Source organism: Nocardia sp. NPDC004573 (assembly GCF_053602135.1).
In genome coordinates this window covers 1-56,073 of the sequence record NZ_JBSGDA010000025.1, presented here as the reverse complement: position 1 = coordinate 56,073, position 56,073 = coordinate 1, and the positions used below count along the sequence as shown (strand labels likewise).

55 protein-coding genes and 3 pseudogenes (1 of these 58 only partly in view) are annotated in these 56,073 nt (G+C 67.9%); 20 read left to right on the top strand and 38 right to left on the bottom strand.

What is annotated here, in order from left to right; all coding sequences use genetic code 11:
• From secG to ACWEKR_RS29185, 3 genes are all read right to left on the bottom strand, one after another.
• Positions 1–74 carry the start of a preprotein translocase subunit SecG gene (gene secG / locus ACWEKR_RS29195; protein ID WP_039798855.1) on the bottom strand. 160 nt of this gene lie to the left of the window's left edge, so the window shows 74 of its 234 coding nt (coding positions 1–74); it begins with the start codon at positions 72–74; its stop codon lies off the left edge, out of view.
• A gap of 61 nt (positions 75–135) precedes the next feature.
• Complete coding sequence (locus ACWEKR_RS29190) at positions 136–1,734, bottom strand: MFS transporter (protein WP_195083521.1); 1,599 nt, start codon at positions 1,732–1,734, stop codon at positions 136–138.
• A gap of 10 nt (positions 1,735–1,744) precedes the next feature.
• Entirely contained in the window at positions 1,745–2,689 is a 945-nt protein-coding gene (locus ACWEKR_RS29185) for an EamA family transporter (RefSeq protein WP_452357171.1), read from the bottom strand.
• A 286-nt stretch (positions 2,690–2,975) separates the two neighbouring features.
• On the opposite strand from ACWEKR_RS29185, the gene ACWEKR_RS29180 reads away from it, so the two are divergent.
• Positions 2,976–3,758, top strand: a complete 783-nt coding sequence (locus ACWEKR_RS29180; protein ID WP_452357170.1) for an META domain-containing protein — start codon at positions 2,976–2,978, stop codon at positions 3,756–3,758.
• Positions 3,759–4,073: 315 nt separating this feature from the next.
• Here ACWEKR_RS29180 and tpiA read toward each other — a convergent pair whose 3' ends face one another.
• The 9 genes from tpiA to ACWEKR_RS29135 form a co-directional block, all read right to left on the bottom strand.
• Positions 4,074–4,859, bottom strand: a complete 786-nt coding sequence (tpiA, locus tag ACWEKR_RS29175; RefSeq protein WP_452357169.1) for a triose-phosphate isomerase — start codon at positions 4,857–4,859, stop codon at positions 4,074–4,076.
• Between the two features lie 2 nt (positions 4,860–4,861).
• Positions 4,862–6,076, bottom strand: coding sequence for a phosphoglycerate kinase (locus ACWEKR_RS29170; RefSeq protein WP_452357168.1), 1,215 nt, complete (start codon positions 6,074–6,076; stop codon positions 4,862–4,864).
• A gap of 5 nt (positions 6,077–6,081) precedes the next feature.
• Positions 6,082–7,101 (bottom strand): type I glyceraldehyde-3-phosphate dehydrogenase, encoded by a 1,020-nt coding sequence (gene gap / locus ACWEKR_RS29165; RefSeq protein WP_063017743.1) that lies wholly within the window; start codon positions 7,099–7,101, stop codon positions 6,082–6,084.
• Between the two features lie 205 nt (positions 7,102–7,306).
• On the bottom strand, positions 7,307–8,290 hold the full coding sequence (whiA, locus tag ACWEKR_RS29160; RefSeq protein ID WP_159837678.1) for a DNA-binding protein WhiA: 984 nt from the start codon (positions 8,288–8,290) through the stop codon (positions 7,307–7,309).
• Positions 8,281–9,327 (bottom strand): gluconeogenesis factor YvcK family protein, encoded by a 1,047-nt coding sequence (locus ACWEKR_RS29155; protein ID WP_043693713.1) that lies wholly within the window; start codon positions 9,325–9,327, stop codon positions 8,281–8,283. Before ACWEKR_RS29155 ends, whiA begins: the two co-directional genes overlap by 10 nt.
• Complete coding sequence (gene rapZ / locus ACWEKR_RS29150; protein WP_452357167.1) at positions 9,324–10,304, bottom strand: RNase adapter RapZ; 981 nt, start codon at positions 10,302–10,304, stop codon at positions 9,324–9,326. The genes ACWEKR_RS29155 and rapZ overlap by 4 nt, the downstream gene beginning before the upstream one ends.
• A gap of 111 nt (positions 10,305–10,415) precedes the next feature.
• Complete coding sequence (uvrC, locus tag ACWEKR_RS29145) at positions 10,416–12,425, bottom strand: excinuclease ABC subunit UvrC (protein ID WP_452357166.1); 2,010 nt, start codon at positions 12,423–12,425, stop codon at positions 10,416–10,418.
• Between the two features lie 57 nt (positions 12,426–12,482).
• Entirely contained in the window at positions 12,483–12,908 is a 426-nt protein-coding gene (locus tag ACWEKR_RS29140) for a hypothetical protein (protein WP_452357165.1), read from the bottom strand.
• A 141-nt stretch (positions 12,909–13,049) separates the two neighbouring features.
• Positions 13,050–13,739 (bottom strand): HAD family hydrolase, encoded by a 690-nt coding sequence (locus ACWEKR_RS29135; RefSeq protein WP_452357164.1) that lies wholly within the window; start codon positions 13,737–13,739, stop codon positions 13,050–13,052.
• A gap of 151 nt (positions 13,740–13,890) precedes the next feature.
• On the opposite strand from ACWEKR_RS29135, the gene ACWEKR_RS29130 reads away from it, so the two are divergent.
• Positions 13,891–15,843 (top strand): gamma-glutamyltransferase family protein, encoded by a 1,953-nt coding sequence (locus ACWEKR_RS29130; protein ID WP_452357163.1) that lies wholly within the window; start codon positions 13,891–13,893, stop codon positions 15,841–15,843.
• A gap of 90 nt (positions 15,844–15,933) precedes the next feature.
• Here the strand turns inward: ACWEKR_RS29130 and ACWEKR_RS29125 are convergent, their stop codons facing one another.
• The 5 genes from ACWEKR_RS29125 to ACWEKR_RS29105 all read right to left on the bottom strand — a co-directional run bounded on the left by ACWEKR_RS29125 (position 15,934) and on the right by ACWEKR_RS29105 (position 19,540).
• The gene (locus tag ACWEKR_RS29125; RefSeq protein ID WP_452357162.1) at positions 15,934–16,473 is read right to left on the bottom strand and encodes a GNAT family N-acetyltransferase; all 540 of its coding nucleotides are present in this window, start codon (positions 16,471–16,473) and stop codon (positions 15,934–15,936) included.
• A gap of 68 nt (positions 16,474–16,541) precedes the next feature.
• A complete protein-coding gene (locus ACWEKR_RS29120) occupies positions 16,542–17,042 on the bottom strand; it encodes a PH domain-containing protein (RefSeq protein WP_452357161.1) in 501 nt (166 codons plus the stop codon).
• A 2-nt stretch (positions 17,043–17,044) separates the two neighbouring features.
• Positions 17,045–17,524, bottom strand: a complete 480-nt coding sequence (gene ribH / locus ACWEKR_RS29115; protein ID WP_063017730.1) for a 6,7-dimethyl-8-ribityllumazine synthase — start codon at positions 17,522–17,524, stop codon at positions 17,045–17,047.
• Positions 17,525–17,554: 30 nt separating this feature from the next.
• Positions 17,555–18,799 carry a bifunctional 3,4-dihydroxy-2-butanone-4-phosphate synthase/GTP cyclohydrolase II gene (locus ACWEKR_RS29110; protein ID WP_063017728.1) on the bottom strand — a complete coding sequence of 415 codons (1,245 nt, stop codon included), beginning with the start codon at positions 18,797–18,799 and terminating at the stop codon, positions 17,555–17,557.
• 117 nt (positions 18,800–18,916) lie between these two features.
• Positions 18,917–19,540, bottom strand: a complete 624-nt coding sequence (locus tag ACWEKR_RS29105) for a riboflavin synthase (protein WP_452357160.1) — start codon at positions 19,538–19,540, stop codon at positions 18,917–18,919.
• 531 nt (positions 19,541–20,071) lie between these two features.
• Here ACWEKR_RS29105 and ACWEKR_RS29100 point away from each other — a divergent pair.
• Positions 20,072–20,542 carry a hypothetical protein gene (locus ACWEKR_RS29100; protein ID WP_452357159.1) on the top strand — a complete coding sequence of 157 codons (471 nt, stop codon included), beginning with the start codon at positions 20,072–20,074 and terminating at the stop codon, positions 20,540–20,542.
• A 6-nt stretch (positions 20,543–20,548) separates the two neighbouring features.
• Here ACWEKR_RS29100 and rpe read toward each other — a convergent pair whose 3' ends face one another.
• The gene (gene rpe, locus ACWEKR_RS29095) at positions 20,549–21,205 is read right to left on the bottom strand and encodes a ribulose-phosphate 3-epimerase (protein ID WP_452357217.1); all 657 of its coding nucleotides are present in this window, start codon (positions 21,203–21,205) and stop codon (positions 20,549–20,551) included.
• Positions 21,206–21,301: 96 nt separating this feature from the next.
• Between rpe and ACWEKR_RS29090 the strand changes: the two genes are divergently transcribed.
• Positions 21,302–21,724: an ATP-binding protein gene (locus ACWEKR_RS29090; RefSeq protein ID WP_159837698.1), complete on the top strand. Its 423-nt coding sequence runs from the start codon at positions 21,302–21,304 to the stop codon at positions 21,722–21,724.
• On the top strand, positions 21,724–22,587 hold the full coding sequence (locus ACWEKR_RS29085) for an RNA polymerase sigma factor SigF (protein WP_452357158.1): 864 nt from the start codon (positions 21,724–21,726) through the stop codon (positions 22,585–22,587). Before ACWEKR_RS29090 ends, ACWEKR_RS29085 begins: the two co-directional genes overlap by 1 nt.
• Positions 22,588–22,593: 6 nt before the next feature.
• Here ACWEKR_RS29085 and ACWEKR_RS29080 read toward each other — a convergent pair whose 3' ends face one another.
• The 5 genes and pseudogenes from ACWEKR_RS29080 to ACWEKR_RS29060 form a co-directional block, all read right to left on the bottom strand.
• Complete coding sequence (locus ACWEKR_RS29080) at positions 22,594–22,944, bottom strand: MmcQ/YjbR family DNA-binding protein (protein WP_195083535.1); 351 nt, start codon at positions 22,942–22,944, stop codon at positions 22,594–22,596.
• A gap of 53 nt (positions 22,945–22,997) precedes the next feature.
• Positions 22,998–24,401, bottom strand: a pseudogene (locus ACWEKR_RS29075) (RsmB/NOP family class I SAM-dependent RNA methyltransferase); the annotation flags it as partial.
• Between the two features lie 263 nt (positions 24,402–24,664).
• Positions 24,665–25,588 (bottom strand): methionyl-tRNA formyltransferase, encoded by a 924-nt coding sequence (gene fmt / locus ACWEKR_RS29070; RefSeq protein WP_452357157.1) that lies wholly within the window; start codon positions 25,586–25,588, stop codon positions 24,665–24,667.
• Complete coding sequence (def, locus tag ACWEKR_RS29065; RefSeq protein ID WP_452357156.1) at positions 25,588–26,154, bottom strand: peptide deformylase; 567 nt, start codon at positions 26,152–26,154, stop codon at positions 25,588–25,590. The genes fmt and def overlap by 1 nt, the downstream gene beginning before the upstream one ends.
• 593 nt (positions 26,155–26,747) lie before the next feature.
• A complete protein-coding gene (locus ACWEKR_RS29060; protein WP_452357155.1) occupies positions 26,748–27,143 on the bottom strand; it encodes a hypothetical protein in 396 nt (131 codons plus the stop codon).
• 538 nt (positions 27,144–27,681) lie between these two features.
• Between ACWEKR_RS29060 and ACWEKR_RS29055 the strand changes: the two genes are divergently transcribed.
• Positions 27,682–28,446 (top strand): SDR family NAD(P)-dependent oxidoreductase, encoded by a 765-nt coding sequence (locus ACWEKR_RS29055; protein ID WP_452357154.1) that lies wholly within the window; start codon positions 27,682–27,684, stop codon positions 28,444–28,446.
• 143 nt (positions 28,447–28,589) lie between these two features.
• Positions 28,590–28,967, top strand: a complete 378-nt coding sequence (locus tag ACWEKR_RS29050) for a hypothetical protein (protein WP_452357153.1) — start codon at positions 28,590–28,592, stop codon at positions 28,965–28,967.
• Here ACWEKR_RS29050 and ACWEKR_RS29045 read toward each other — a convergent pair.
• Positions 28,957–29,481, bottom strand: coding sequence for a hypothetical protein (locus ACWEKR_RS29045; protein WP_452357152.1), 525 nt, complete (start codon positions 29,479–29,481; stop codon positions 28,957–28,959). The genes ACWEKR_RS29050 and ACWEKR_RS29045 overlap by 11 nt on opposite strands.
• A 366-nt stretch (positions 29,482–29,847) precedes the next feature.
• Here ACWEKR_RS29045 and ACWEKR_RS29040 point away from each other — a divergent pair, with 366 nt between their 5' ends.
• Together ACWEKR_RS29040 and ACWEKR_RS29035 are read left to right on the top strand one after the other, a co-directional pair.
• Positions 29,848–31,545, top strand: coding sequence for an RICIN domain-containing protein (locus ACWEKR_RS29040; protein WP_452357151.1), 1,698 nt, complete (start codon positions 29,848–29,850; stop codon positions 31,543–31,545).
• 178 nt (positions 31,546–31,723) lie between these two features.
• Entirely contained in the window at positions 31,724–31,918 is a 195-nt protein-coding gene (locus tag ACWEKR_RS29035; RefSeq protein ID WP_452357150.1) for a hypothetical protein, read from the top strand.
• A gap of 154 nt (positions 31,919–32,072) precedes the next feature.
• Here the strand turns inward: ACWEKR_RS29035 and ctaD are convergent, their stop codons facing one another.
• From ctaD to ACWEKR_RS29015, 4 genes are all read right to left on the bottom strand, one after another.
• A complete protein-coding gene (gene ctaD, locus ACWEKR_RS29030) occupies positions 32,073–33,827 on the bottom strand; it encodes an aa3-type cytochrome oxidase subunit I (RefSeq protein ID WP_452357149.1) in 1,755 nt (584 codons plus the stop codon).
• Between the two features lie 337 nt (positions 33,828–34,164).
• Positions 34,165–34,584 carry a DUF6924 domain-containing protein gene (locus tag ACWEKR_RS29025; protein WP_452357148.1) on the bottom strand — a complete coding sequence of 140 codons (420 nt, stop codon included), beginning with the start codon at positions 34,582–34,584 and terminating at the stop codon, positions 34,165–34,167.
• A gap of 150 nt (positions 34,585–34,734) precedes the next feature.
• The gene (locus tag ACWEKR_RS29020; RefSeq protein ID WP_452357147.1) at positions 34,735–35,685 is read right to left on the bottom strand and encodes a sigma-70 family RNA polymerase sigma factor; all 951 of its coding nucleotides are present in this window, start codon (positions 35,683–35,685) and stop codon (positions 34,735–34,737) included.
• Between the two features lie 75 nt (positions 35,686–35,760).
• The gene (locus ACWEKR_RS29015) at positions 35,761–36,069 is read right to left on the bottom strand and encodes a hypothetical protein (RefSeq protein WP_452357146.1); all 309 of its coding nucleotides are present in this window, start codon (positions 36,067–36,069) and stop codon (positions 35,761–35,763) included.
• A gap of 100 nt (positions 36,070–36,169) precedes the next feature.
• On the opposite strand from ACWEKR_RS29015, the gene ACWEKR_RS29010 reads away from it, so the two are divergent.
• Positions 36,170–36,808 carry a TetR/AcrR family transcriptional regulator gene (locus ACWEKR_RS29010; protein WP_452357145.1) on the top strand — a complete coding sequence of 213 codons (639 nt, stop codon included), beginning with the start codon at positions 36,170–36,172 and terminating at the stop codon, positions 36,806–36,808.
• An 87-nt stretch (positions 36,809–36,895) separates the two neighbouring features.
• On the opposite strand, the gene ACWEKR_RS29005 is transcribed toward ACWEKR_RS29010, so the two are convergent.
• Positions 36,896–37,720 carry a class I SAM-dependent methyltransferase gene (locus tag ACWEKR_RS29005; protein WP_452357144.1) on the bottom strand — a complete coding sequence of 275 codons (825 nt, stop codon included), beginning with the start codon at positions 37,718–37,720 and terminating at the stop codon, positions 36,896–36,898.
• Positions 37,721–37,790: 70 nt separating this feature from the next.
• On the opposite strand from ACWEKR_RS29005, the gene ACWEKR_RS29000 reads away from it, so the two are divergent.
• Positions 37,791–38,393: a TetR/AcrR family transcriptional regulator gene (locus tag ACWEKR_RS29000; RefSeq protein WP_452357143.1), complete on the top strand. Its 603-nt coding sequence runs from the start codon at positions 37,791–37,793 to the stop codon at positions 38,391–38,393.
• A 367-nt stretch (positions 38,394–38,760) separates the two neighbouring features.
• Complete coding sequence (locus ACWEKR_RS28995; protein WP_159837753.1) at positions 38,761–38,928, top strand: DUF4236 domain-containing protein; 168 nt, start codon at positions 38,761–38,763, stop codon at positions 38,926–38,928.
• 31 nt (positions 38,929–38,959) lie between these two features.
• On the opposite strand, the gene ACWEKR_RS28990 is transcribed toward ACWEKR_RS28995, so the two are convergent.
• The gene (locus ACWEKR_RS28990) at positions 38,960–39,601 is read right to left on the bottom strand and encodes a TetR/AcrR family transcriptional regulator (RefSeq protein ID WP_452357142.1); all 642 of its coding nucleotides are present in this window, start codon (positions 39,599–39,601) and stop codon (positions 38,960–38,962) included.
• Between the two features lie 77 nt (positions 39,602–39,678).
• Between ACWEKR_RS28990 and ACWEKR_RS28985 the strand changes: the two genes are divergently transcribed.
• Complete coding sequence (locus ACWEKR_RS28985) at positions 39,679–40,578, top strand: alpha/beta hydrolase (protein WP_452357141.1); 900 nt, start codon at positions 39,679–39,681, stop codon at positions 40,576–40,578.
• Between the two features lie 176 nt (positions 40,579–40,754).
• Positions 40,755–41,295, top strand: a pseudogene (locus ACWEKR_RS28980) (TIGR03619 family F420-dependent LLM class oxidoreductase); the annotation flags it as partial.
• An 81-nt stretch (positions 41,296–41,376) separates the two neighbouring features.
• Here ACWEKR_RS28980 and ACWEKR_RS28975 read toward each other — a convergent pair.
• Positions 41,377–41,838, bottom strand: a complete 462-nt coding sequence (locus tag ACWEKR_RS28975; protein ID WP_452357140.1) for an RICIN domain-containing protein — start codon at positions 41,836–41,838, stop codon at positions 41,377–41,379.
• Between the two features lie 295 nt (positions 41,839–42,133).
• On the opposite strand from ACWEKR_RS28975, the gene ACWEKR_RS28970 reads away from it, so the two are divergent.
• The 3 genes from ACWEKR_RS28970 to ACWEKR_RS28960 all read left to right on the top strand — a co-directional run bounded on the left by ACWEKR_RS28970 (position 42,134) and on the right by ACWEKR_RS28960 (position 46,130).
• Positions 42,134–42,490, top strand: a complete 357-nt coding sequence (locus tag ACWEKR_RS28970; RefSeq protein WP_452357139.1) for a hypothetical protein — start codon at positions 42,134–42,136, stop codon at positions 42,488–42,490.
• 389 nt (positions 42,491–42,879) lie between these two features.
• On the top strand, positions 42,880–44,337 hold the full coding sequence (locus ACWEKR_RS28965; protein ID WP_452357138.1) for a flavin-containing monooxygenase: 1,458 nt from the start codon (positions 42,880–42,882) through the stop codon (positions 44,335–44,337).
• A 50-nt stretch (positions 44,338–44,387) separates the two neighbouring features.
• Complete coding sequence (locus ACWEKR_RS28960; protein WP_452357137.1) at positions 44,388–46,130, top strand: FAD-dependent oxidoreductase; 1,743 nt, start codon at positions 44,388–44,390, stop codon at positions 46,128–46,130.
• Positions 46,131–46,630: 500 nt separating this feature from the next.
• Here ACWEKR_RS28960 and ACWEKR_RS28955 read toward each other — a convergent pair whose 3' ends face one another.
• Positions 46,631–47,407 carry a DUF1206 domain-containing protein gene (locus ACWEKR_RS28955; protein ID WP_452357136.1) on the bottom strand — a complete coding sequence of 259 codons (777 nt, stop codon included), beginning with the start codon at positions 47,405–47,407 and terminating at the stop codon, positions 46,631–46,633.
• Positions 47,408–47,986: 579 nt separating this feature from the next.
• On the bottom strand, positions 47,987–48,721 hold the full coding sequence (locus ACWEKR_RS28950; protein WP_452357135.1) for a hypothetical protein: 735 nt from the start codon (positions 48,719–48,721) through the stop codon (positions 47,987–47,989).
• A gap of 449 nt (positions 48,722–49,170) precedes the next feature.
• Here ACWEKR_RS28950 and ACWEKR_RS28945 point away from each other — a divergent pair.
• Positions 49,171–49,617: pseudogene (locus ACWEKR_RS28945) on the top strand (AMP-binding enzyme); the annotation flags it as partial.
• 12 nt (positions 49,618–49,629) lie between these two features.
• Here ACWEKR_RS28945 and ACWEKR_RS28940 read toward each other — a convergent pair.
• Together ACWEKR_RS28940 and ACWEKR_RS28935 are read right to left on the bottom strand one after the other, a co-directional pair.
• Positions 49,630–50,571: an alpha/beta fold hydrolase gene (locus ACWEKR_RS28940; RefSeq protein ID WP_452357134.1), complete on the bottom strand. Its 942-nt coding sequence runs from the start codon at positions 50,569–50,571 to the stop codon at positions 49,630–49,632.
• Positions 50,572–50,743: 172 nt separating this feature from the next.
• Positions 50,744–51,604, bottom strand: a complete 861-nt coding sequence (locus tag ACWEKR_RS28935; RefSeq protein ID WP_452357133.1) for a TetR family transcriptional regulator — start codon at positions 51,602–51,604, stop codon at positions 50,744–50,746.
• Positions 51,605–51,746: 142 nt separating this feature from the next.
• Here ACWEKR_RS28935 and ACWEKR_RS28930 point away from each other — a divergent pair, with 142 nt between their 5' ends.
• Positions 51,747–52,967, top strand: coding sequence for an acyl-CoA dehydrogenase family protein (locus ACWEKR_RS28930; protein ID WP_452357132.1), 1,221 nt, complete (start codon positions 51,747–51,749; stop codon positions 52,965–52,967).
• A gap of 206 nt (positions 52,968–53,173) precedes the next feature.
• The gene (locus ACWEKR_RS28925; protein ID WP_195083561.1) at positions 53,174–53,401 is read left to right on the top strand and encodes a hypothetical protein; all 228 of its coding nucleotides are present in this window, start codon (positions 53,174–53,176) and stop codon (positions 53,399–53,401) included.
• An 87-nt stretch (positions 53,402–53,488) separates the two neighbouring features.
• On the opposite strand, the gene mbp1 is transcribed toward ACWEKR_RS28925, so the two are convergent.
• From mbp1 to ACWEKR_RS28910, 3 genes are all read right to left on the bottom strand, one after another.
• The gene (gene mbp1 / locus ACWEKR_RS28920; protein ID WP_195083562.1) at positions 53,489–53,734 is read right to left on the bottom strand and encodes a microaggregate-binding protein 1; all 246 of its coding nucleotides are present in this window, start codon (positions 53,732–53,734) and stop codon (positions 53,489–53,491) included.
• 294 nt (positions 53,735–54,028) lie between these two features.
• Positions 54,029–55,252, bottom strand: coding sequence for an NADH:flavin oxidoreductase (locus ACWEKR_RS28915; protein ID WP_452357131.1), 1,224 nt, complete (start codon positions 55,250–55,252; stop codon positions 54,029–54,031).
• On the bottom strand, positions 55,252–55,827 hold the full coding sequence (locus tag ACWEKR_RS28910; RefSeq protein WP_452357216.1) for a TetR/AcrR family transcriptional regulator: 576 nt from the start codon (positions 55,825–55,827) through the stop codon (positions 55,252–55,254). Before ACWEKR_RS28910 ends, ACWEKR_RS28915 begins: the two co-directional genes overlap by 1 nt.
• Positions 55,828–56,073 lie beyond the last annotated feature (246 nt).

Sequence of the window (56,073 nt, the reverse complement as noted above, 5' to 3'; positions counted from 1 at the left end):
GCGCGGTGCAACAGCACCAGCAGCACCAGCAGCACGCTGGTGATGATCAGGAGGATATCCAGGAACATCCGCATGCCGGACAGTGTATGCGGTCGGTGCGAGCGCACCGAATCAGGCACTCGGCCGGCACCGGAATCAGCGCCGGTCCACCGCGACCAGGTGGGTGACCTGGTCGCCCTCGGCGGCGCCGAACTTCGCGACGGCCTCTTCCCGTAGCTGATCCTGCGCGGTGAGCCGGACCTGATGCTGGTGCATGTGCTCGGCCCACGACCGTACGACGAACGCCTCGACGAAGCGGTCGACCGCCCCGACGTCGCGATACAGACGCCATTCCATCGCGCCGGTGCGCTGCCGGGACCGGCCGACGAAGGCCATCGCGGCGAGGAACTCCTCGACGTCCTCCGGCGGCACGTCGTAGCTGCGCAGGATGAGCACCGGACCGTCGTCGGGATCGGGCACGACCGCCAGTTCGGGTTCCGGCCAGAACGCCGAGGGTGTCAGGTCGAGCACCTCGGGGTCGTTCCGGATGGGCAACCACACCGTGCTCACCGCGCAGAACGCCAGCAGCACCGCCGCCCACAGCAGCGCGGGCACCGAGCCGATCGCGTCGGCGACCAGACCCCAGACCAGCGAACCGATCGCCTGCCCGCCCATGAACACCAGCAGGTACACCGACAGTCCACGCGCCCGCACCCAGGCGGGCAGCAGCAGCTGCATAGTCGAGTTCATGGTGGACATCGCCAGCAGCCACGCCAGCCCCGCGAACACCAGCAGCACCAGCACCACCGGCAGCACGCGCAGTAGCGCGGTGCCGGCCGTCGCCGCCCCGAACAGGATCGCGGCGATGGTGAGCCGCTGCGTCGGGGTCAGCCACGCTCGCAGCCGGGACAGCGCCGCCGCGCCGAGCACCGCGCCGACGCCGAGGGCGCCGAGCATCAACCCGTAGCCCGACGACGACAGCCCGAGCCGGTCGCGCGCGATCACCGGCAGCAGCGCCCACACCGCGCTCGCGGGCGCGATGAACAGGATCGAGCGCAGCAGCACCCGGCGGATCGCGGGCGCCGCGCGGATGAACCGCGTGCCGGCCTGCAACGCCGCCAGAGGCCGCTCGGTGGGCAGGCGCCGGTCGGTCGCCGGCCGGCGCCAGACCGTGAGTACCGCGACGATTCCGACGAACGACACCGCGTTCAGCGCGAACACCAGCGTCGGCCCGGACAGCGAGACCAGCGCACCCGCCAGCGCGGGTCCCACCGCCCTGCCGATGTTGATATTCATGCTGCCCAGCGCGGACGCCGCCGGGATCTGCTCGCGCGAGACCAGTTCGGGCTGGATCGCCTGCCAGGCCGGCGCGGTCAACGCCTGGCCGCAACCGAGCAGGAACAACAAGGTGAGCAGCACCGCGGGCGTGGTGTGGCCCGTCGCCGTCGACACGGCCAGCAGCAGGGCCAGCACCGCCATCGTGGACTGCGCGCCGAGCAACAGCCTGCGCCGGTCCACCAGGTCGGCGATCACCCCGGACGGGATGGCCAGCAGCATCACCGGAAGCGTGATGGCGGTCTGCACGAACGACACCAGCGCCGCCGCGTTGGGCTGGTCGACCATGATCCATTGCGCGCCGACGGTCTGCATCCAGGTGCCGAGATTCGACACCAGCTGCGCCACCCACAGCGCGCGGTACACCGGTGCCCGCAGCGGCGCCCAAGTGGAAATCGGGGTCGTCGCGGCAGTTGTCACGCGCCGAAGCTTAGTCGCGGCGACGACGACGCCCCGACGCCGCGTCCGGACCCCGGTCCGCCGTACCCGCAGCCGTCGCGGCCAGCAGCAACGCCACGATCAGCAACGCGGCTCCGGCCAGCGCCGGCGCGGTGAGGCGTTCGCCCAGGACCACCGCCGCCAGCACCGCGCCCGTGAGCGGTTCGAGCAGAGCCAGCACCGCGGCGATGCCAGGGCCCGCCTCCGACAGCCCGCGGAAGTACAGGGTGTAGGCGACCGCCGTGGGCGCGAGCCCCAGCACCAGCACGAGCGCGAGACCGGCGGGCGTCGGGTCGAACGTCAGCCCACCCAGTGCCGCGAGCGGAACGAGCAGCACCGCGCCGCCGGTGAACCCGAGCCCCGTGGTGGTCATCGCGTCCAGGCCGGGCACCGGCGCCGCGTTGAGCACGGTGAGCGTCGCGAACGCCACCGCGGCCACCGCCGCCGGCGCCGCGCCCGCCGGCAACGCACCCGCACCGGCACGACCGGTCGGCACGCCGAGCAGCAGCGCCAGTCCGCACAGGGCGATGCCGATCGTCACCACACGGCGGCGGTCCACCGCATGCCGGCCGGTGACATGCTCCAACCCCGCGACGACCACCGGCGACATGCCGATCGTGATCAGCGTCGCGAGGCCGACCGTCGACGCCGCGACAGCGCCGAAGTAGGCGGCCTGGAAGATCGCGGCGAGGACCGCGACCGCGCCGATCCGGCGCCACGCCGACGGATCCCGCGGCCACGGCCGCCGCGTGCCCGCGAGCAGGACCACCAGCAGCAGCCCGCCGACGGCGAGGCGGCAGGTGGCCACCGAGACGGGCGGCAAACCGGTCGCCCGATGGACCAGCGTGCCGAGCAGACCGCCGGTACCCCAGAGCAATCCGGCGCCGACGAGATGGACCACCCCGGAACGGGCGGCAGAGGACACAGATGAGGACATGAAAGATCGCGCTCCTGCGACGAAAGGGATCGGGGTCGCGGAAGCGAGGTGCGCGGCGATGCCGAAAGGGCGCGCCTAACACACGGTGGCGCGCTGGATACCTACACCTCGCTCAGGAGGCGGGCGGCGGGGTGATGGGGAAGCATCGGTGCACGGCACAGATCGTAATACGCCGCCGCGCGAGTCATCCCATGAGTCCGGGATCCGGCGCGGTACAGGGCCGTCGGCAGGCCGATGATGCCGATGCGCACTCCGCGCGGCGGGCCGTCGTCGGTAGCATCGCCGCATGGCGGCACTCTTCGCACGATCAGCACCGCTCGTCCTGGTCGCGCTCTGCGCGATCGCGGCGTGCTCGAGGGGAGAGCCGGATCGCGGCGGGGGCGAGCCGACCCCGGTGGGCCGCACCTTTCTCTCTACGGACGTCGAAGGCACCCCGATTCCCGGCGGCGGCCCGTTGACGATCAGCTTCACCGACGACCGGGTGGCGGCCGACGCGGGGTGCAACAAGTTCACCGGCGCGGTCTCCCTGGACGATCAGGTTCTGCACGTCTCCGGCTTGGCCACCACCTTGATGGCTTGCGAGGACGAACGGCGCGGCGCCGACGAGTGGCTCAGCGGCCTGCTGAATTCCAAACCCACCTGGCGGCTGGAGGGCGCACGGCTCACCCTGCGCGGTCCCGACCGCACGGTGACCTTGCTCGACAAGAAGGTCGCCCGGCCGGACAAACCGGTCAAGGGCACAGCCTGGCTGGTCACCGCGCTCATCACCGACAACAGCAGCATCCGCTCGCGCGCCCTGGACGAGGCGCAGCCGACGCTCACCATCGCCGAGAACGACAGCGTCTCCGGCAGCACCGGATGCAATCGCCTCAGCGGCACCGCCGAGGTGTCCGGCGCGCAGATCACCTTCCGAATCGCCACCACGAAGATGCTGTGCTCGCCGGAGGTGATGGAGGTAGAGCAGTCCGTCCTGAAGGCCTTGGACGGCAAGACCACCGCCACGGTGGACGCCGACACGCTGACCCTGCGCAACGACAACGGCGCGGGCCTGGTCCTGCACGCGCAGTGAGCGCGCTCGCTACTTCTTCCTGGTGAGCACGACGCGGTCGGCGATCCGCTCCGCTTCGCCGGGCGGCGCGAAATAGATCTCCATGACCACCCGGTCGGCCGACTCCAGCCGGATCAGCGTGCGCATCGGGATGGTCTTCCCGACGAACTGCGGGCCGGCTTGCGAACAGTCACGAAAATCCTTGCCGGGCTGAGGGATCGAGCTCCGACATCATCGCACGAGCGGCACGAGCCCGGGTCCGCGATCGCTCTCGGCGTAAACAACACAGCCCGGTATCGCACGCGGCGATACCGGGCTGTCGACTGTCGTGCCTGCTCAGGGCAAGGGGCCGCCCGCAGCGATCGCGGAAAGGGTGGCGAATTCGTCACCCTTGAGCGAAGCGCCGCCGACCAAGGCGCCGTCGATGTCGCTCTGCGCGACCAGTTCTCCGACGTTCTTGGCGTTCACCGAACCGCCGTAGAGCACGCGGACGACCGCCGCGACCTCCGGTCCGGCCAGCTTCTCCAACTCCCCACGGATCGCGCCGCAGACCTCTTGCGCGTCGGCGGGGGTGGCGACCTTGCCGGTGCCGATCGCCCACACCGGCTCATAGGCGATGACGATCTTCGAGATCTCCTCCGGCGTCAGGCCTTTCAGCGATCCCCGCAGTTGCTCGAGGTTGTACTCGACGTGCGTGCCCGCCTCGCGGATGTTCAAGCCCTCGCCGATGCACACGATCGGAGTCATCCCGTGCTTCAACGCCTGCTTGGCCTTGGCCAGCACGGTGGCGTCGTCCTCGTTGTGGTACTGGCGCCGCTCCGAGTGCCCGACCACGACGAAAGTGCAGCCCAGCTTGGCGAGCATGCTCGCGCTGATCTCACCCGTGTAGGGCCCCGACTCGTGCACCGAGACGTCCTGGCCGCCGTAGGTGAGCAGGAGCTTGTCCCCTTCGACCAGCGTCTGCACGCTGCGGATGTCGGTGAACGGCGGGATCACCGACACGTCCACCTTGTCGAAGTACTTCTCCGGCAGGGCGAACGCGATCTTCTGCACCAGAGCGATGGCCTCGAGGTGGTTGAGGTTCATCTTCCAGTTGCCCGCGATGAGCGGTTTGCGTGCCATGGTCAGTCCTCCAACACCGCGATGCCGGGCAGTTCCTTGCCCTCCAGGTACTCCAGCGACGCGCCGCCGCCGGTGGAGATGTGCGAGAAACCGTCCTCCGGCAGGCCGAGCGCCCGCACGGCCGCGGCCGAGTCGCCGCCACCGACCACGGTGAACGCGCCCTTGCCGGTAGCGGTCACGATCGCCTCGGCCACCCCGCGGGTGCCCGCCGCGAACTTCTCGAACTCGAACACGCCCATCGGCCCGTTCCAGAAGACGGTCCGCGCCTCGGTCAGCAAGGCCGCGAAGCGATCCACCGAGTCCGGGCCGATGTCCAGGCCGAGCCAGCCGTCCGGAATCTCGTGCGCGGGAACCACTTTCGACTCCGCATCGGCGGCGAACTTGTCGGCCACCACGATGTCACGCGGCAGGTGGATGACGTCGGCGTACTGCTCGAGCAGCTGCTTGCAGGTGTCGACCATCTCCTCCTGCAGCAACGAGGCGCCCACCGAAAGGCCCTGTGCGGCAAGGAAGGTGAAGCACATGCCGCCGCCGATCACCAGCGTGTCGACCTTCGGGGCGAGCGCTTCGATGACCGCCAGCTTGTCGGAGACCTTGGACCCGCCGAGCACGACCGCGTACGGGCGATCCGGGTTCTCGGTCAGCTTGGCCAGCACCTCGACCTCGGCCGCGACCAGCGTGCCCGCGTAGTGCGGCAGCTGCTCGGCGACGTCGTACACCGACGCCTGCTTGCGATGCACCACGCCGAATCCGTCGGAGACGAAGGCGCCGTCGTCGCCGACCAGTTCGACCAGCGCCGCGGCCAGCTTGGCCCGGTCGGCGTCGTCCTTGCTGGTCTCGCGCGGGTCGAACCGGATGTTCTCCAGCAGCAGCACGTCGCCGTCGGTGAGGCCCTCCGACCGCGCGAGCGCGTCCTGGCCCACCACGTCACCGGCGAGCTGGACGTTGCGGCCCAGCTCCTCGGCGAGCCTGGCGGCCACCGGCGCCAGTGACAGCTTCGGGTCCGGCCCGCCCTTCGGCCTGCCGAGGTGCGCGGTCACGACGACCTTGGCGCCCGCCTCGGCGAGCGCCTTGATGGTGGGCGCCGACGCGACGATGCGGCCGGGGTCGGTGATCTGTCCGTTGTCGTCGAGCGGGACGTTCAGGTCCGAGCGCACCAGTACGCCCCGGCCCTCCACACCCTCGCCGAGCAGATCCGCGAGTGTCTTGACAGCCATGCGCGTCAGAGCGACTTGCCGACGAGGCCGATGAGATCGGCGAGACGGTTGGAGTAACCCCACTCGTTGTCGTACCAGGACACGACCTTGACCTGGTCGTCGATCACCTTGGTCAGCGGAGCGTCGTAGATCGACGAGGCCGGGTCGGTGACGATGTCGCTGGAGACGATCGGATCGGTGTTGTACTTGAGGATGCCCTTCAGCGGGCCCTCGGCGGCGGCCTTGTAGGCGGCGTTGATCTCCTCGATGGAGGCCGACTTGCGCAGGGTCGCGGTCAGGTCGGTGACCGAACCGGTCGGGACCGGGACGCGCAGCGCGTAGCCGTCCAGCTTGCCCTGCAGCTCGGGCAGCACCAGGCCGATGGCCTTCGCGGCGCCGGTGCCGGTGGGCACGATGTTCAGCGCGGCGGCGCGGGCGCGGCGCAGGTCGCTGTGCGGGCCGTCCTGCAGGTTCTGGTCCTGAGTGTAGGCGTGGATGGTGGTCATCAGGCCACGCTCGATGCCGAACTCGTCGTTGAGCACCTTGGCCAGCGGGCCGAGGCAGTTGGTGGTGCACGAGGCGTTGGAGATGATGTTCTGGCTGCCGTCGTACTTGTCGTCGTTGACGCCCATGACGATGGTGATGTCCTCACCCTTGGCCGGGGCGGAGATGATCACCTTCTTCGCGCCTGCGGCGAGGTGCCCCTTGGCCTTGGTGGCGTCGGTGAAGATGCCGGTGGACTCGACGACCACGTCGACGCCGAGGTCGCCCCACGGCAGTGCGGCGGGGCCCTCCTTGATGGCCAGCGCCTTGATCCGCTGGTCGCCCACCACGATGGTGTCGTCGCCGTCGAGCGAGACGTCCTGGGGCAGCCGGCCGAGGATCGAGTCGTATTTGAGCAGAGTGGCGAGGGTCGCGTTGTCGGTGAGGTCGTTGACCGCGACGATCTCGATGTCGGTGGTGCCGAGCGCCTTCTGCGCCTCCACCGCCCGGAAGAAGTTACGTCCGATACGACCGAAGCCGTTGATGCCTACCCGGACAGTCACGTTATCGCTCCTCAACTTTCCAGCGGATCATTCCGATGTCCACTCACACTAACGCCCTGCGGTGACCTCGCCGACACGCACCTGGCATTCGCGCGGGCGGGATGCCTGGTCAGACGCCCGACCAACAGGAATTCCGGCCGCAGGAACGCCACGATCCCCGCGACCATCCGGCCGCGGGGATCGTGGCGAGCGCGCAGACGCGGGATCAGGCTTCGTCGAGCAGTTCGGCCGTCACGGCCGACTCGGTGTCCGGCACGCCCAGTTCCTTGGCACGCCGGTCGGCCATCGACAACAGCCGCCGGATGCGGCCGGCGACGGCGTCTTTCGTCATCGGCGGGTCGGCGAGCTGACCGAGTTCCTCCAGCGAGGCCTGACGGTGCTGCACGCGCAGCTTGCCCGCGGCGGCGAGATGGTCGGGCACGTCGTCGCTGAGGATCTCCAGCGCGCGTTCCACCCGGGCCGCCGCTGCCACCGCGGCCCGCGCGGAGCGGCGCAGGTTGGCGTCGTCGAAGTTGGCCAGGCGATTCGCCGTCGCGCGCACCTCGCGGCGCAGCCTGCGTTCTTCCCACACCATGCGGGTGCCGTGCGCGCCCATCCTGGTCAGCAACGCACCGATCGCCTCGCCGTCGCGCACCACCACACGGTCGGTGCCGCGCACTTCGCGCGCCTTGGCGGTGATGCCGAGCCGCCGGGCCGCGCCGACCAGTGCCAGCGCCGCCTCGGGTCCGGGGCAGCTGACCTCGAGCGCCGAGGAACGTCCGGGTTCGGTGAGCGAGCCGTGGGCGAGAAACGCGCCGCGCCAAGCGGCTTCGGCGTCGGCGATGCTGCCGCCGACCACCTGCGCAGGCAGGCCGCGCACCGGACGGCCGCGCACATCGAGCAGGCCGGTCTGCCGGGCCAGCGCCTCCCCTTCTTTGGAGACGCGCACGACGTACCGGGAGGTCTTGCGCAGACCGCCCGCGCCGAGCACGTGCACGTCGGACCCGTAGCCGTAGAGCTCGAAGATCTCCCGGCGCAGCCTGCGCGCGATGGACCCCATGTCCACCTCGGCCTCGACGATCACCCGGCCGCCGACGATGTGCAGGCCGCCCGCGAAACGCAGCAGTGCGGACAGTTCCGCCTTGCGGGAACTCACCTGCGACACGGTGAGCCTGCTCAGCTCGTCTTTCACATCGGCTGTCATCGCCACGGGACGCGCTCCTTTCCACCCAACCCGGAACGCACATCCTGACCCATGTGCCGTCCCTCGACTCGAAGCCCTGCCATTTGCGGCCGAGGTTGCCGGATCAGTTGATCCAGTGCGGCGGCAAGCTTTCCGGGGTGATGCCGGTCCGTTCCCGCTTCGGCGACATCGGAGAAGGTTACTCGTGCCCGCAACTGTTCGGCAGCCCTGGCCACATGTTCCCGCTCGCGGCCCTCCGGTACCGAGCCGGAGTCGACCAGCACCTCGTCGACGACGAATTCCGGTGCGTGCTGGGACAATACATGCAAATGCCGCTCCGCGGAGAACCCCGCGGTCTCCCCCGGCTCCGCGGCGAGGTTGAGCACCAGGACTTTCCGCGCCCTGGTGTACACCAGGGCCTCCCGTAGCTCCGGGACGAGGACGTGCGGGATCACGCTGGTGAACCACGATCCCGGGCCGAGCACCACGACGTCCGCGTGTTCGATCGCCGAGGTCGCCTCCGGACTGGCCGGTGGATCGGACGGAATCAGCCGCACTCGCCGCACCTTACCCGGCGTCGTCGCGATGGCAACTTGACCGCGAATGCAGCGGCTCACCCGTGGATCCGCTTCCAATCCGGACACGTCCGCCTCGATGTCCAGCGCGATCGGCGACATCGGCAGCACCCGTCCGGTGATGCGCAACATGCGGGCGACCTCGTCGAGCGCGGCGACCGGGTCACCGAGCACCTCGGTGAGTCCGGCCAGGATCAGGTTGCCGACGGAGTGCCCGGCCAATGCGCCGGTGCCGCCGAACCGATGCTGGACCGTCTGTGTCCAGACGCCGTCGGCGTCCGCCGCCAGGGCCGCCAGCGCCATCCGTAGATCCCCGGGCGGCAGCACCCCCAGTTCGGCGCGCAGCCGGCCCGAGGAGCCCCCGTCGTCGGCGACGGTGACCACCGCGCAGATCTTCCTGGTCAGCCGCCGCACCGCGGTCAGCGTCGCGTACAAGCCGTGTCCGCCACCCAGCGCGACGATGCTGGGGTTGGATTCCCAACCGGTCATTCGCGCCCCAGGTCTCGATGCACTACCCGGACCACATCGGCGGAGTCCTCCGGACCGCCGGTGACCTCGCTCATCAACTCGCCCAGTGCCTCGGCAATCGCGACGCTCCGGTGCTTGCCTCCGGTGCAGCCCACTGCGACCGTCATGTATCGCTTCCCCTCTTGGCGGTAACCGTTCGTGGTCAGCTCGACCAGGTGGTGGCAGGTACGCAGGTAGTCGTCCGCGCCGGGACGCGACAGCACGTACTCGCTGACCACCGGCTCCTGACCGGTGTGTTCCCGCAATTCCGGTATCCAATGTGGATTGGGTAGAAAACGCACATCCAACACCATGTCCGCGTCCAGCGGAACTCCGTACTTGAAGCCGAACGACTGCACGGTGAGCTGCAATGCGCTGGGCGCGCCGCCGCCGTAGGCCTCCTCCATCTTGCGGTGCAGCTGATGGATGGACAGCTCGGTGGTGTCGATCACCAGGTCGGCGGCCGCCTTCACGGCGGACAGCCGCACCCGCTCGGCGGCGATGCCTGCCGACAACGTGCCGTCCTTGCTCTCGCTCTGCAGCGGATGTCTGCGCCGCGCGAAGCCGAAACGGCGGATCAGCACGTCGTCGGAGGCCTCCAGGAACAGCACCCTGGTGCGCACGCCCAGGGCGCGCAACTGCTCGGTGACCCCCGACAGATCACCGGTGAAGAACCGGCTGCGCACGTCCATGACCAGCGCGAGACGGCGGATCGGCGGCTTCGCCGAAGCCCCCAGCTCCACCATCCGCCCGAACAGCTCCGGGGGCAGGTTGTCGGCCACGTACCAGCCGAGGTCCTCCAGCACGCGGGCGGCGGTGCCTCGGCCCGCGCCCGAGAGCCCGGTCACGATCACGACCTCGACCTGCGGGTTCGCCCCGCCGACGGCGCCGGACGAGGCCACTCGTCCCGCGCTCGTCGGCGGGTTGCCCGCACTGCTGTTCGATTCGACGCGTGTCATGTCCTACCGGATCCGTCTCTGGGGTGCCTTCCGATCATCGCGCACCGGCTTCGGTATCGGCCGCAGACACAACGTACGCGAAACCGAATCTTCCGGTGCACTGTCGACTGACTATTCGGACTCGAGCGCCGCAAGGACCGCTTTCGCGGTCGCCACGCCGATCCCGGGCACCTCGGTGATCTCCTCGACCGTGGCCTGCTTCAGCTTGGCCACCGACCCGAAATGGGTGACCAGCGCGGTCCGGCGCGCCGTGCCGAGCCCAGGCACCGAGTCCAGCGCCGAGGCGGTCATCCGACGCGAGCGCTTGCTGCGGTGGAAAGTGATGGCGAAGCGATGGGCCTCGTCACGGACCCGTTGCAGCAGGTACAGCGCCTCGCTGGTGCGCGGGAGAATCACCGGGTCGCTCTCCCCGGGCACCCACACCTCTTCCAGACGTTTGGCCAGGCCGACCACTGCCACGTCGGTGATGCCCAGCTCGTCGAGCACCTCGGCGGCTGCCGCGACCTGGGGCGCGCCGCCGTCGACGACGAACAAGTTGGGCGGGTAGGAGAACTTGCGCGGGCGCCCGGTGCGGGGATCGATGCCCGGCCGGGAGGTCAGGTCGAGCGCCTCCTCGTCGCTTCCGGTCGCGGCGAGGTCGTCGTGCTCGATCATGTCGCGTTCGCGGCGCAGTTTCAGGAAACGGCGGCGGGTCACCTCGGCGATGCTGCCGACGTCGTCGGAGCGGCCCTCGCCGGCCGCCTCCCGGATCGTGTAATGGCGGTACTCGGACTTGCGGGCCAAACCGTCCTCGAAGACCACCAGCGAGGCCACCACGTCGGTTCCCTGCACGTGGCTGACATCGACGCACTCGATGCGCAGCGGCGCGGTGTCGAGCTCCAGGGCATCCTGGAGCTCTTGCAGCGCTTGCGATCTCGACGTCAGATCGCCGGCCCGCCTGAGCTTGTGCTGGGCCAGCGCCTCCATCGCGTTGCGCTGCACGGTCTCGGCGAGCGCCTTCTTGTCCCCGCGCTGGGGCACCCGCACCTTCACCGCCGAGCCGCGCAAGCCCGACAGCCACTGCTGGAGCTGCTCGACGTCGGCGGGCAGCTCAGGTACGAGCACTTCGCGCGGCACCACGGTGGCGGGCAGGTCGTCGGCGGACTGCTCGGCCACCGCGACCTGCTCGCCGTAGAACTGGGTGAGGAACTGCTCGACCAGAGCGGCGAGCTCACCGCCCGCCTGCGGCACGTCGACCGCGTCACCCGACTTGTCGACCACCCAGCCGCGCTGGCCGCGCACCCTGCCGTCGCGCACGTGGAAGACCTGCACCGCCGCCTCCAGCTCGTCGGTGGCGAAGGCGATGACGTCGGCGTCGGTGCCCGTGCCGAGCACCACCGCCTGCTTCTCCAGGGCCCGGCGCAGCGCCTGGACATCGTCGCGAAGCCGGGCAGCGGCCTCGAAGTCCAAGTCTTCGGCGGCCTCGTGCATGCGGCGCTCCAGCTCCCGGACCAAGCGGTCGGTGCGACCGGCGAGGAAGTCACAGAAGTCCTCGACGATCGCGCGGTGCTCCTCGGCGCTCACCCGCCCGACGCACGGCGCCGAGCACTTGTCGATGTAGCCGAGCAGACAGGGGCGCCCGATCTGCTGGTGCCGCCGGAAGACACCGTTGGAGCAAGTGCGCGCGGGGAACACCCGCAGCAGCAGGTCGAGCGTCTCGCGGATGGCCCAGGCGTGCGCGAACGGGCCGAAGTAACGGACGCCTTTGCGCCGCGCGCCGCGGTAGACGAACAGCCGCGGGTATTCCTCGTTCAGGGTGACCGCGAGCACGGGGTAGGACTTGTCGTCGCGGTAGCGGACGTTGAAGCGCGGATCGAATTCCTTGATCCAGTTGTATTCCAGCTGCAGCGCCTCCACCTCGGTGGAGACGACCGTCCATTCGACGCTCGCGGCCGTGGTGACCATCTGCCTGGTGCGCGGATGCAGGCCGGCGACGTCGGCGAAGTACGAGTTCAGTCTGCTGCGCAGGCTCTTGGCCTTGCCGACGTAGATGACCTGCCGATGGGCGTCCCGGAATTTATAGACACCGGGTTCGACGGGGATCGTGCCCGGCGCGGGCCGGTACGTCGCTGGATCTGCCACCCATCCAGCGTATAGACCGCGACCGACAGCCCGGCTGACGGCGGTGGCGCGAGGCGGTCAGGGCACGGGAACGCCGAACCACGCCTTGGTTTCCTGGCGGCACAGCAAATGCACGACGGCCGCCGCCGTGGCGAGCGAATATCCCGCGGCGACGACGCCGACGACGGGCGGGACGGTCGCGAGGTCCCGGATCGCCCAGCACCCCACCACCGCCTGCAGGAGCGCGAGTGCGATCGTCAGCCTGCGCACGGCGGGCGCGCCCTCCGCGAAACCGAGCACCAGCAGACCCAGCGCCCAGGCCACGCAGAACTGGGTGGATGCCGTAGCGGCCGCGTCGCCGCCGCGGGTCAGATTCATCAGCACGGGATAAGCGAGTCCGAATCCCGCCATCCCGGCGACGGCTTCCCGCACGTCCCTAACCGCCTCCGGCATGGCCGTTTCCACGCCGATCGACGGCTCCTCACCGGAGAACGCCAAGCTCACAGCCGTACCCCCGTTGGTACCGAACCTACCGGCGCACCTGCGATTACGCCGGAATCGCACCGTAACACGGTGACTTGTCCCACAACCGCGACTTCGGCAAATGAACCGGGCGCCGCGCGGGCGTCCGGGTACCGGCCCGGGTCAGTCCATCAGACCGTGCCGCCGTAGCGCGGCCAACAGCGCGTCCGGGCGCTCGGCAGTCGGCAGGGCCTCGACCAGAGCGAACCGGCTGCCCAGCGCCTCGGCGCCGCCGTCGGCCTCGGCGCTGTCACCGATCATCAGCGCCGCCTCGGCGGGCACGCCCAGTTCGCCCAGCGCGGAATGGAAGATCTCCGGATCGGGCTTCATGGCGCCCACCTCGAAGGAGAGGGTGAACGCGCCGACCAGCCGATCCCAGCCGCGCGCGGCGAAGGACGGACGGATGTCGAACGGGATGTTGCTCACCACCGCGACCGGAATCCCTTGCGCGGCCAAGCGATCGAGCACGGCCTCGCTGTCCGGGTACGGCGTCCACTCCAGCGGGTCGAGCAGCCGGGCATACAGTCGCTCGGCGTCCTCGTCGGTGGGCACGCCCGACTCGCGCAGCACGTGCATCATCACCTTGCGATGCAGCGCCGGATCCAGGTCGCGGTGGTCCCACGCGTACTGCGTCGCGTCGTCGAAGTCGGCGACGTGGTCGACCGGCGCCGTCATGCGCCGCATGATCTCGGCCTTCTGATCCACGTCGAACGCCCGTCCGTCCGGACCGGCCAGATCCGCGTACCAGGATTCGTCGGCCTCCAGGCGGAACAAGGTCCCGGAGAAGTCGAACAGCACCGCCTCGATCGCCACCCGGCCAGCCTACCGACCGCTCGCGCCGCCCCACCGGTCCGCGACGGCCGATTTCCGCCATCTCGACCTCGACACACCCTGCCGCCAGGGCGATTTCGCCCCTGGGAAGGAAACCGGCGCGGCTGTCGGTGCCGGAGGTTAGAGTCCGGGCATGGGGCGCAAGCGAGGTACTTGGGTCGCCGCAGCGGCGGCGTTCGCACTCACCGTAGGAATGACCACCGCTTGTTCGTCCGGCGAAAGCCAGGCGGGCGGGGTCTGCGAGACGGTGCCGAACGGCACGCCGGTGACGGCCACCGCGGCGGGACCGACGGGCAGCGGCACCAAGGATCTGAGCACCAACCCGGAGATAGCGACAGGTTATCGCTCGAATATGACGCCGGTGCGAACGCACACGTTCGCGGTGTCGACGGCCAACCCGGTGTCCACCAAGGCCGCGTGCGAGGTCCTCCGCGACGGCGGCACCGCGGCGGACGCGCTGATCGCGGCACAGACGGTGCTCGGCCTGGTCGAACCGCAGGCGTCCGGGATCGGCGGCGGGGCGTTCCTGCTCTACTACGACGCGACCACCAGGACCGTGGACGCCTACGACGGCCGCGAAGTGGCTCCCGCTGCCGCCACCGAGAACTACCTGCGCTGGATCAGCGATGCCGACCGCGCCGAGCCCAGACCGAACACGCGGGCCAGCGGGCGCTCCATCGGCGTACCCGGTGTGCTGCGGATGCTCGAGCTGGCGCACCGCGACCACGGCAAGACCGCGTGGCGCGAGCTGTTCGACCCTGCCATCGGACTGGCCGATCAGGGCTTTCCGATCAGTCCGCGGCTGGCGAGCCAGATCGCGGAGTCGGCCGAGGACCTCGCCGCGGACGAGGACGCCAAGGCGTACTTCCTGAACCCGGACGGCAGCCCGAAGGCAGCCGAGACCGTCCTCACCAACCCGGCCATGGCGAAGACGCTCGGCGCGGTCGCCACCGATGGAGCGCAGGCCTTCTATACGGGCGCCATCGCCCGGGACATCGCCGCGGCGGCGGGCCGCGCCTCCGGCGGGCGCACCCCGGGCCTGATCACCACCGAGGACTTGGCCGGTTACCAGGCGAAGAAGCGCACTGCGATGTGCACGGGCTACCGCGAGCACGAGATCTGCGGCATGCCCAGCCCCTCCTCGGGCGGCATTGCCGTCGCCGCGACCCTGGGCATCCTGGAGAACTTCGACCTGGCCACCATGCGGCCGGACAACATCGATCGCAACGGCGGCAAGCCGAATGCCCAGGCCGTGCACCTGATCTCCGAGGCCGAACGCCTGGCCTACGCCGATCGCAACAAGTATGTGGCAGACACCGATTTCGTCCCGCTGCCAGGCAATTCCGCCCAAACCCTGCTGAACCGCGATTACCTGCGGCAGCGCGCCGGACTGATCGATCCGAACCGCAGTATGGGCACCGCGCAACCGGGTGACTTCGGCCCCGTGCCGCTGGGCGTCGGCCCGCAGCCGCCCGAGCACGGCACCAGCCACATCTCGGTGGTCGACAAGTACGGCAACGCCGCGGCGATGACCACCACCGTGGAGTCGGCGTTCGGTTCCTTCCACCTGGTCGACGGCTTCGTCCTGAACAACCAGCTCACCGACTTCAACGCCGAGCCGCTGGGCGCGGACGGCGTGCCGATGGCCAATCGCGTGCAGCCGGGCAAACGCCCGCGCAGTTCGATGAGCCCGACGCTGATCTTCGACAAGGCGCCCGACGGCTCGCGCGGCGAACTCACCCATGTCGCCGGTTCGCCCGGCGGGTCGGTGATCATCCAGTTCGTGGTGAAAACGCTGGTCAACATGTTCGACTGGGGCCTTGACCCGCAGCAGGCGGTGTCCGCGGTCGCGTTCGGCGCAGGCAACAGTCCGGCCACGGGGATCGGCGGCGAGCACCCGGCGATCGACGCCACGGACAACGGCGACCACGACCCGCTCGTGCTCCGGCTGCGCCAGCTGGGCCACCAGGTGTCGGTCGCGCCGCAGTCCAGCGGCCTCAGCGCGCTCAAACGCAATGGCGCCGACGGCTGGATCGGCGGCGCGGACCCACGCCGCGAAGGCGCGGTCCTCGGCGACACGCACTGAACCGACCCCGGCAACGGGTTACGGCAAGCGACCGATCACCGTCCGCTCCTGCCCCGGCATCCCGAGGATCGGCATGCCGGGGTCGTGCGATCACTTCTTCCGGATCATCGGATACACCACCGGGCCCCGGCCGATCGGAAGCTCGCCTTGCGATTCGAACCCGAATCGCCGGTAGAAAGGCACCGTGCCGCTGGTATTGGAGATCAGGAAACAGTCCTGTTCGGCCACCGACAACCGCCGTTCGAGCAGCGCGGTCGCCAGACCCCGGCCCCGGACGCCGGGCAGCGTCCCGATGGCCGCCAGGTACAGATGCGGCGTCGCCGGTCGCGCGTGCTCCATCCGTCGCCCGGCGGACAAGGCCCGCGCCGTGCCCAGCCCCAAGGCCCGTAGCAAGGTCGACGGCTTCGCTGTCGGCGACACCACGTTCGCCGGTTCCCACAGCGCCACACAGGCGAGATCGCCCGCGGCGTCATGGGCGAGATCGACCCATCCGTTCTTCCGGCGCGACGCGATGCGCGATTCCCAGAAGCCGGGCAACGCTTTCCGCCGCCGCGCCGATTCCGGCCAGAAGTAGGTCATCAATGGATCGTCGGCGAAAGCTGCCGCGAGGACGAAGGCACCGGGCTCCATGCCGGCGAGGCTAGAGGACGGTTCGAACGCACGCGAGCCAGGTTGATGGGCGTGCGGAACTCACCCGTTCACTTGCTCCCGGAATACTTCGCACCGAGTTCGCGCAGCCGATCCATCGCCCGCGCCGCGTGCTCCTTGTCGTTCGAGCGGATCGCCAGCATCGGGACGTAGTCGTCATCGATCAGTTCCAGACGAGCCCAGGACTTCCGATCCGGGAACGACACACCTCGGACATAGTCCCACGGGAAATCATTGTCCCCCAGGATGTTCCGCACGGACACACCCCGCGCCCCGGCACGTACCCTTGGCCTGGTCAGCAGCAGCACCGCCCCGGCGCCGAGCAGACCGATCCCGATCATCGCGAACTGATCGGCCACCCGGAAGTTGACGCCGGTCGACCCGCTGCGCAGCCAGATACCGCCCACGGTGAACGCGGCGGCGACCAGCACCGCCACGATCCAGGCCGTCCGCACCGCACGCCGGGGCCGCACCTCGAACTCCCACTCGGACACTTCGCCGACTGCCGCGGGCGAGCCCGCGTTTCTCCGGAAGATACGGACTACCGGCATTGCTATGCGGACTGCCGCAAGGCGCGCAGCGTCAACGCGGCGTCCAATGCCGCGGCTGCCGCCTGCTCACCCTTGTTCTCGTGGGATTCGGGCAGCCCTGCCCGGTCCAGGGCCTGCCGCTCGTTGTTGGTGGTGAGCACTCCGTTCGCGACCGGCGTGCCCTCGTCCAGCGAAACCCGGGTGAGCCCCGCGGTCACCGCATCGCAGACATACTCGAAATGCGGCGTGTCACCCCGGATCACCACACCGAGCGCCACCACCGCGTCGTGCGACTTGGCCAGCTCCTGAGCCACCACCGGCAGCTCCATCGCACCAGCACAGCGCACCACCGTGATCTGCTGGACGCCCGCGTCCTTGGCCACTCGCTCGGCGTTCGCCAGCAGGGTGTCGCAGATCTGGGTGTGCCAGCGCGAGGCAACGATGCCCAAGGAGAGATCCTTGGCGTCGGCCAGCGCGAAGGTCGGTACCCCGGTACCGCTCATCGATGTCCGCCTTTCCGGTGTGTTCGCAGGTCAGTGCGCCGTCTCGCCGAGGTCGAGCTCGTCGAGACCGATCAGGTCGTGCCCCATCCGGTCCCGCTTGGTGCGCAGGTAGCGCAGGTTCTCCGCATTCGCGCGCAACGGCATCGGCACCCGCTCGGTGATCCGCAGACCGTAGCCGTCCAAACCCACCCGCTTGGCCGGGTTGTTGGTGAGCAAACGCATCGAGCGCAGGCCCAGATCCACCAGGATCTGCGCGCCGGTGCCGTAATCGCGGGCGTCCGCGGGCAGCCCCAGTTCCAGGTTCGCATCGACCGTGTCGTGGCCGGAATCCTGCAGCTGATAGGCCTGCAACTTGTGCATCAGGCCGATGCCGCGTCCTTCGTGACCACGCATGTACAGCACCACACCGCGCCCCTCGGCCGCGACCATCTCCAGCGCGGCGTCCAACTGCGGGCCACAGTCGCAGCGCAACGACCCGAACACGTCACCGGTCAGGCACTCGGAGTGCACGCGCACCAGCACGTCCTCGCCGTCGCTGATGTCGCCGCGCACCAGTGCCACGTGCTCGACCTCGTCGTAGATGCTCTGGTAGCCGACCGCCATGAACTCGCCGTGCGCGGTGGGGATGCGCGCCTCGGCGACGCGCACCACGTGCTTCTCGTGCCTGCGCCGCCAAGCGATCATGTCGGCGATCGAGATCAGCGCGAGTTCGTGCTCGTCCGCGAAAACGCGCAACTCCTCGGTGCGGGCCATGTGGCCCTCGTCCTTCTGGCTGACGATCTCACAGATCACGCCCGCGGGACGCAAGCCGGCCATGCGCGCCAGATCCACGGCCGCCTCGGTATGCCCGGGCCTGCGCAGCACGCCACCGTCCTTCGCGCGCAACGGCACCACATGGCCGGGACGGGTGAAATCGTCGGCCTTGGCGTCGGCGTCGGCCAGCAGGCGCATGGTGGTGGCGCGGTCGGCGCCGGAGATACCGGTCGTGACACCCTCGCGCGCGTCCACCGAAACCGTGTAGGCGGTGCCGTGCTTGTCCTGGTTCATCGCATACATCGGCGGCAGGCCGAGCCGGTCGCAATCGTCACCCGTGAGCGGCACACAGATGTAGCCGGAGGTGTAGCGGATCATGAAGGCGACCAGTTCGGGGGTGGCCTTCTCCGCCGCGAAGATGAGGTCTCCCTCGTTCTCGCGGTCCTCGTCGTCGACGACGACGACCGCCTTACCGGCGGCGATATCGGCGACTGCGCGCTCGATGCTGTCGAACCTGGTCACGTCTGCTGTGCTCCATCTCGAAATAGGTGCCTCACCACAGTACTGTGCTCGATTTGCCGCGACTGCGTCGCGGCGCACCCTCGTCCGGGTCGGCGAGGACGAGCGGGGCGGCCACGGTCAGCCGCGCTGCTGGAGGCGTTCGACGTACTTGGCGATCACGTCGACTTCCAGGTTGACGGTGGTGCCGACGCCGGCGAAGCCGAGGTTGGTCAGCGAGAGGGTGGTCGGGATGAGCGAGACCTCGAACCAGTCCCGGCCACCCGCTTCGGCGGGTTCGTCGGAGACGCCGAGGCCGGAGACGGTGAGCGAGATGCCGTCCACCGTGATCGAGCCCTTCTCCACCACGTAGCGGGCGATCTTCTCCGGGAGCGAGATCCGCACCACGTCCCAGTTCTCCGACGGAGTACGGGAGAGCACGGTGCCGGTGCCATCCACATGCCCTTGGACCAGGTGGCCACCGAGCCTGCTGTTCAGCGCCGCGGCCCGCTCGAGGTTCACCTTCGAGCCGACATCGAGCTTGCCGATGCTCGAACGGTTGAGGGTCTCCGCCATGACGTCGACGGTGAAGGAGTCGCCGCCGACCACGTCCACGACGGTCAGGCACACCCCGTTCACGGCGATCGAATCACCGTGCCCGGCATCGGAGGTCACCAGCTCGCCCTTGATCGTCAGCCGCGCGGCGTCGGCCAGCTGTTCGCTGGCGACGATCTCGCCGAGTTCCTCGACGATGCCTGTGAACATGTGCCCTGACTCCCTGTCGTCGTTGTCTTCCGGTTGCGCAACAGCGCGGAGACCGGCCGCTATTCCCGTGCCCTCAGCCTAGTGACGCGCAGTCGCGCCAAACAGCGGCGCCGGTGTCTCGGAAGCGGACCGCCGGGCGGGCGGAGCCATCCGGAACCGGCCGGTCCCATCCAAAATGGAACGGAAGTTGTCCATACACGCCGCGCCGACCCGGGAACGAGGGATCGGATGATCATTCGCGACCTCCGCCGTACCGCATGAATCTATTAATCCCGCGGGGCATTTGCCGATTTCTACCCGATACCCGAACGAAACGCGCTTATAACGCAGATTTCGCGCTCCGATGAGGCGGGAGGCGATATCGTTACGCGGCCGACTTCTCGCGTTCAACCTTCCCGCCCGAGCAGTCCGATGAGCCGCTCCACCAGGGCATGTGGCGGTCGACCGGGAAGCCTGCCGCACGAGTTCACCCCTCGAGAAAGCCGGAGAAACAGTGGAACAAATCGGGTCGGACACAGCTGGGGGCGTGGTGTGACCACATTTCTCGATTCGACGCCGGAAATTCGCTGCTCACGGTATCGGCGCGAATTCCAGCTCCCCGCATCGATGGATCCGGGTTCGCATCGCATTCTGCTGCAGATCGGCGTCGACTACGGCGCCGTCACCATGCCCGCCGAACTCGGCGAGCAAGTGCTGCGCCAACTCGTTCAGGCCGGAATCGCGGGTCCGGTCGTCCACCATCCGCGGGCCAGACATTGGACTTTCCTCACCGGTCCCGCCGGGCCCGAGGCGATCACCCCGGCGGTCTCGGCCGAATTGTTCCGCCTGTATGCGGCGGTAGCCTGCACGGGCAGCCAAGTGGTGCTGCCGTCACCGGACGACGAGCGCACCGGATACCGCGTATGGATCCGGTCACCCGAGGCGGGGGCCCGCCGCCCGCCGATCAGCGCGGTGATCGAGACGATCCGTGCGGTCGCCGGGCGCGGCAGCCGGGCCGTATAGCGCCGTTCAGTGGGCCCACGCCGAGGCCGCCTGGTTGCGCAACTTCTGCACGGTGGCCGCGGGGTCGGCCGTGCCGTAGACCGCGGAACCGGCGACGAAGCAATCCACACCGGCCTCCGCGGCCGCCTCGATGGTGTCGGCGTTGATGCCGCCGTCGATCTCGACCAGCAGCCGCAGCTCCCCGGAATCGACCAGGTTCCGCACGATGCGCGCTTTCTGCAGCACCTCCGGGATGAACGACTGCCCGCCGAAGCCGGGTTCCACGCTCATCACCAGCAGCGTGTCGAATTCGCGCAGTATCTCCAGGTACGGCTCGATCGGCGTGCCGGGCTTCACCGAGAGCCCCGCCTTGGCGCCCGCGGCGCGGATGTCGCGGGCCACCGCGATCGGGTCGTCGGTCGCCTCCGCGTGGAAGGTCACATTGTGCGCGCCCGCCTCCGCGTACGGCGGCGCCCAGCGGCCCGGGTCCTCGATCATCAGGTGGCAGTCCAGCGGAATCTCGGTCGCCTTCAGCAGGCTCTCCACCACGGGGAGACCGATCGTGAGATTCGGCACGAAGTGCGCGTCCATCACATCGACGTGCAGCCACTCGGCGCCTGCGACGGCCTGGGCCTCGTCCGCGAGGTGCGCGAAGTCGGCGGACAGAATGGAGGGGGCGATCATCGGAACGGCCGGACGCGGGTAAGTCGGGTTGGACACAACGCCGGAGTCTAACGGTACCCAGGGTTGCCCAGCGCGGGAGTGGGTAGCCTGCATAGGGTGATCAATATTTCGGCGGAACAGGGGCTCTACAGCACCCCGGTGGAGATTCGGGTGGCGGCGTCGGTGACACAACTGCCCATCGTGCGTGGGCTCGCCGAAACACTTGTCCTACTCAGCGATTTCACGCTGGACGAGGTGGCCGACATCCGGCTGGCCGTCGACGAGGTCTGCTCGACGCTGATCGCGGTCGCCGCCCCGGAAACGAGCCTGAACTGCCGGTTCACCGTCGGTGACACCGAGTTGCTCGTCCGGGTCGAGGGCATCGCGGAGAAGCCGGGCCTGCCCGATCAGCGCAGCTTCGGGTGGCATGTGCTGCGCACGCTCACCGACGCGGTGGAGGCGACACAGGATTCGTTCGACACGACGATTTCCGGCTACCCGACGACGGTCGAGTTCCGTCGGGTCCGGGGGAAGGCGTAGTGGCGGACGAAGACACCGTGTACGACTCCCAGCGCGATGACGACGCCGACACGCTGACTACCGAGGACACCGTCGATGCCGAGGAAACCCTGGAGGCGGCGGGCACGGTTCCCGGTTACGACGACGTCGGATTGCTCTTCGAGCAGCTGGCGGCCAGTGAACGCGGCACAGCGCGGCACAACGCCCTGCGCGCGGAGCTGATCAGCCGCTGTATTCCGCTCGCCGATCACATCGCCCGCAAGTTCAGCGGGCGCGGCGAGCCGTTCGACGACCTGACCCAGGTCGCGCGAGTCGGCTTGGTGCACGCGGTGGACCGTTTCGACGTGGAACGCGGCTCGAATTTCCTGTCTTTCGCAGTGCCGACCATCATGGGCGAAGTGCGCCGGTACTTCCGCGACAACACCTGGGCGATGCGAGTGCCGCGCCGGGTCAAGGAGACTCACCTACGCATCGGCGCGGCGATCGACAGTCTTTCCCAGACCCTCGGCCGCTCGCCGACGGCGAAGGAGATCGCCGCGGAGCTGGATGTGGATCCGGACGAGGTGACCCAGGCCGTCATCGCGGGCAACGCCTACCAGCCCAGTTCGATCGACGCCGCCACGCTCGGCCGCGATACCGACGCGTCGCTGCTGGACACCCTCGGCGAGGAAGAATCCCAGTTCGATCGAGTCGAGGAATACGTCGCGATCCGCCCGCTGCTGGCCGGGCTGCCCGAGCGGGAACGGCGCATTCTCACCATGCGGTTCTTCGAGTCGATGACCCAAACCCAGATCGCGCAGCAGATGGGCATCTCGCAGATGCACGTCTCGCGCATCCTCGCGAAAACCCTTGCCCGGCTGCGCGAACAGTCCAGCCGGGAGTGAGCGGGCTCAGCGGGGGCCGTGCGCCCGGAGCTTGCGCACTTTCGCCGGAGCGGTGAGCCACCACGCGGCATCGAGCAGTTCCCGCAGGTGGGCGGGCGCGACCCGATCCAGGTCGATCAGGATGTAGGCGTATCCGTCGTAGTGCGGCGTGGTGTAGAAGGCCGGATCACCGGAGGCGAGTAGCGCCTCTTTCTCCGCGAGGTCGCAGACCAAGGCGAGACCGCCTTCGGCCTCGCTGCGCAGCCGGGCGAACCCCTTGCCTGCGACCTTCAGCGCCGGGCTGCGCCACCAGGTGGACTCCGCCACCTCCGGCAGCCCGGACGCCATCCGGACCACGTCCTGCCAGGTCATCGTCATCCTCCCAAGGTGCGGCAGAACGACGTGTCCGGCTTGGACGAATGGAACGCCGCTCAGCGAGGTTTGCGCAGTGCGGCCAGGAACATGGCGTCGGTGCCGTGCCGGTGCGGCCACAGCTGCGCTCCGGGCCCGTCCCCGACATCGGTGACGCCGGGTAACAGCTCGCGGGTGTCGAGCTGTTCGGCGCCGAGGCGGCGCACGGCGTCGGCGACGACCGACACCGTCTCCGGTAGGTGCGGCGAGCACGTCGAATACACCACCACGCCGCCGGGACGCAGCAGATCCCATGCCGCGGTGAGCAGTTCGCGCTGCAAGACGACGAGCTCCCGGACGTCGGCCGGAGTGCGCCGCCAGCGGGCCTCGGGCCTGCGGCGCAGCGCCCCGAGTCCGGTGCACGGCGCGTCCACCAGGATGCGGTCGTAACCGGGAGCCAGCCCGCTGGCTCGGCCGTCGGCGACATGGACGTCCACCGGCAGGTCGTGCACGGCCTTGCGCACCAGCTCGGCGCGGTGGGCGGCGGGCTCTACCGCGTCGACCCGGAAGCCGTCGATCGCGGCAAGCGCTCCGAGCAGCGCGGCCTTGCCGCCCGGCCCGGCGCACAGATCCAGCCAGCGCCCGGCGTCAGGGCCGTCGAGCTCGGCCCTGGTCAACGCCAGCGCCACCAGCTGGCTCCCTTCGTCCTGCACCGCCGCCATGCCCTCGCGCACCGGCTCGAGTTTGCCCGGATCACCGCCCTCCAGGTAGACCGCGTACGGCGACCAGCGACCTTCCTCGCCGCCGGTCACCAGCGCGAGTTCCTCCGCGGTGATATCGCCCGGACGGGCTACCAAGTGCACCAGCGGACGGGCGTCGTCGGCTGCGAGCACCTCGCGCAGTTCCGCGGCGCGGGCCCCCAGCGCGTCGGCGAACGCTTGCGCGATCCACGATGGATGCGCGTACTCGAACGCCAACCGGCCGACGGGGTCGGCGGGCGCGAGCGCCTCTACCCACTGCTCGGGGGACTTCTCCCCCGCGCGCCGCAGCACGGCGTTGACGAACCCGGCTTTGCCCGCGCCGAACTCCGCGCGGGTAAGCGCCACGGAGGTGTCCACGGCGGCGTGCGCGCCGATCCGGGTACGCAACAGCTGGTAGACGCCCAGCCGCAGCACGTCGAGCAACGGTCCGTCGATCTCCTCGATCGACCGGCCCGCGCCCTCGGCGATCACCGCGTCCAGCAGGCCCAGCGACCGGCACGCGCCGTAGGCGAGTTCGGTGGCCAATGCGGCATCGCGCCCCGACAATCCCCGTTCCCGCAGCAACGCGGGCAGCACGAGGTTGGCGTAGGCGTCGCGCTCACGGACCGCGCGCAGCACATCCCTGGCGACCGACCGCGGCTGATCGGCGGGCTCTCCGCGATGGGCACGCCCGGCAGCCTTTGCCCCCTGACCCGCGGATCTCCCGGCAGCCGGACGCCCACTGGTGGGCCGGTCGGATCGGCCCGCCGCCGCACGTCGTCCCGTGGAGCCGCGCCGTTCGTCGCGATCCCGGCCGCCCGACTCGGTTCGCCCGCTGCCGGAGCGCTGACCGCCCGTCTGGGACCGGCCTCCCCCCTCGCGGTTCTGCTGCCGCGCACCGCCCTGCGCGGGAGCCCGGCCCTCTCCAGAGCGGTTCGGCGCGGACTCTCGCTCTTCACGCCGTCGGTTGCGTGCGTTGTCGTCGCCGGGCCGATTGCCGCGCGGCGTCATTCGACCACCGCGCCGGGCTGCAGACGGGCGCCGCGCGCCCAGTCGAGCGCGGCCATCCTGCGCTTGCCTTGCGGCTGCACTTGGTCGAGCCGCACGGCGGTGGTGGCGGTGCCGACGAACACGCCGGACTTGCGCACCTCGATCACGCGTTCCGGCAGTTCCTCCTCGACCAGCTCCACCGGCCCCAGCTTCAGCCGGGTGCCGCCGACCTCGGTCCAGGCCCCCGGGGCGGGGGTGACCGCGCGAATCCGCCTGCTGATGGCCAGCGCCGGTTGATCCCAGCGCACGTGCCCGGCTTCGACGCCGACCTTGGGCGCGTAGGAGACACCGTCGGTGGACTGCGGTACCGCCTGCAGGGTTCGGTCTTCCACCCCGTCCAGCGTCGCTTCCAGCAGACGGGCGCCGCTGTCGGCCAACCGCTCCAGGAGGCTGCCCGCGGTGTCGGTGACGGCGATCTTCTCGGTCACCATGCCGAACACCGGACCGGTGTCCAGCCCGGCCTCGATCTGGAAGGTGGAGGCGCCGGTGATCTCGTCGCCCGCATCGACCGCGGCCTGCACCGGCGCCGCGCCGCGCCACGCGGGCAACAGCGAGAAATGCAGGTTGATCCAGCCGAACCGGGGAATGTCGAGCACCGGCTGGGGCAGCAGCGCACCGTAGGCGACGACCGGGCAGCAGTCCGGCGCCAGTTCGGTGAGCTGCGCGACGAATTCCGGCTCCGAGGGCCGATCCGGGGTGAGCACCGGGATGCCGTGCTCGTCGGCCAGCAGGCCGACCGGCGACCTGGTCACCTTCCGGCCGCGCCCGGCCACCGCGTCCGGCCGCGTCACCACGGCGACGACCTCGTGCCGCGCCGATTCCAGCAGACGCCGCAACGACGGAACCGCCGGTTCGGGAGTCCCCGCGAAGACGACGCGCATCAGCGGCCCGCTCCGAACGGGTTCGGCCGGCCCGCGCCGCTCATCGAGCGTGCCGGGCGCACCGTCAATCCTGCTGCGAACCAATCGGATTCACGGATCACCCGCATCGCCTCCTTGCGCTGGGCCGGGTCGAGGCGATCGATGAACAGCACCCCGTCGAGATGATCGGTCTCGTGCTGCACGCACCGCGCGAGCAGCCCTTCCGCTTCGAAAGCGACCGGCGCGCCGTCGACGTCCACCCCGGAGGCCCGCACGCGCAAGGCCCGGCGGGTGTCGTAGCGCACCCCCGGAATCGACAGGCAGCCTTCCGGCCCGACCTGTTCCTCGTCGCCGAGAACCTCCCACTGCGGGTTCACCAGGTGCCCCGCGGCGTCGCCGGTGTCGTAGACGAACACGCGCAGCCCCACCCCGATCTGCGGCGCCGCCATCCCGACACCGCCGTCGTCGTGCATGGTCTCGGTCAGGTCGGTCACCAGCTGCCGCAGCTCACGGTCGAACGCGGTGACCTCCGCGGCGCGGGCACGCAGGATGGGATCGCCGAACAGGCGAACGGGCTGGATGGTCACGGCTGGCTCCCGGAAGCGGACGAATACGGTCGCCCCATTCTAGTGAGGCGACCGGAAATCCCCGATTCACCAGCCAGAAGCTGGTAGAAATCCTATGCGGTCCGGGCGGGGTGTCGATCCCTCCGCCCGGCCGCCCGGAAAAGCGCTGGTCAGCGACCTGTCGATGACACCTGACCTGCTTCTCACCTGCAGGTTCACAACAGGTCGGCGCATTCCGGTACCGAACGTAACGGGATTGTCGTGACGGCGCCAACACCGCAGGTCAGAGCAAGTTGTGGTCGCTGCGGTGATGACGGCGTCACCAGCGAAGTGGTGACGGCGTCACCACCCCGTCGGCCAGGTGCGCCCAGTTCGCGGCCAGGGCGGGTCAGGTGCATGCGCTGCTGCAGCCGGGCGAACGACGGCGCGCGGTGGCCGGGTCGGGGGCGACGATTCGCCGTCGACGATCATGCCTGCGCCGTGCGCGCGTTGCGGGAGCGCGGCGGTCAGCTCCGGGTAGCAAGCGGTGACTGCCGCGCGGCCTCGAGACACAGGCGTGGCGTACGCGCCGCCACGAAGCGAATCTTCAGTCGCCACTGAACGTCCTCTGCGGCTCAATCATGTAGGCGCCGCATGACCGAGCGCACCTCGTCTTCGCACGCGCTTTGCACGTCGGCGAGCCGCACCCCGCGGGCTTGTACCTTGACTTTCACTTCGAGAGTGAGATTGTCGTCGACAACGGTGATCGAGTAGCCGGCGCTGTCGATGACGGTGTGCGACTCTTCGGCTTCGAAGAACGCTCTTTCGCCGAAATTCGCCAATTCGCCTCGGCTCGCGGCGGAGTTCTCGACTCTCTGAGCGGCTCTGCGCGTGATGTCGTACCACCCGTCTGCTTTACCGCCGCTGGCCCACGTCTTCGCCTCGACCCTTACGTTTGATATGCGGGCTGCCGCGGTCTTGCAGGTGGCCGAATTCGAGGTCGCACCGCAGCGTCGATTCGCTGCCTTCATGCCGTGTTGTCGGTTCGATGGTCGGCCGGGACAACGGCGGACCCCACCGACGGAGCGCCGAGGTATCGATCACGTCGCAGGAATAGCCGATTTCGCTCGCGTCGTAACTGGTAGTCAAGGCGTGGACGGATGAGCACGCGGCGCCGCAGAGGGCAGCGGCCAACAGCCGTGCGACCGCTATGACCCGGCTCGGCATGCGCCGCGCCCGGATCCGCCCCGGTGACAGTGTACCTGCCCGGCAGCACCGCGGTGAACCATCTCGTGGGAGCGGTGGCTGCGACATCATCTCTCCTCGTGCGCGTTTCGGCAGACCAGTAGGTCATCGGCCGATATCGCCGACAAGCCGCCAAACTCGGGGCAGGCGCTACGTTGCCGGGCAGCCGTGACCAGGTTCTGCCGAGCGCCGGACCGTAGTCGGTCGAGAAGACTTGCCGACCCACGCACTACGCGTGCGCAAATCACGGGGACGGAATGTTCTCCCACGGTGCCGCGTTGCGAACGACAGGACCGAGACGAGGCAGGCTTACGACCGAGAGGTATGACATTGTCCGTCAACACGTTTGCCGAACAGCACATCGTTGTCACCGGTGGCGGGACCGGAATCGGCCGCGCGACCGCGCTCGCGTTCGCCGAACAGGGCGCGGCCAGTGTCATGATCACCGGGCGTCGCGGCACCCCGCTCGACGAGGTCGCCGCCCTACATCCGTCGATCGTCCCCATCGTCGCCGATGTCGCGACCGAGGCGGGCATCGACACCATCGCCTCCGAGGTGCGGGCACGCGCGGGCCGGGTCGACGTCCTTGTGCACAACGCCGGCGTCTTCGCCCAAACCCCGCTCGACGAGCTCGAACCGGCCGAGGTGCGCAAGCAGTTCGAGGTCAACGTCTTCGGCCCGATACTGCTGACCGCCGAACTGCTTCCGCAGCTGAGCTCGCCCGGCGGCAATATCGTCATTGTCTCCAGCATCTCCGCGCGGCTGGCCGCACCCGCGCAATCGGTGTATGCCGCAAGCAAAGCCGCCGTCGATAGCCTCATTCGCAGCTGGGCAATAGAGCTCGGCCCCAAAGGCATCCGCGTCAACGGCGTGGCACCCGGCAACGTCCGCACCCCGATTCTCGGCGCCGGCGGTATCCCCGAACACGAGATCGAGGAATGGCGAACGAACTACGCCAATGTCGTACCCACCGGGAGGGTCGGTGAGGTCGACGATGTGGTCCCATGGATCACCCGCCTCGCCGAACCCGCGAGTGCCTGGGTCTCCGGCGAAATAATCGTCGTCGACGGCGGCAGGCTCGCGGCCTGAACTCGTCCAGCGCACCGGCATAGACCCGCCGATGCGTCACTCCGAGTGATGCCGCGGGGCACCGACGCCAAATGAACGGTTCCGGTGACCAGGTCCGCTCGCCGAGATCGCGGATGCCGAACGCGAAGCCGACGACGAATTCAATGACGAGTTCGAGTACGCCGTCTGATGCCGACGCGCTGATCGATGACCCGTTGGGTATCGAGTTCGTGTCCACCGCGCGGCGCTCGGCGGCGACCGTCTACATCGGTGAGACCCGCAATCCGCGGTTGGCCCGCGAGATGCTGCTCGGGCTGTGCAACATTGTTCATCCGCACGGACCGGTCGATGAGCTGGAGACCTTCCAGCAGTACTACCGCGATCCGCCGGTCCGTGGACGAGCTGGCCGAACACGGTCACGTCGGTGGCGCTGCGGACCTGCCCCGGGCGAGGCAGGCGGAGTACTGGATGGGCGCCGGGTATGCCCGCGAGTACAAGACCCGCCGGATGCCGGCGAGTGTCCTTGCTGCGTCAACCGCTGATGACGATATCGAGTGGCTTATTCCCGATGTTGGTGGTGTCGGTGTTGAGGCTGGATACGGTCCACAGACAGGAATCGGCTATCACGTCGAGGGGCTCGGCGGTCATGAGGACTTCGACCTTGCAGTCGCGTCCTGCGCGGCCGGTGATGGGGAATCGGTAGCTGAGTGAGTTGCCGGTGTCTCGATTGATCTCCTTCTCTCCGAAAATCACACATTGCACCCGAGTCTTGTCGTTTGCGACAGGATATGTCCACTTCCTGTCGTGCGGAGGGTTTTCGGTAGGGAGTTGGAACTCGCAACCACTGGGTTCGAGGAGACGTAGCTTCGCCGTCGGATTGGCGAATGTCGCTCTCGCCACTCCAGTAGGCATGATATCTACGATAATTTCTCCACGACCTGCCGCGGTTATCAGATGCGAGTCATTCCGGACTGCGAGAAATCCGGGAACAATGTAGACCGTACCGGTTGACGGGCATTGCTTCAGCAGAATCGCTTTCGGTGCCATGTCGATCATCTCCAACTCGTCGGATTGTTGGTATGAGTATGGGAATACGAGTACATCGTCCAGCTCGACCGGCCACATGCGTAGCCGGCTACTCGATTTCCCCGGGACGCTGTACAACGAAGAGTTCATCCCGCTACAGGAACGGGCTTCCTGGCCAAGCGGCACGCGATCGACCGGCGACAAGTGATCCGATTCGCACCACCATGGGCATGCATACGCGGGTCTCTTCACATCGCGGATCGGCTCGCGTAGCGATTAGAAGCTGGTAGCGCGGATTCGAGTAGTGGGCTACTCGACGCGACGACGCCCAGCAGGGCGATACTCGATGATGATGAGGGGTGTCCGCGACAGTGGATCGCAATTGACTCCGAAGCGATGGAGACGATGATGGCAGTTGTATCAGAACCGCCCGAGCTACCTACTTACTTGGCGAAAGTGGCAGAAACCAATCCAGGCGAAACCAACAAAGACTTCGCGCATGTGCAGAATTTTCTACTCAGATTTGGCTACCTCACCGAGGATGCGAAAGAAGCGACAGGTGCGGAGCGAGTTTATGACGGCCCTGAGTCGGCACGAATGTCCGGGATCTTGGACTCGGCCACGTCCACCGCACTAGCTCGATACCAACATTTCAACGGTCTGCCGGTAACCGGCCGCTTCGATGCACCTACTCGCGACATGATGACGCGACCGCGGTGCGGGCTGCCGGATACTGCTGCGATTTCTGTGAGATTCCGGCCAGTCTGCTCGTGGAGCAAGACATGGCTCACCTACGCCTTCGGGACCGGTACCTCAGACATCATCGGCGATGAGGAACGGCAGGCAGTCCGGAATGCGTTTGCCACCTGGTCGGCCGCGGCTCCGCTCGCCTTCAGAGAGTTGCAACCGAACCAGGACTCTGACGTACTGATCCAGTGGGGTAACGCGGCATGCGGTGACACCGATATGACCGGCGGCATTGCGGCACACGCCGACTACCCACCGGGCTGCGGAAAATATGGCAATGCCCGTCCCCGCCCATTGCACTTCAACGACCAAGAATGGACGTGGGTTGTCGGCGCAAAGCCCAACTCTGTGGATGTGGAGTCCGCAGCATTGCACGAGATCGGCCACATCCTGGGTTTGGACCACTCTGGGGTTCAAGGCGCGGTCATGGCTGCGGGATCGATAGTGCCTAATATGACGAGGCGAGAGTTGACCAACGACGACATCGAAGGCATCCGAAAGCTGTATCCCCCACGAGGGCCAATTTTCGTCAAACACAGCGGCAAATGCTTGGACTCCGAGGGACACTCCACGGCAAACGGCGCCGACATCGTCCAGAACGACTACTGGGGCGGGCAAAACCAAATAATAAGGATCGAGTGGGTCGAAGCCGGCTTCTACAAACTCAGCCCAGAGCACAGGTCGGTGGCTGAGGGCAAGGTTTTGGACATCAGGGGTGGCAACACGGCCAACCGTGCTGAACTCACCCAGTTCTGGTGGCTGGGACTCGACCATCAGCGCTTTGGTCTCAACCCAGTCGGTCACGGCTATTACGCGATCGTAAATAAGACCAGCGGCCGGGTTCTGGACGTACTGGACAGGTCTCAGAGCAACAACGCCAATGTTGTTCAGTTCGACTGGTGGGGTGGCGACAACCAGCGATGGCGAATCGGCCCGGCACCAATAACTTCGCGAAACAGCGGCAAAGTTCTCGACGTCAAAGACATCTCGTTAATTGCAGGGGCACCTGTCATCCAGTGGCCCTACTGGGGCGGCAGCAACCAACGGATGCGGCTCGATTATGTCGGCGGACCAGGCCCGGTGTACCGGATCATGATCGAGCACAGCGGTATGTGCCTCACTGTCGAACACGCTTCGAAGACGCAGGGCGCCCGTGTTGTCCAATGGCCGTATAACGGCACCGGCAATCAGCATTGGCGGGCAGAAAGCGTTCGGGATGGGTATATCAGGCTCGTCGCATCTCACAGCGGCATGTGTTTGGATGTGTTGGGGATCTCCGCCGACAACGGCGCACAGCTCATCCAGTGGCCATACTGGGGCGGCGCCAACCAAATGTGGCGACTGTGATAGCGGCCTGCGCTCGGATGCCATGCGCTGCGGGGTTTTTCACCGTTCCAGCGTTACCGGTGCGAAGCTGACGCGGCGGTACTATATCCGGTTCTTCAGTCTGGCAGCGAAGGCAACCGGCCCGTCGCTCCAGGGTCCGTCCTCAAAGTTGGCGTGCTTGATGTGGTGTGATTCTCGGTTGCCTAGGCACCTGCCCGAACGCTACGGGCCGTGGAAAACCGTCCAACCGCCGGCCCAGCAGCTGCTCGAACAACTCCCGTTCGTCGTTGTCGAAGATGTCGATCTCCGCGCGGTCATGGCGCGGCAACCGCATGCCCGCGCACGGGTTGTAGCGCAGCAGCTGCACCGGCCGCTGGCGGCGTCGGTGTCCTGAGCGAGCGCCACCAATGGCCCGCGGTCACCGAAGAACGGGGGTGATGTCGGTCAAGGGGATACGCGGCACCACATCGGGGTCTCGCGACAAGGAGAGCGGTATCCGTCGAGCGGCAACATCAACTCCGTCGTCCGGCGCAGCCCGCCGGAGGGCGTCATCCACCGGAGGTCGGCCCGGGGTCAGCGGCGGCTTGGTCGTCTGCCGCGACCAGAGCGTGAGCGACGTGGGTGGCGCGGCCTGCGTGGGCTTCGGCGCGCATGCGCGCGGACATGTGCGGGTAGTGCAGTTCGAAGGCCGGGCGTTCGGAGCGGATGCGGGGTAGTTCGTAGAAGTTGTGCCGCGGGGGTGGTGAGGTGGTCGCCCATTCCAGGGAGTTGCCTTGGCCCCAGGGATCGTCGACGGTTACTACCTCGCCGTAGCGGGAGCTTTTGAAGACGTTCCACACGAACGTGATCATGGAGACGCCGAGCAGGAACGACCCGAGGGTGGAAATCGTGTTCAGCAGTGTGAACCCGTCGGTCGGGAGGTAGTCGGCATACCGGCGCGGCATGCCTTCGTTGCCGAGCCAATGCTGGATCAAAAAGGTGGCATGGAAGCCGATCAGGGTCGTCCAGAAGTGGATTCTTCCGAGCCGTTCGTCCAGGAAGCGTCCAATGAGCTTGGGGAACCAGAAATAGATACCCGCGAAGGTGGCGAACACGATGGTGCCGAACAGCACGTAGTGGAAATGGGCGACGACGAAATAGGTGTCGGTGACATGCCAGTCCAGTGGCGGGCTGGCGAGGATGACACCGGAAAGTCCGCCCAGCAGGAAGGTGACGATGAATCCGACGGAGAACAGCATCGGGGTCTCGAAGGTCAATTGACCGCGCCACATCGTGCCGATCCAGTTGAAGAACTTCACACCGGTGGGCACTGCGATCAAGAACGTCATCAACGAGAAATACGGCAGTAGCACCGCGCCGGTGGCGTACATGTGGTGGGCCCACACCGCGACCGAGAGAGCGGCGATGGCCAGCGTGGCGTAGACGAGGGCGGTGTACCCGAAGATGGGTTTACGGCTGAACACCGGGATCACCTCGGTGACGATCCCGAAGAACGGCAGCGCGATGATGTAGACCTCGGGATGACCGAAGAACCAGAACAGGTGCTGCCACAGGATCGAGCCGCCGGTGGCCGGGTCGTAGATGTGCCCGCCGAGATGCCGGTCGTAAGCCACGGCCATCAGCGCGGCGGTGAGGATCGGGAATGCCAGCAGTACCAGGATGCTGGTGACCAGGATGTTCCAGGTGAAAATGGGCATCCGGAACATCGTCATCCCGGGTGCGCGCAGACAGATCACCGTGGTGGTCATGTTCACCGCGCCCAGAATGGTGCCCAGCCCGGAGACGGCCAAGCCCATGATCCATAGATCCGCGCCCACGCCCGGGGAGTGCTCGGCCAGACTCAGTGGGGTGTATGCGGTCCAGCCGAAGTCGGCGGCGCCGCCCGGGGTGAGGAATCCGGCGGTGGCGATCGTCGCGCCGAACAGATACAGCCAGTAGCTGAGGGCGTTGAGCCTGGGAAAGGCGACGTCCGGTGCTCCTATCTGCAATGGCAGGATCGCGTTGGCGAAGCCGAATACCACCGGTGTGGCATAGAACAGCAACATGATGGTGCCGTGCATGGTGAACAGCTGGTTGTACTGCTCCGGCGAAAGAAATTGCAACCCGGGTCTGGCGAGTTCGCCGCGCATCAGCAGTGCCATGAGACCGCCGATGAGAAAGAATCCGGTCGCCGAGGTCAGATAGAGGATCCCGAGCACTTTGGGATCGGTGGTGGTGACCATCTTCCACAGGAACGAGCCTTTCGGCCCGACTCGCGCGGGGTAAGGCCGTATCGCTTCGACAGGTGAGATTTCACGCGCCATCGCCGCCATCGTGCACCTTCTTCATCGTCCGGGCGCCCGCGAAGTACCCGAGAAGCGAGAGCCGAAACCGAGTAGATGACGCGTTGTCCGACAGTGCCCGCCAACCCGGAAACAAGTCGGAATCAAAACCTGCGCGGGCCCGCAACGATGCTCTGGCCCACCGACCGCACCTGATGATTGTCGAGCAACCCGACCTCTGGCAGACCGTGATCGGCTGTGACGGCGCGCTCGCCGCCCGCTTCCTCGCCGAGCCCGTCCTACGCGCCCGGCCTGCGCCGCCTCCACATCTGCACGACTCGCAGGCCGCGCCTGTGGCCGGTCCTGGCCGCCGGCCGCGTCACCGATCGAAGCCGCGGAAGACACCGTCGTCGTCGACGCTGTCTGCGTAGTCCTCGAAGTCCATGTTGGAGAGGAGGAGGTTGGCCTCGACTTCGGCCATCGCGATCGGCGCGATCCGAAACACCGCGACGCCGTCGCCTCCGGCATCCTCGCTGGTATCGACGGCCAGCAGGGGGTGCTCGGGGTCGGTCATCGTGGTGGCGTCGGCGAGGAACACATAGGTCTGACCATCGACCAGATCATGGAGGTCGGCGGGGGTCAGCCCGTCGAAGGTCATGTCGTCGACGGGTGTCAGCTCTGTCATCGCGTCTTCGTCGTAGGAGGCGATGACCGCCGTGAGGGCTCGGGCCCACGCCGCGTCGTCGGTGAAGTCCGTACGTACCAGAAGCGATTCGCCCTCGGGCAGAGTCCGTGCCATACGCCGGATTGTGCACTACGGCAGCCGAACACCATGACCCGTCACAGGGAACACTCGCCTCCGATCTCTAGTCGCGTCCCGATCCGATTGCGGCGTACTTTCGTAAGCCGCGCGCTCGCAGCCCTGACCCACCCGCCTCAGCTCTGCCGGTCAACCGAGAAGACCCTCCAGCGCCTTGATCCGTGCGGGCTGCCGCAGTCTCGCCAGGCCCTTGGCCTCGATTTGCCGAACGCGTTCGCGAGACACGCCGTAGGTTCTGCCGACCTCTTCGAGTGTCTTCGGTTCCGCACCGCCCAACCCGTAGCGCGATGCGAGGACTTCGGCCTCCTTTGCCGGCAACGTGCCGAGCATCCGGTCGAGCTGGCCGCGCACCGCCGAGGCGGCCACCGAATCGGAGGGGTCCGGCGCGGTGTCGGCGATGAGCTCACCGACCTCGGTGACATCGTCGCCGATCGGGGTGTGCAGCGACAGCGGTTCGCGGGCGAGGTCGAGCAGCTCGCGTACCTTCCCCGCGGGCAGTTCCAGTTCCGCGGCGAGCTCCGCGACCGTCGCCGTACGGCCCAGCCGCTGAGCCAGCGCCCGCTGCGTACGATTCAGCCGGTTGAGCACCTCCACGACGTGCACCGGTATCCGGATCGTGCGACTCTGATCGGCCAGCGCGCGACCGATCGACTGCTTGATCCACCAGGTCGCGTATGTGGAGAACTTCAGCCCGCGCCGGTGGTCGAACTTCTCCACTGCCCGCATCATGCCGAGCGTGCCTTCTTGCACCAGGTCCAACAGCGACATGCCGATGGGCGTCGGATACCGCTTGGCGATCGAGACGACCAAGCGCAAGTTGGCTTCGACCATCTGGGTTCTGGCGCGTGCACCGTCCGCGACGCAGCGACGCAATCGGCCACGCTCCAGCGGATCGACCGCAGGCCCGGCGGCTGCCAGGCGCGCAGCGGCTTGCTCCCCCGCCTCGATCCGCTCGCCGAGCTCGAACTCTTGCGCGGCTGTGAGCAGTGGGGTGCCGCCGATGAGCCGCAGGTAATCCTTGATCGGGTCGGTGCTGACGGCGCCGGTGAAGCGGGCCGGGCGGGTGCACAGTTCGGTCACGGAACGTCCTTCCTGGTGAAGCGGACCGTTCGGCGGCGCGGCGAGCACGCCGCCGAACGGGGATGAGGTGGGAGGTCAGCCGCGCCCCGGGATTCGCAGCGGGCGCTGCGGCTTGGCGCGATAACCCGTGGTGGCCCGAATCGGCTTGGTTGCCCGTCGCTCTGGGCGCACCGCGCTCGGGTAGGGCCGAGGGGACGGGGTGACGCGGGCCGCGACGACATCGCGGGAACCGCCGATCATGCCGTCCTCTTCGGCGCGGATCAGGCGCATCGTGGTTTCGACGACGGAATGCGCAGTGGTCTTGTCGGCCATGGTGGCTGGTCCCTTCGAGTCGACTGTGGAGCTGATGCGGGCCGGGGCCGCTTCGACAAGTCCGTGTTTCATGGTGCCGCCACTCCTTCGTTCCGATAACGAACACAAACTTAGAACGAGCATAAAAATATGTCAAGAACATTTTTATGTCGAGTTCAGCTAGGGTGAAGGCATGAGCACAACCGACCCCGGGCTCCGGGCCAAGAAAAAGCAGCAGACCAGGGAGAACATCTCCCATCACGCGACCGCGCTGTTCCTGGAGCACGGTTTCGACAAGGTGACGATCGCCGACGTCGCCGCTGCCGCGCAGGTCGCGAAGATGACGGTCACCAACTACTTCCCGCGCAAGGAAGATCTGGCGTTGGATCTGCACGAGGTGTTCGTCGACCAACTCGCCCGCGTCGTGCGTGAGCGCGCGTCCGGCGAGTCGGCGCTCGCCGCGCTACGGCGGGACTACCTGGCCGCCGTGGCCAGGCACGATCCGGTGGTGGGTTTCTCCGGGCCCGAGTTCGCCCGCATGATCACCGACAGCCCGGCGCTGACCGCCCGGCTGCGCGAGTTCCACGACGAACGTGAGCAGGCGCTGGCCACCACCCTCGCGGCGGAAACGAGCGCCCCGGACACCGACATCACCCCCCGCGTCGCGGCCGCGCTGCTCGGCGGCGTGCATCGTGTGCTGTTCGACGAGACCCTGCGCCGCACACTCGACGGCGAATCCGGCGACCGCATCGCCACCGCCCTCACCGAATACATCCGCAGCGCGTTCGACACGCTGGAGCAAGCGATCGGCGACTACGCCGTCCGCGATTAGTTCTCCCGCGGCCGCTCGAGCAACGGCATGGCGATCGGAGGAGCAGATCGACGACCCGGCCGCCGTCGAACCCGGATAGCGCGGCCCTCAGAAAGCGCCTGCGCGTGCGGCGGTCGCGGCCAGCGTGGTGTAGTCCATCGTGAAGGATCCGCCCAGAGAGTCGATGGCGGCGCCGACCGCGCCCAGTATCTCGGCCAGCTGGTCGGGACGGAGTCGGGTGAGGCCGCCCGTGGTGGGGAGCAACCCCAGCCACTGGTCGCGCGTATAGGACTGCTGCCAGTCGAATTGCCACTGTTCGGGATCCCCGAAACGCCCGGCCTCGCGGATCTGGTCGGCGATCTTCGCGTATCCCGTTCGGTAGAGCTCCAGGGGACGTCGAGCAGGTTGGCCGCTGAGCGGGGAGTCCGGCGCCACCCGCCGGTAGGCGGCGGCGAACGGTTCCGCCACCTCGGCGGGCGGCTCGTACAGGTGACCGAAGATCGCCAGCCGTCCCCCTGGACGCAGCACCCCGGCCGCCTTCGCGACGCCGGCGACCGGATCCACCCAATGCCACGACTGCGCGGCGATGACCGCATCGAACATCCGGTCGCCCGGGTGCCATGCCTCGAAGGTGGCAACCTCGACCCGCAGACCACGGGCGCGTGCGAAATCGGCCATCCGCGTATCGGGTTCGACGCCGAGCACCGCGCACCCCGCCGCCTGGAACTGACGGGCCGCGATGCCGGTACCGCAGCCGACGTCGAGCACGTCCGCTCCGGGCGTCCCGGCGAGGATCCGCGCCACCAAAGCCTCGGGGTAACCGGGTCGAGCCTGGTCGTAGCAGTGCGCGTCCACGCCGAACGATACGGCCATCCGCTGGGGCTCCTCCGGCTGCGCCGGGGACGGTTCTGCTTGCGCTCGCTTAGTGGGCATGCGCCCACCGTAGTGGGCGCATGCCCACTACGCAATAATGTCGCTGATCGACGCACGAAAGGATCCGTCAGTGCCGACTGGGGTGCACCTTCGCGACGCGCGGCAGCAACTGTTCGACGCCGCCGACCGCGTACTGCTGCGCGACGGGCCGAACGGGCTGACCAGCCGGGCTGTCACCGACGAGGCGGGATGCGCCAAAGGCGTTCTGCACCGGCACTTCCCCGACTTCGACGCCTTCCTCGCCGCACTGGTGCTCGACCGGGCCGCGCAGCTCGAGGCGCAGGCGAGTGCGCTGCGCGCCTCCGCGGGCGCCGGCACGGTGGCCGCCAATCTGACCAGCGCTCTGACCATGCTGTTCGGACCGGTTCCGGTGGCGATCATCCCCCTCATCACCTTTCGTAACGAGCTGCGCGCACGACTGCGGCAGGCCAGGCCCGGCGGCGGCATGGCGATCCTCGCCGAGGCGACAACCGCGATCTCCACCTATCTGACCGACGAGCGGGAACTCGGCCGCATCGCAGCCGACGCCGACATCGACTCACTCACCCTGTCCTTGGTCGGTGGCGGGCATCTGTTGTTCACAGACCGCGACACCGGCCCACCGACCAGATCAGCCGTCGAAAAGTTCGTGGCAGCGGTCATCTCGGACGCCGTGCTACGACGACCGGCCTGAACGCTGCCGCCATCGAGAGAACAGCCGCCGGTGGGGGCGGGGACTCGCGACATCGCGATCCGTTCAGGACATGTCGGCACGATTCCGCCTGCGCAGGCGGTCGGTGACACCGCGAGAAGCGCCGGTCCGAGCCGCCGGAGACGCATTCGGACCAGCGCAGAGTTCGTCGTGTCAACAACTTTCGGCACGACGACGTTCACGAGCAGCCCTCGTAGCGCGCCGACGGGATCGACATCGCCGAGGGCTCGGTCGCGAAACCGGTACGGCGGGTGCGAGTTTGCGGTGGCGAATCCGGTCAATTCTGTCGAGCAAAAGCCATGTGGGGTAACCGGATCGGTTAGCCTGGGAGCGAGTCAGGAGGCTGCTCATGCCCATCAAATACCGTCAGCGCAAATCCTTCGGGCCGCTGAAACTCAACTTCACCCAATCGGGCCTGTCCTCGTGGAGTATCAAGATCGGCCCGTGGTCCTGGAACTCCCGGAGCAAGAAGAACAGCGTCGACCTGCCGGGGCCACTGAGCTGGCGCCAGCGCTGACGAGTCGGCGCCGCGGGCGCTGACGTGTTGCTCACCCGCCGGCGTGCCGCAAGCCGGTGAGGATGATGCGCAGCGCGGCACGGAATTCGTCCTCCGGGTCGCTGTCCAGAGCGGCGTGGGCGATTTCGATCAGTCGCGCGAACTGCGGGTTCGGCAGGCCGGTGATCCGGTCGGTGACCGTGCGGGCATCGTCACCGCGAGCGGCCGCGAGCGGGCCCGCGAGTTCGGCCTGAGCGGAGCCGGCGATCACCCCGGACACCGCCCGGAAAGCGATCAGCAGGCGGTGTCCGGACATGCCGCCGCGGGCAAGGGCTTCCAGCAGCGCTTCGGCGGGCCGCAGCGTGTCCTGATCGAGGCTACGGCGGGTGAGGATGAGCGGGATGGCGTTGGGGTGCGCGCGCACGGCCCGCCACGTCCCCACGGCGATCGCCGCCACCTGCTCCTCCCAGCCGCCACTGGGCTCGATGTCCCACCGCGCCTTGGCCATGACGGCTCCGGTGACGAGCTGTTCCAATCCTTCGCGTCCATCGACGTAGTTGTAGATCGTCATCGCGCCGGTGCCGAGCGCGGCCGCCAGACTGCGCATGGTCAAACCGGTCAATCCGTCGCTGTCGACCAATGCGAGCGCGGCGGCTTGCAGCTGGTCGAGGCTGAATTTGCGGGGCGCTGGCATCCGGCTCCTTGTTTAAGTACATCGTACGTGTTTAACTGTGCATCGGTTTACGTACAACGTACCTGAATGGAGTGGTGATGACCGTCCGCACGTCTTTCCCGTCCGGTCGCGACGAGTGCGCCGCGTGGCTGACCCTGCCCCCGGGCCCGGGCCCGCATCCCGCCGTCCTGCTCGTGCACGGCGGTGGAGCGACGCACGAGATGATGCTCGGCCAGTACGAGAAGTGGTTCTCCGACGCCGGAATCGCCGTGGTGTCATTCGACTTCCGTCACCTGGGCGAATCGGGAGGCCGACCCCGTCAACTGGTCAGCCGGCGCCGCTACGCCGCCGATGTGGACGCGGCTCTCGCGTTCACTCGTGCCCGGCCCGAGATCGATGCCGGTCGAATCGCGCTGTGGGGAACGTCGTTCGGCGCCAGCCACGTTCTCGCCGCCGCTGCGCGCCACGACGACATCGCCGCCGCGGTCGTGCAGTGCCCCGTCTTCAGCGGGCGCGCGGTCGTCTCCCGGGCCGGAGCGCGGCACCTGGCCCGATTCACCACACCGATCGCCTCCGACCTGATCCGTGCCGCGCTAGGCCTGCCCCGGAGGTATGTGCCGATCGTCGGGCGGCCGGGCGAGCGGGCCTTCGTCAACCAGCCCGGCGCACTGGAGGGCTGGTTGTCGGTCATCCCGGCCGGTCACCGCTTCGACAATCGCATCACCGCTGCCTCCGGGCTGGGCATGCTGTTCTACAACGCAGCGTCCCGAGCGTCCCGCGTCCGGTGCCCGCTACTGGTGTGTGCCTGCGACCGGGAGAACCTCATCGAACCCACGATCGCCGAGAAGGTCGCCGCCGCCGTCCCCGGAGCCGTGCTCAAACACTACGACGCCGACCACTTCACGGTGTATCACCCACCGGCCGTCGAACACGTCGTCGCCGATCAGATCGACTTCCTTCGCACACACCTGACGCGGGTCACGTCGTTCCACCACTAGCGACGCCGCCGCGGGCGATCCATATGGGCGCGTACCGCATCGAGGTATCCGGCGATGGCTTCCCGGTTACGTGTCAGACAGTCGATGCGCCGGGACATGCGGGTGAGTTCGTCTTCCAGCAGTGCGAGCATTTCCGGTTGACCATCACATACGTGTGAAGGTTCGAGCATAAGATCATGCAGATAGGCGTCACCACCTTCGTCACGACGAGGGCATCAGCGGTCCGAAACTCGGCTCGGCACTGGAGGAGCGAGGGTTCGAATCCTTGTTCCTGGCTGAGCACTCACATATTCCGGCGAGCCGGAAATCTCCCGCTCCCGGCGGCGAACTGCCGCGGACGTACTACCGGGCGGTGGATCCGTTCGCCGCCCTCGCCGCCGTAGCGGCGGTCACCGAACGGTTGATTCTCGGAACCGGCGTGACCCTGCTCATCCAGCGCAACGTCATCCACACCGCCAAGGAGGTCGCGACACTCGACCTGATCTCCGCAGGGCGCTTCGTCTTCGGCGTGGGCGCGGGCTGGAACAGAAGGGAGATGGCCGATCACGGCACCGATCCCCGCACTCGCGGCGCGCTGCTCGACGAGCAACTCGACGCCATCCGGAAGATCTGGACCGAGATCTCGCCGAAAATCACGGTCGGTTCCTCGATTTCGACCCGATGTACGCGTGGCCGAAACCCGTGCAACGGCCGCATCCGCCGATCTATCTCGGCGGATGCGATCTCGCATCCGATTAGTCACGCGCACCCGCGCGAAGGCGTCCTGGGGACGTGCGATGCCGGTGGCAACGCAACGGTTCACACCTTCCGGAATATCCACTTCTCACTGTCGCTTTCCCGGTTGGGCATCAACTGTGGTCGATTGTTCATGAGGATGCCGATGACGTACTCGTCATCGCTGGTGGCTATCGGGGATATCTCGGGGAAATCAGGTAGATCCCAGCCGCAATGCTCGTCGCTGCACAGGAGTCGGCCATTCGACCGGACGGCCGACAAATGACCGCCGGTTTTCTTGTTGACGATGTCGAAGTCGCCCTCTTCGGGATTGCCCGGGCAGGTCCACAGCTGGGCGTCGTCGTCGGCGGCACGCGGCTGCATGGTCACACTGTCCGCGTCGCCGTCGACCGCGAGGGCCTGGCCGGTCTCGTAATTGATGATCTGGTATGTGGTAGCCATGGTCTCGTCCTCACTGTACGAGCGCACCGCTACCGAGCTCGACACCGCCGGTGACGCTGCGCTGATCCCGTAGTCGTCGTCCAAGGTGAGTCGCCGAGAGCAAGTACAGCAGAATCGGCGGGACGCCGAAGCGAATTCCGTGGACCGGATCCGGATCGCGATCGAACGACCCCGCTGCGCGGTAATTCATCCGAAAGAGGTGAGGGAAGGGGCGTGGGCGTATTCATATGCTGCCGTGAGCAGCTTCCGAGAGTCAGAACACTTTCCGCTCCGGTAACGGATCCGCACCACGAAGCGGCGCGATCTGCGCCGCGCTGCGGCGAGATGCGCGCAATTGATTCCTCGTGCGCCGAGCGCACCCCTCGAAGGGAGACGATCGATGACCGATACCGGCATGGGGACCAAACGCAAGACCGTGCCTCCGGCTTCGCCGACCGAGCAGCAGCCCGCCGAGCGGAGTTCACCCGGCTGGTACAAGCTGTACAACGACACGGACACGTACGTTTCGGTCTACCGGCAGGAATGGGACAAGCCCAAATCGCTGTTCATCCTGGCTCCCGGTCAGACCAGCTCGGAATACGAGGCCGGACACGAGATCTTCATCCTGTGGATGACGAATGTCGGCACCGAATCGACGCCGATCACCTGGGACAGTTCCGGCGGGTTCAGCGTGGAGTACGTGCAGAGCGGGTACACGCAGTCGAACCAAGTGAACAACGTGAGTTCCTTCGGATAGAGGTGCCGGAACGGGCGCGACGACCACCGCGGTGTGCGTCGTCGCGGAAGGCGACGTGTCGATCATCGGCATCGCTGGCGGCACCTTGCCCGTCGGCTTCGGCGTCTCGCCGTTCGAGGTGAGCGTGACGGCACCGTACCGGGCAGTCACGGCGAACGCGCGAGGTCCTCGATCCGGCACGGGCGGGGGGCGGTCGAGGTGCACGTCGAAACCTTCGCGATGGACGAGGCGGCGCCGGCTTACCAGCGATTGCACGACGGAAGAATCAGCGGTCGCGCCGTGATCCTGCCCAACGGATGAGGGCGCAGCCGAAGATTTGGCCGAAAGTGTGGATTTTCTGACCTCAGCTGTTTGACGTGGATCTTTGTCCAGGTCATAGCGTTGTCACCATGAGCACACCTTCGATCGTCATCATCGGCGCCGGTTTCGGGGGGCTCGGCATGGCGATGGAACTCCAGCGTGCGGGCCTCGACGACGTCACGCTCCTGGAGCGGGCCGAGGACGTAGGCGGCGTCTGGCGGGAGAACACCTACCCCGGCGCGGGCTGTGACATCCCCTCGCCGCTGTACTCCTACTCGTACGCACCGCGCACCGACTGGCCGAAGCGGTTCTCCCAGCAGCCGGACATCCTCGCCTACCTGCGCGGGATCGCCCGCGACCACGACCTCCTGCGCAAGATCCGGTTCCGCAGCGAGGTCACCGAGGCGGAATTCGACGACGCCACCGGACGCTGGACCGTGCGCACCGCCGACGGCTCCCAGCTGAGCTGCGATGTGCTGATCTGCGCCGTCGGGCAGCTCTCGCGGCCCGCGCTGCCGGACATCCCCGGCGTGGAGACCTTCCGCGGGACGGCCTTCCACTCCGCCGAGTGGGATCACCGGGCCGATCTGACCGGCAAGCGGGTGGCGGTCATCGGCACCGGCGCGAGCGCGGTGCAGTTCGTGCCCGCGATCGCGCCCTCGGTGGCGCGCCTGACGCTGTTCCAGCGCTCGGCGGCGTGGATCATGCCGAAGCCGGACGTCGAGTACAAACCCTGGCATCATCGCGCGTTCCGGCTGCTGCCGGTCACTCGCCGCACCGAGCGCTTCGCGTTCTGGCTGTTCTGCGAGTTCCTCGCGCTCGGCATCGTCGACGTGCCAATCATCCGCAAGCTGGTGACGCGGATCGGCCTGCGGCATCTGCGGCGTCAGGTGGCCGATCCGGAGCTGCGCGCCAAGCTGACCCCGGACTATCCGGCCGGCTGCAAGCGAGCGCTGTTCTCCAACGACTACCTGCCCGCGCTCACCCGGCCCGACGTGACGGTGGAGACCACCGCGATCACCGAGATCACCCCCGAAGGCGTGCGCACCGCCGACGGCGTGCTGCACGAGGTGGACGCGATCGTCTACGGCACGGGCTTCAAGGGCACCGAGTTCCTCTGGCCCATGCGAGTTTCCGGACGGGGCGGCCGCAAGCTGGCCGACGAGTGGGCGCAGGGCGCCCGGGCATACCAAGGCATCACGGTGCCCGGCTACCCGAACTTGTTCCTCGTCTACGGACCGAACACCAACCTGGGCGTCGGTTCGATCGTCTACATGATCGAATCGCAGGCCCGCTACATCCGCCAGGCCGTCCAGCGGCTCGCCGAGCGTCCTGGCCGGGTATTCGAGGTGCGCCCCGAGATCGAGGCCCGGTTCGACGATCGGCTGCAACAGCGCCTCGACCGCACGCCGTGGAACTTCTGCTCGAGCTGGTACCGCAACGCGGCCGGGCGGATCACCAACAACTGGCCGGGCACCGTCACCAGCTACCGGTGGCACACGCGCAGATTCGACCCGGCGGACTTCGATTCGAGGCTCGTCTCTTGACCCGGCCCGCCTCGCCCGCGGCAGCAACTTCGACAAGTGGTGGAGATCAGATGACGTTCGACTACGACGTGGTGGTCGTCGGTTCCGGCTTCGGCGGCAGCGTGACCGCGCTGCGCCTGACCGAGAAGGGTTACCGGGTCGGAGTGCTCGAAGCGGGAAGACGCTTCGCCGACGACGAGTTCGCCGAAACTTCGTGGGACGCGCGCAAGTACCTCTGGGCCCCGGCCCTCGGCTGCTTCGGCATCCAGCGGCTGACGCTGCTGAAGGACACCTTCATCATGGCGGGAGCGGGCGTCGGCGGCGGCTCCCTGGTCTACGCGAACACCCTCTACGAGCCGCCGGACCGGTTCTACCAGGACCGCCAGTGGGCCCACATCACCGACTGGAAAGACGAACTCGCTCCGCACTACGACCAGGCCAAGCGAATGCTCGGCGTGACGACGAATCCGGCGACCACGCCGTCGGACCGCGTGCTGGCCGAGATCGCCGAGGAGATGGGCGTCGGCTCGACCTACCGCAGCACTCCCGTCGGCGTCCTCTTCGGCGGCAACGGGACGCGCCCCGGCCAAGACCTGCCCGACCCGTTCTTCGGCGGCGTCGGCCCGGCCCGCAGCACCTGCACGCACTGCGGCGAGTGCATGACCGGCTGCCGGCACAACGCGAAGAACACCCTGGTCAAGAATTACCTGTACCTCGCAGAGCAGGCCGGCGCGACGGTGCACGCGCTCACCACGGTGACCGACGTGCGCCCGCTGCCCGGCGGCGGATACGAAGTCGCCACCGTCCGCACCGGACGCTGGGTGCGCAAGGCACGCCGGAAGTTCACGGCCGAACAGGTCGTCTTCGCCGCGGCCGCGCTGGGCACCCAGAAGCTGCTGCATCGGCTTCGCGACCGCGGCTCGCTGCCGGACATCTCGCCGCGGCTGGGCGAGCTGTCGCGCACCAACTCCGAGGAACTGCTCTCGGTCCGTAGCCGCCGCAAGGATTCCGACTTCACCAGGGGGGTGGCGATCACCTCCTCGATCCACCCGGACGCCGACACCCACATCGAGCCGGTGCGCTACGGCAAGGGCAGCAACGCGATCGGTCTCATCGGCACCGCCATGATCGATCCGGACGGGCGCACCCCGAAGCTGCGCCTGTGGGCGCGCACGATGCGCAAGCTCGGCCGCGACGCCCTCCACCTGCAGAACCCGCGCGGATGGTCGGAACAGATGATCGGTCTACTGGTGATGCAGTCGGTCGACAACTCCATCACCACTTACACCAAGCGCGGCCTGTTCGGCCGCAAGATGACGACCCAACAGGGTGTGGGCGAACCCAATCCGACCTGGCTCCCGGCCGGGCACGAGGTGGCGCACCGAGTGGCCGACAAGATCGACGGCATCCCGGGCGCCGGCTGGAGCGCGCTGTTCGACATCCCGATGACCGGGCACTTCATCGGCGGATGCGTCATCGGGGAGTCCCCCGACGCCGGAGTCGTCGACCCCTACCACCGGATGCACGGATACCGGGGACTGCATGTCATCGATGGCTCGACCATTTCGGCCAATCTCGGGGTGAACCCGTCGCTCACGATCACCGCGCAGGCCGAACGCGCCGTTGCCCTCTGGCCGAACAAGGGCGAGCCGGATCCGCGGCCCGAGCCGGGCGCACCCTACCAGCGCATCGCCCCCGTGCCGCCCCGCACGCCGGTGGTCCCGGCCGACGCGCCTGCCGCGCTGCGGTTGCCGATCGTCGAGATCAGCGGGCCGCCCACCCGATCCGCGCCGACCCCCGACACACGCGGCTGATCACAGCCTTTCGGCCGTCGGATGCCGGTGTGCGCGAACACAGCGAGCGGTGCTACGACGACGAGGATCGCGAGCACCAGTAGCACCGCGCCCGGCCCCGGGGTCAGTGGGAGGCGTTCGGTCAACGGCGCGAGCCCCGCCGAGTCTCGCAGCCGTGCTTTACGCCCCGTGACCAGCAACAGCAATGGCCGAGTCGGGTTTCGGCGACCGGGCAGCCAGGTTCGCGAACTCTGTCGCCCAGCGCGTCGAACAGGAATGGTCGGCGGATTCGGGCGTCGAGGCGATCGGACAGTTACGGCGGGCGTTGCACAGGCTGCGTGAGAGCATCGATCCGTATGACCCCACTGCCGCCGACACGCGATCCGGCAGAGAGTAACTCGCATCGGTCCGAGCATCCGGCCGATCTCGACGCCGAGCGGAGCGTTGGCCGGTATGCCACGCATCCGCGGGGTAATCGGACTCCCACCGGATGCGTGGCCAGGAAACTCATGCCGTTTCGGTCACACCGGCACGCCTCCATAGGTGCGCCGGTATTTCGCTTGGAGGAACGACAGGACACCGAACGCCATCAGACCCAGGGCAACCGCGATGAGCAGCCAGGGACCCAAGGCGCTGTCGGCGAAATCGTGCAGGACGGCGTCGACGCCTTTCGCGTTCGCCGGTTCGTACCGGGCGGCCGCGACCACCGCGGCGAGGCCGATGGCGACGATGATCAACCCGCGGGCCAGATAGCCGATGCGGCCCAGCCAGATCACGCTCTCCCGGGAGGCCTGGGTCATCCAGCCCATGCGCAGGTCGTCAACGAAGGCGAGACGAAGCCCGCGCAGAGTGGTCAGCACACCCGCGGCGAGAATGGCCAGACCGATCAGCAGGACGACCACCTGTCCGCCGTCCCAGCCCAGAATCCGTGCGGTCACATCCCGTGCGACGGCGTCGCCGGGCGGCGGCGTCCGGCCGTCCACGACGAACCGGAGGACGAAGAAGGCCGCCACGGCGTACAGCAGGCCCAAGGCCAAGGGACGCACCCGAGGTCCGTTCGAACCCGCCGCGGGCGCGCCCGCGGCCTGCGCCAGCCGCCACGCGGCCAGCGCGGCGAATCCGAGGGCGAGGATCCACAGCAGCAGATAGCCCAGCGGCTTATCGGCGAGTGCGGCGAGCGCACCGCCCGCGGTCGGCTCGTGCTGCGCGACGCCGACGGCCAGCATGAACGCGAGAATGCCGATGACGATGTAGGCGACCCCGCGTGCGACGAAGCCGAATCGCGCGGCGCCCGCCAACCCGCGCGAACGCGCGTACCCGCGCGGCCGCCTGCGGTCATGGCGCCGCCACCGGCCGCCATACCGGTTGCGCCATCCACTTCGGTACCCGGTCCGCCACCGGCTACGCCGCACTCCGCCGCTGCGACGCCATCGATATCTGTCCGTATTTCGGATAAAGCTCATGGTTCTCACCTCTCCATGGACCGTATTGCCCACTTCGGGTGGATCAACCGCGGCGAAATCGTCGAAGGACCCCGGACGGCACAGCGCTACTTCGATTCCCTCTGCCCCACAATGCATTTCGCTCACCGCGCTGAAGGCAGATAATCCTGGACGGCGTCGACCGCTCGCCGGGCGCTCTCCGCCGCGGACTCCATGGTCGACGGCAGTCCGGCCCTGGTCCTATCACCGGCGAGGGAGAGCGCTCGGGGCAGGTGTCGTCCAACTCAGCCGCAGGGACTCGAATCAGGGATGGGAGGAGAAGGTGACTTGCGGCTGGTGGATCACCTCGGTGCGCAGGACATGGGCGGTACGAGCCTCCGGATAGTGGCTGCGCTGAGGCAAGATCCGTGCTTCGAATGATCCGGGCTGCGAGCGCTACGTTCCGTCGGAGTCCGATGGTGGAGGGCGCCAGGGTAGGCGGACGGGCTTGGTGGCGCCCGTGAGAATTTGCTGGATGCCGGCGGCCAGGGCCGAGCCGATAGAGGTGAAGCAGGCGAGTATGGCCGTGCGGGTGAGGCCGGCGGTGGAGTAGCGGGTCTCGCTGATGCCGGGGAACGGCAGTTTGTCGTTGCCGAACATCCATGACATCACCGATCCGAGCTGCCCGCCCAGATCCCATCGGCGCGAGGTCATTTCCTTGAGTTCGGGCGCTTTGCTGTTGATGTAGAGCAGGGTGCAGACCGTGCAGATCGCCACTGCCACCGAGGATATCGCTGTCGCGCGCTCGAGTATTTTGCTGCGGGTTCGCAGATTGATTATCACGGTGAGTACACAGACGATGACGGCGACGGTGGTCAGGAGCGCCCAGAAACCGGTGATGTGAGCTAGAGACATCGGTTTCGTCGACGACCAGACGGTCAGGTATCGGGTAGAGGCGTTGATGCGGCCGAAGGCGTTGGTTTCGGCTTTGCCGTTGGGTCCGGACGCGGTAAGCCACGGCCGGAACAGCAGGCCGAAGGTGATCAGGCTCCCGACTGCCGCCCAAACGTAACCCCAGTTCCCGTTGACGGCTTTACGCAGCCCCCCTTTCTTCTCGACCAGTTCATGAGCAGAATTTTCGGCCGGTCCGTGCTGGTTCTCAGCTTTATTCCAAGGAGTCGAGTTTTCCATGGAATTATGCTATGGATATTCCCAATATTGGAAGGTCCCACATTGCGCCGAAGACTTGCCGAGTGCAATGACTCCGCGCAATCGAGCTCAGTTCGTGTATCGCTCGCTCGCCCCGAGTGGTTTATATTGTTGCACAACGGTTTTCGTCGTTCTCATGCGTCCATGTTGCGTTTCGACGTCGACAGGCTCGATCTTGAATACCCTCTGCTGTCGCCCTTTCGCATTGCGCGGAAAGAGATTTGGGGAATTCCGCCCGAATGCCGACCATGATAGGCGCAACGGACTCGACGCCGGTTTCCTCGAGGCCTCCCACATCGCGGCGCGGCTCGAGGTTTGCCCGGCGTCGCGAGCGCCGCCGGGCACGGGCCAGTTGCCGTTGTCGCCGCGGCAATCGGAAAGGCGCCTCGAGCGCCATGGTCGGCAGGTGGCAGAGCAACGGTCCACGCGCGATGCCCTTCGCCTATCACAACGACCCCGGGAAGACGGCCGAAGCGGTCCACCCCGACCACCCGACCTGGACGACCACCGGCGACATCGGCTAGGTCGAACACGACGGCTATCTGTTCCTCACCGACCGCAAAGCCTTCATGATCATCTCCGGTGGCGTGAACGTCTACCCGCAGGAAGTCGAGGACGCGCTCGCCCTGCATCCCAAGGTGCTCGACGTGGCGGTGATCGGTGTGCCCGACGAGGAGATGGGCGAATCCGTCAAGGCCGTCGTGCAACCGGCGACGGGTGCCGCACCGGGCCCCGACCTCGCCGCCGAGCTGCGCGATCACCTGCGCGACCGCATTGCTCACTACAAGGTGCCCCGGAGTTTCGACTTCGCCGACGACCTACCCCGAACTCCCACCGGCAAACCGGTCAAAGGCGAACTCAGCCAACGGTACGTGTGAGTTTCCCGGGAGCTACGCGGCGTAGGCGAGGTCGGCGGCCTCCCCTGCGCGCGTCAGGAGGCGCGCGAGGGCCTCCGCGACCCGGCCGGGTTCCTCCAGGATCACGGAATGCCCGGCGCCCTCGACGATCACGAAATCCGAGTACTCGACGGCGGCGGCCATCGCCACGGAATGCGACGGCGGCGTCATCAAGTCGGCGGAGCCGCACAGGACCAGCGTGGGGATCCGGGACAGGAGCGCCAGCGCGTCGGTGCGGTCGTAGACCATGAAGTCGCTCAAGAAACCGGCCATCGTGACGATCGGCGTCTCGTTGCGCATCGCATTGGCCAGCGCGAGCACCCGCGCGCTCACCTTGCGGTCGCCGAATTCCGCGGTACGGATCAGCGGGGCGAACAACCGGCAGACCAGCAACTTGGCGTGGTGCATCGCCCCCGGTGCGCGGCGGACGGCCGCCTGGAACGCGGAGACCACCGGGTTGCGCAGCAGACGGCCGAAACCGGCGTCGACGAGGCCGTCGGCAGCGGTCGCGAGCAGGGCCACGCCGACGACGCGGGTGCCGATCTCGTGCGGATTCTGACCGGCATAGGTGAGCGCGGTCATGCCACCCATCGAGTGGCCCGCGAGGACGACCGGCCCGGTGGGGGCCACGGCATCGAGAACGTCCCGCAGGTCCCGGCCGAGCTGGTCGAGGGTGTAGGTCCGCCGGGACGCCACGGCCGACTCGCCGTGGCCGCGGTGGTCGTAGCAGACGATTCGGGCGCCGGCGTATCGGCGCAGCAACTCGGCGCGGACGTAGGTCCAGGATTCGGTGCGCAGGCAGTGTCCGTGCAACAGGACGACGGTGAGATCCGCGTCTCGCGGGCCGTATTCGCGGACCGCGAGCGCCACGCCGTCTTCGGTCCGGACCGTGGCACGCCGTTCCGCCGTGGCGGCGATTGCGTTGAGAATCGACATGGGATGCTCCGGTTCACTGGCGGTGACTCGTCTTACTTTCCGCCGTCCCGGCCGCCGCCGGCAGGCCCCCGAGTGCTGGGCTCCGATCCCCAAGGGGTGAGCCGATCACCACCAAGGTGGGGCGGCGTGCACGCCGCGTTCGGAGTGCTCCGCCACCGGCGATAACGTGCGGCTAGCGCACCGGATCGACGCCGAGCACATCCAGGGCGAAGTCGCCGTACTGCGCGGCCACTTCCTCCGGGGTCGCCGGGCCGGACTCGCGAAACCACTGGGGAATGGCGGTGCACATGGTGGCTATGGCCCGGCCGGCCGCGCGGATGTGCGGACTCGCCACGCGGCCCTCGGCATGAGCCTCGGCGATCGCGTCGTCCAGGATGGCTTGGATGTCACGGCGGGAGCCTGCGATGCGCGCACGCTCGCTCGCCGAAAGGCTCCGCATCTCGCTGGCGCCGATGAAACCGAGATCGCGGCGATGGGTGTGGAACAGGGCCAGCGCTTCGACGATCAGGCGCACCCGGTGCACGCTGTCGCGGCCGTCGGCGCGCGCGGCGCGCACTCGCCAGTGCAATTCGTCCATGGTCAGGTCGAGGATCCGGACCAGCAGGTCGTGCTTGTCACGATAGTGATGGTAGAGCCCGGGAACGCTGGTGCCCGCCCGCCGAGCGAGGGCGCGCACAGTCGTGCCGTGATAGCCGAACTCGACGAACGACGCGAGGGCGGCGGCCAGCACCGGGTCGACGTCCAACGGAGCGAACTCGCGCCAATCGCCCGGCGGGCCCGGCTCGGAGACGGCCCGGCGGCGGCGCGGAGGCGCTGCAATGGCAGCGTCGCCGAGCAAGTGGGTGACCGGTACGCCGAGTACCTCGGACAGGCGGGTGAGCCGGGAGATCGAGATCCCGGTCTTCCCGGTCTCCATCGCGCTGAGCGTCGCGGGACTCACCTCCAGCCGACGGGCCACTTCGCGCAGCGACAGTCCCGTGGCACGGCGCGCGCGCCGGATCGCCTCGTGTGGCGCGGTGGCCTCAATGTCCATATGTTCAGAATATCTGAACAAACGGACTTCCGATTTGCGTCGAACTCCGCTCTTTGACAGCACTCTCGGGCAGTGAGACAGTGTTCAGTTGGAGCGATCGTTCGGTCTCTGACGAGCTCCGGATATCGAGGAGGAATGCGCGATGCCGATCGATCTGACCTATTCCGACGAGGTTCGGGCGCTGACCGAGCGCACCCGTGATTTCGTCCGGGAAACGGTGCTGCCGATCGAGGACGAACACAACGGCGACATCACCGCCGCGGGGGGCGACGGATTGCGCGTCACACTGAACAAGCTGGCCCGCGAGGCCGGGGTCTTCGCGCCGCACGCGCCCGTCGAATACGGCGGTCACGGATTGTCGATGTCGGACCGCGCGCCGGTGTTCGAGGAAGCGGGCTACGCACTGTTCGGCCCGGCCGCGCTCAATATCGCCGCGCCGGACGAAGGCAACGTCCACATGCTCGCCCACATCGCCGACCCGGAGCAGAAGTCGCGCTACCTCGAACCCCTCGCCCGGGGCGAGATGCGTTCGGCCTTCGCGATGACCGAGCCCGCACCCGGCGCGGGGTCCGACCCGGCGGCACTGGCCACCCGGGCCGTGCGCGCCGACGGCGGTTGGCGGATCAACGGCCACAAACACTTCATCACCGGCGCGGACGGCGCCGGCTTCTTCATCGTGATGGCCCGTACCTCCGGCGAACCGGGGCAGCGGGGCGGCGCGACCATGTTCCTGGCTCCCGCGGGGACGCCCGGCCTGCGCGTGGGCAGGCACATCACCACACTGGACCGGGCCATGATCGGCGGCCACTGCGAAGTCTTCTTCGACGACATGTTCGTCCCCGACGAAGCGGTGCTCGGCGCTGTCGATCGCGGATTCGAATACGCCCAGGTCCGGCTGGGCCCGGCGCGCATGACCCACGTGATGCGCTGGCTCGGCGCCGCTCGGCGCGGCCACGACATCGCCGTCGAGCGGGTCGCCCAGCGCGAGGGCTTCGGCGCGCGCATCGGCGATCTCGGCATGGCGCAGCAGATGATCGCAGACAACGAGATCGACATCGCCGCCACCCGTGCGTTGCTGGTGCGCTCCTGCTGGGAACTCGACAACGGGGAGCACGCGGGCAACGCCACCTCGATCGCGAAGACCTTCGCCGCCGAGGCGATCTTCCGCATCGTCGACCGGAGCATCCAGTTGTGCGGCGGCTTCGGCGTCTCCGACGACCTGCCGCTGGCCCGCCTCTCCCGTGAAGTGCGGCCGTTCCGCATCTACGACGGGCCTTCCGAGGTGCACCGGTGGGCCATCGCCAAGCGCGCGGTCAGCGCCGCCCGCCGGGCGGCGGCGGACGGGTCCGGGCCTGCACACTGACCCGGCTCGCCACACCGCCGACAAACAACGCCCCCACCCCCGGGACCTCTAGACTTCGGGCAGCACCGGCCGACTCACCACGCGTGTTATCAAGGGTCGAGTCTTCACCTGACCCGCGAACTCGCCACGCATCCGGCACAGGCTCCGTCCCCGATGAGAACGCGGGCCGACTGATCCGACTACCGGATGACCGAGAGGAGAGTTGCATGTCAGCGCAAGACCGCCGATACCTCATCCTGCTCGAACCGGGCGAGGTCGCCGACGAGGGAGCGCTCGCGGCGATCCGGTCCACATTCTTCGACTGGCTGAAGCGAACCGGCGCCGAAGTAGTTCAGGACGGCGGCGCGAATCGATTGGTCATCTCCTCGGCGCCCGAAACCGCCGAACTGGTCCGGAGCCTCGACTACGTAGTCACCGTCGAGCCGTACGCCTGAGCAGCCCTTCGGTGTGGACACACACCCGCCGCCGCCAGCTTCGGCTGACGGCGGCGGGGCGTCTGCGTGGGACTGATCGGCGTGCGTCTACCGCCCGTGCTGATGCGCGGACTGGCGGGCCTCGTCGACGTCCGCCTCGGCACGAGCCTTCTCGGCCGCGGCTTCCTTGCCGGCCGCTTCGCGCTGCGATTCCGCCTTGTCCTGCTGCGCGCGACCTTCGTCCTTCAGGTCCTGGTGACCGGTGACGGTGCCGGCCGCTTCCTTCACCTTGCCCTTGACGTCTTCGACGACGCCTTCGACGCCTTCACGAGCACCGCTTCCGTGTTCCGCCACAACAACCTCCTGGAATATCGGAACAAGCTGACATCTCGCGCATACCCGGAAGACCGGCCTCGAACCAGCTGCGGCGAGAAAGTTCGGCGCCGCGCGCCTTACGACACCGGCCGGCGTCAGCGCAGCGGGGTGGTCTCGCTCGGTCCCCGGCGGTATCGCGTCATCGTGAGCTGTTGCTCGCGGTCGTTGAACTCCGGGATCGGCGGCACTGCGACACGGAAGTGCCGGCGCGTCCCCGTGCGCACCGATAGAAAAATCGGCCCCCGACTCGCTCCGGCTCCCGCCTCCCCGAGCCTATGTCCGCACTGCGGTACCGCCGAGCCCCGACATCGTCAGCTCGACGGGTTCTCGCGGCTGGACGGGACGGAACACACAGCGCGTACACGTGTAGATCGTTGGCATGCACTCGTTGCAGTGCACGCAGGCCGAGCGGGTCGACGCATCGGACTGGATGCGGCGCAACAGGTTCGGCTCCCGGAGCAGTGCACGGCCCATGGCGACGAATTCGAAGCCCTCCGCCATCGCCAGCCGCATGGTGTCCGAGTTCGTGATGCCACCGAGCAGAATCAGCGGCATCGACAATTCCCGCCGGAAGTGTCGCGCCCGCTCCAGCAGATACGCCTCCCGGTACGGGTATTCCTTCAAGAAGGCCTTGCCGACCGCCCGGAAGCCCCACCGCGCCGGCACGGGCAGAACGCCGGCGAACGACCGCCGCGGAGCGTCGCCGTGGAACAGCAGCATCGGATTGAGCAGCGAGCTGCCCGCCGTGAGTTCCACGGCGTCCAGGCTGCCATCGGCTTCCAGCCACGCGGCGACCTGCACCGACTCCGGCACGGTGAGCCCGCCCCGCACGCCGTCCTCCATATTCAGCTTCGCCGTCACCGCGAGACGGCCGCCCACGGCCTGCCGCACCGCGGCGGCGATCTCGCGCGCCAGGCGCGCCCGGTTGGCCAAGCTGCCGCCGTACCGGTCCTTGCGGCGGTTCAGCTTGGGGCTCAGGAACGAGCTCACCAGATAGTTGTGCCCGAAATGGATCTCCACCGCGTCGAAGCCCGCCTCCTCGGCCAGCTTCGCCGCGCCTGCGTGCGCGGCCACCAGCTCACGGATGCCGTTCTCGTCGGGGCTGCGCATCATGCGCATCGAGAGCGGGCTCAGCATCCGGCTCGGCGCCAGCGCCGGAGCCCGGTTGGAGGCCGCGTTCGCCACCGGGCCGGCATGGCCGATCTGCGCGCTCACCGCGGCGCCCTCGCCATGGACGGCCTCGGTGAGCCTGCGCAGCCCCGGCACCGCATCGGGACGCATCCAGATCTGGTGCCGGTCGGTGCGGCCACCGGGAGCGACAGCGCAATACGCCACCGTCGTCATCCCCACCCCACCGGCGGCCACTTCGCGATGGAACTCGATCAGCTCGTCGGTCACCACCGCGTCCGGTGTACGGCCTTCGAAGGTCGCGGCCTTGATCACCCGATTGCGCAGGGTGATCGGCCCGAGTTGGGCCGGTGCGAATACGTCGTTCATCATTTCTCTCCTGTCGGCGCGGTCAATCCGGCCACGACGAATTCCCGGAGGGTGGCCACCGCCTCCTGCGACAACTCCCGGTGCTCGGCGCTGCCGAACCGCATGATGATCAGGTCGAATGCCAACATCCACCGGCGCTTGCTCTCGCGCTCGCTCAGACCCGGCAACAGGCTTGCCCACGCATCGATGCGGAACCAGGGTTGACGCCATTCGGTCACCTGCCTGCCGAGCACGAATTGCGCCAGCAATCGCAGGTGCAGGCGGCCCACCGGATCGGCGGCCAACGTGACGAACGGTTCGATCACCGCGTCGACCACTTCGGCGATGGATTCGTGCGCGCCGGTGACGGCGGCCAGACGGTCCGCCCATACCGGTCCCAGCCGCTCCTCGAGCAACGCGGCGACCAGGGCGTCCTTCGACCCGAAATGGTAGTGCACCGCCGCCGGGTTCGCTCCGGCCTGCGCGCAGATGCCCCGCACCGACACCTCGTCGTACCGGCCCTCGAGCAGCAGGCGTTCGGCGGCTGTCAGCAAGCGATCGCGGGTGGTCGCGGCGTCGGAGACCGATTTCGGCATGCGCACAGTCAAGCATGTTTCCATCGGTGATTCAATCAATGATTGAACCGATCGAGCCTTACCGCCGCATCGCGGCTCAGCGGACCGCGCGGCGCTGCTCGCTCAGGAATTGCCCGCGATGATGACTTCGGGAATACCGGTCCCGAGCGGCACCGGTCGGCACACCGGCGCCGGACTGCTCGGCTCCAGCACAGTCAGCAGCAACTCCTGCACGAACGGGTCGTACACCATGTGGAAGTGCCCGGT

What these genes read in the sequence shown, in the direction of transcription:
- ACWEKR_RS29185 (WP_452357171.1), bottom strand. Translation starts at nt 2,689, where the DNA reads ATGTCCTCATCTGTGTCCTCTGCCGCCCGTTCCGGGGTGGTCCATCTC.
- ACWEKR_RS29180 (WP_452357170.1), top strand. Translation starts at nt 2,976, where the DNA reads ATGGCGGCACTCTTCGCACGATCAGCACCGCTCGTCCTGGTCGCGCTC.
- tpiA (WP_452357169.1), bottom strand. Translation starts at nt 4,859, where the DNA reads ATGGCACGCAAACCGCTCATCGCGGGCAACTGGAAGATGAACCTCAAC.
- ACWEKR_RS29170 (WP_452357168.1), bottom strand. Translation starts at nt 6,076, where the DNA reads ATGGCTGTCAAGACACTCGCGGATCTGCTCGGCGAGGGTGTGGAGGGC.
- ACWEKR_RS29155 (WP_043693713.1), bottom strand. Translation starts at nt 9,327, where the DNA reads ATGACCGGTTGGGAATCCAACCCCAGCATCGTCGCGCTGGGTGGCGGA.
- rapZ (WP_452357167.1), bottom strand. Translation starts at nt 10,304, where the DNA reads ATGACACGCGTCGAATCGAACAGCAGTGCGGGCAACCCGCCGACGAGC.
- ACWEKR_RS29130 (WP_452357163.1), top strand. Translation starts at nt 13,891, where the DNA reads ATGGGGCGCAAGCGAGGTACTTGGGTCGCCGCAGCGGCGGCGTTCGCA.
- ACWEKR_RS29125 (WP_452357162.1), bottom strand. Translation starts at nt 16,473, where the DNA reads ATGGAGCCCGGTGCCTTCGTCCTCGCGGCAGCTTTCGCCGACGATCCA.
- ACWEKR_RS29120 (WP_452357161.1), bottom strand. Translation starts at nt 17,042, where the DNA reads ATGCCGGTAGTCCGTATCTTCCGGAGAAACGCGGGCTCGCCCGCGGCA.
- ribH (WP_063017730.1), bottom strand. Translation starts at nt 17,524, where the DNA reads ATGAGCGGTACCGGGGTACCGACCTTCGCGCTGGCCGACGCCAAGGAT.
- ACWEKR_RS29105 (WP_452357160.1), bottom strand. Translation starts at nt 19,540, where the DNA reads ATGTTCACAGGCATCGTCGAGGAACTCGGCGAGATCGTCGCCAGCGAA.
- rpe (WP_452357217.1), bottom strand. Translation starts at nt 21,205, where the DNA reads ATGATCGCCCCCTCCATTCTGTCCGCCGACTTCGCGCACCTCGCGGAC.
- ACWEKR_RS29080 (WP_195083535.1), bottom strand. Translation starts at nt 22,944, where the DNA reads ATGACGATGACCTGGCAGGACGTGGTCCGGATGGCGTCCGGGCTGCCG.
- fmt (WP_452357157.1), bottom strand. Translation starts at nt 25,588, where the DNA reads ATGCGCGTCGTCTTCGCGGGGACTCCCGAACCGGCGGTTCCGTCGTTG.
- ACWEKR_RS29060 (WP_452357155.1), bottom strand. Translation starts at nt 27,143, where the DNA reads ATGAAGGCAGCGAATCGACGCTGCGGTGCGACCTCGAATTCGGCCACC.
- ACWEKR_RS29055 (WP_452357154.1), top strand. Translation starts at nt 27,682, where the DNA reads ATGACATTGTCCGTCAACACGTTTGCCGAACAGCACATCGTTGTCACC.
- ACWEKR_RS29050 (WP_452357153.1), top strand. Translation starts at nt 28,590, where the DNA reads ATGACGAGTTCGAGTACGCCGTCTGATGCCGACGCGCTGATCGATGAC.
- ACWEKR_RS29045 (WP_452357152.1), bottom strand. Translation starts at nt 29,481, where the DNA reads ATGATCGACATGGCACCGAAAGCGATTCTGCTGAAGCAATGCCCGTCA.
- ACWEKR_RS29040 (WP_452357151.1), top strand. Translation starts at nt 29,848, where the DNA reads ATGGAGACGATGATGGCAGTTGTATCAGAACCGCCCGAGCTACCTACT.
- ctaD (WP_452357149.1), bottom strand. Translation starts at nt 33,827, where the DNA reads ATGGCGCGTGAAATCTCACCTGTCGAAGCGATACGGCCTTACCCCGCG.
- ACWEKR_RS29025 (WP_452357148.1), bottom strand. Translation starts at nt 34,584, where the DNA reads ATGGCACGGACTCTGCCCGAGGGCGAATCGCTTCTGGTACGTACGGAC.
- ACWEKR_RS29015 (WP_452357146.1), bottom strand. Translation starts at nt 36,069, where the DNA reads ATGAAACACGGACTTGTCGAAGCGGCCCCGGCCCGCATCAGCTCCACA.
- ACWEKR_RS29010 (WP_452357145.1), top strand. Translation starts at nt 36,170, where the DNA reads ATGAGCACAACCGACCCCGGGCTCCGGGCCAAGAAAAAGCAGCAGACC.
- ACWEKR_RS29005 (WP_452357144.1), bottom strand. Translation starts at nt 37,720, where the DNA reads ATGCCCACTAAGCGAGCGCAAGCAGAACCGTCCCCGGCGCAGCCGGAG.
- ACWEKR_RS28995 (WP_159837753.1), top strand. Translation starts at nt 38,761, where the DNA reads ATGCCCATCAAATACCGTCAGCGCAAATCCTTCGGGCCGCTGAAACTC.
- ACWEKR_RS28990 (WP_452357142.1), bottom strand. Translation starts at nt 39,601, where the DNA reads ATGCCAGCGCCCCGCAAATTCAGCCTCGACCAGCTGCAAGCCGCCGCG.
- ACWEKR_RS28985 (WP_452357141.1), top strand. Translation starts at nt 39,679, where the DNA reads ATGACCGTCCGCACGTCTTTCCCGTCCGGTCGCGACGAGTGCGCCGCG.
- ACWEKR_RS28970 (WP_452357139.1), top strand. Translation starts at nt 42,134, where the DNA reads ATGACCGATACCGGCATGGGGACCAAACGCAAGACCGTGCCTCCGGCT.
- ACWEKR_RS28965 (WP_452357138.1), top strand. Translation starts at nt 42,880, where the DNA reads ATGAGCACACCTTCGATCGTCATCATCGGCGCCGGTTTCGGGGGGCTC.
- ACWEKR_RS28960 (WP_452357137.1), top strand. Translation starts at nt 44,388, where the DNA reads ATGACGTTCGACTACGACGTGGTGGTCGTCGGTTCCGGCTTCGGCGGC.
- ACWEKR_RS28950 (WP_452357135.1), bottom strand. Translation starts at nt 48,721, where the DNA reads ATGGAAAACTCGACTCCTTGGAATAAAGCTGAGAACCAGCACGGACCG.
- ACWEKR_RS28940 (WP_452357134.1), bottom strand. Translation starts at nt 50,571, where the DNA reads ATGTCGATTCTCAACGCAATCGCCGCCACGGCGGAACGGCGTGCCACG.
- ACWEKR_RS28935 (WP_452357133.1), bottom strand. Translation starts at nt 51,604, where the DNA reads ATGGACATTGAGGCCACCGCGCCACACGAGGCGATCCGGCGCGCGCGC.
- ACWEKR_RS28930 (WP_452357132.1), top strand. Translation starts at nt 51,747, where the DNA reads ATGCCGATCGATCTGACCTATTCCGACGAGGTTCGGGCGCTGACCGAG.
- ACWEKR_RS28925 (WP_195083561.1), top strand. Translation starts at nt 53,174, where the DNA reads ATGTCAGCGCAAGACCGCCGATACCTCATCCTGCTCGAACCGGGCGAG.
- ACWEKR_RS28915 (WP_452357131.1), bottom strand. Translation starts at nt 55,252, where the DNA reads ATGAACGACGTATTCGCACCGGCCCAACTCGGGCCGATCACCCTGCGC.
- ACWEKR_RS28910 (WP_452357216.1), bottom strand. Translation starts at nt 55,827, where the DNA reads ATGCCGAAATCGGTCTCCGACGCCGCGACCACCCGCGATCGCTTGCTG.